The sequence below is a fragment of the Paenibacillus sp. Soil766 genome (assembly GCF_001428105.1).
GTDB lineage: Bacteria > Bacillota > Bacilli > Paenibacillales > NBRC-103111 > Paenibacillus_E.
The window spans coordinates 57,672-115,342 of the sequence record NZ_LMSJ01000008.1 but is presented as its reverse complement, the minus strand read 5'-3'; the positions used below and the strand labels follow the sequence as shown (position 1 = coordinate 115,342).

At 44.5% G+C, this 57,671-nt stretch carries 48 protein-coding genes, 6 pseudogenes and 1 riboswitch (2 of these 55 cut by a window edge); of the genes and pseudogenes, 12 read left to right on the top strand and 42 right to left on the bottom strand.

From position 1 onward, the window contains the following. The 3 genes from ASG89_RS07435 to ASG89_RS07425 all read right to left on the bottom strand — a co-directional run. Nucleotides 1–687: the 5' portion of a hypothetical protein gene (locus tag ASG89_RS07435; RefSeq protein WP_057309959.1), read on the bottom strand. 102 nt of this gene lie to the left of the window's left edge; 687 of the gene's 789 nt are visible here — the first part of the coding sequence; its start codon is at nt 685–687; the stop codon falls past the left edge of the window. A 279-nt stretch (nt 688–966) separates the two neighbouring features. Next, on the bottom strand, nt 967–1,557 hold the full coding sequence (gene pgsA / locus ASG89_RS07430) for a CDP-diacylglycerol--glycerol-3-phosphate 3-phosphatidyltransferase (RefSeq protein WP_057309993.1): 591 nt from the start codon (nt 1,555–1,557) through the stop codon (nt 967–969). Nucleotides 1,558–1,686: 129 nt separating this feature from the next. Next, entirely contained in the window at nt 1,687–2,283 is a 597-nt protein-coding gene (locus ASG89_RS07425) for a hypothetical protein (protein WP_057309958.1), read from the bottom strand. 237 nt (nt 2,284–2,520) lie between these two features. On the opposite strand from ASG89_RS07425, the gene ASG89_RS07420 reads away from it, so the two are divergent. From ASG89_RS07420 to ASG89_RS07405, 4 genes are all read left to right on the top strand, one after another. Then, nucleotides 2,521–2,907 carry a hypothetical protein gene (locus tag ASG89_RS07420; protein ID WP_057309957.1) on the top strand — a complete coding sequence of 129 codons (387 nt, stop codon included), beginning with the start codon at nt 2,521–2,523 and terminating at the stop codon, nt 2,905–2,907. After that, a complete protein-coding gene (locus ASG89_RS07415) occupies nt 2,904–3,383 on the top strand; it encodes a hypothetical protein (RefSeq protein ID WP_057309956.1) in 480 nt (159 codons plus the stop codon). The genes ASG89_RS07420 and ASG89_RS07415 overlap by 4 nt, the downstream gene beginning before the upstream one ends. Nucleotides 3,384–3,551: 168 nt before the next feature. Then, on the top strand, nt 3,552–4,337 hold the full coding sequence (locus tag ASG89_RS07410; RefSeq protein ID WP_057309955.1) for a class I SAM-dependent methyltransferase: 786 nt from the start codon (nt 3,552–3,554) through the stop codon (nt 4,335–4,337). 199 nt (nt 4,338–4,536) lie between these two features. After that, entirely contained in the window at nt 4,537–4,959 is a 423-nt protein-coding gene (locus ASG89_RS07405; protein WP_057309954.1) for a universal stress protein, read from the top strand. A gap of 128 nt (nt 4,960–5,087) precedes the next feature. On the opposite strand, the gene ASG89_RS36210 is transcribed toward ASG89_RS07405, so the two are convergent. The 12 genes and pseudogenes from ASG89_RS36210 to ASG89_RS07355 all read right to left on the bottom strand — a co-directional run bounded on the left by ASG89_RS36210 (nt 5,088) and on the right by ASG89_RS07355 (nt 15,264). Continuing rightward, the gene (locus ASG89_RS36210) at nt 5,088–5,240 is read right to left on the bottom strand and encodes a hypothetical protein (protein ID WP_157276559.1); all 153 of its coding nucleotides are present in this window, start codon (nt 5,238–5,240) and stop codon (nt 5,088–5,090) included. A 176-nt stretch (nt 5,241–5,416) separates the two neighbouring features. Continuing rightward, nucleotides 5,417–5,473, bottom strand: a complete 57-nt coding sequence (locus tag ASG89_RS37500; RefSeq protein ID WP_235549654.1) for a hypothetical protein — start codon at nt 5,471–5,473, stop codon at nt 5,417–5,419. Nucleotides 5,474–5,603: 130 nt separating this feature from the next. Next, nucleotides 5,604–5,936: pseudogene (locus tag ASG89_RS37495) on the bottom strand (hypothetical protein); the annotation flags it as partial. Nucleotides 5,937–6,401: 465 nt separating this feature from the next. Then, nucleotides 6,402–8,057: a DUF4179 domain-containing protein gene (locus ASG89_RS07395; protein WP_235549649.1), complete on the bottom strand. Its 1,656-nt coding sequence runs from the start codon at nt 8,055–8,057 to the stop codon at nt 6,402–6,404. Beyond that, nucleotides 8,050–8,574, bottom strand: a complete 525-nt coding sequence (locus ASG89_RS07390) for an RNA polymerase sigma factor (protein ID WP_057309952.1) — start codon at nt 8,572–8,574, stop codon at nt 8,050–8,052. Before ASG89_RS07390 ends, ASG89_RS07395 begins: the two co-directional genes overlap by 8 nt. A 316-nt stretch (nt 8,575–8,890) precedes the next feature. After that, nucleotides 8,891–9,787: an AraC family transcriptional regulator gene (locus ASG89_RS07385; protein ID WP_057309951.1), complete on the bottom strand. Its 897-nt coding sequence runs from the start codon at nt 9,785–9,787 to the stop codon at nt 8,891–8,893. A 196-nt stretch (nt 9,788–9,983) separates the two neighbouring features. Continuing rightward, entirely contained in the window at nt 9,984–10,505 is a 522-nt protein-coding gene (locus ASG89_RS07380) for a hypothetical protein (RefSeq protein WP_157276557.1), read from the bottom strand. 1,123 nt (nt 10,506–11,628) lie between these two features. Continuing rightward, nucleotides 11,629–12,949 (bottom strand): annotated as a pseudogene (locus ASG89_RS36205) (IS110 family transposase). A 71-nt stretch (nt 12,950–13,020) separates the two neighbouring features. Then, nucleotides 13,021–13,185 carry a hypothetical protein gene (locus ASG89_RS35475; RefSeq protein WP_235549648.1) on the bottom strand — a complete coding sequence of 55 codons (165 nt, stop codon included), beginning with the start codon at nt 13,183–13,185 and terminating at the stop codon, nt 13,021–13,023. 152 nt (nt 13,186–13,337) lie between these two features. Beyond that, nucleotides 13,338–14,126, bottom strand: a complete 789-nt coding sequence (locus ASG89_RS07365; RefSeq protein WP_057309948.1) for an ABC transporter permease — start codon at nt 14,124–14,126, stop codon at nt 13,338–13,340. After that, nucleotides 14,123–15,028 carry an ATP-binding cassette domain-containing protein gene (locus ASG89_RS07360; protein ID WP_057309947.1) on the bottom strand — a complete coding sequence of 302 codons (906 nt, stop codon included), beginning with the start codon at nt 15,026–15,028 and terminating at the stop codon, nt 14,123–14,125. The genes ASG89_RS07365 and ASG89_RS07360 overlap by 4 nt, the downstream gene beginning before the upstream one ends. After that, nucleotides 15,025–15,264 carry a PLD nuclease N-terminal domain-containing protein gene (locus tag ASG89_RS07355; RefSeq protein WP_057309946.1) on the bottom strand — a complete coding sequence of 80 codons (240 nt, stop codon included), beginning with the start codon at nt 15,262–15,264 and terminating at the stop codon, nt 15,025–15,027. The genes ASG89_RS07360 and ASG89_RS07355 overlap by 4 nt, the downstream gene beginning before the upstream one ends. A gap of 188 nt (nt 15,265–15,452) precedes the next feature. On the opposite strand from ASG89_RS07355, the gene ASG89_RS07350 reads away from it, so the two are divergent. After that, on the top strand, nt 15,453–15,998 hold the full coding sequence (locus tag ASG89_RS07350; RefSeq protein ID WP_057309945.1) for a helix-turn-helix domain-containing protein: 546 nt from the start codon (nt 15,453–15,455) through the stop codon (nt 15,996–15,998). A 36-nt stretch (nt 15,999–16,034) separates the two neighbouring features. On the opposite strand, the pseudogene ASG89_RS36200 reads toward ASG89_RS07350, so the two are convergent. The 4 genes and pseudogenes from ASG89_RS36200 to ASG89_RS07340 all read right to left on the bottom strand — a co-directional run. Continuing rightward, nucleotides 16,035–16,100: pseudogene (locus tag ASG89_RS36200) on the bottom strand (thymidylate kinase); the annotation flags it as partial. A gap of 110 nt (nt 16,101–16,210) precedes the next feature. Continuing rightward, nucleotides 16,211–16,285 (bottom strand): annotated as a pseudogene (locus ASG89_RS36195) (formylglycine-generating enzyme family protein); the annotation flags it as partial. Between the two features lie 250 nt (nt 16,286–16,535). After that, entirely contained in the window at nt 16,536–16,766 is a 231-nt protein-coding gene (locus ASG89_RS07345) for a hypothetical protein (protein WP_057309944.1), read from the bottom strand. Between the two features lie 110 nt (nt 16,767–16,876). Beyond that, complete coding sequence (locus ASG89_RS07340) at nt 16,877–17,137, bottom strand: hypothetical protein (protein WP_057309943.1); 261 nt, start codon at nt 17,135–17,137, stop codon at nt 16,877–16,879. Nucleotides 17,138–17,974: 837 nt separating this feature from the next. On the opposite strand from ASG89_RS07340, the gene ASG89_RS07330 reads away from it, so the two are divergent. Beyond that, nucleotides 17,975–18,679: an HNH endonuclease gene (locus tag ASG89_RS07330; RefSeq protein WP_057309941.1), complete on the top strand. Its 705-nt coding sequence runs from the start codon at nt 17,975–17,977 to the stop codon at nt 18,677–18,679. A 234-nt stretch (nt 18,680–18,913) separates the two neighbouring features. On the opposite strand, the gene ASG89_RS07325 is transcribed toward ASG89_RS07330, so the two are convergent. The 5 genes from ASG89_RS07325 to ASG89_RS07305 all read right to left on the bottom strand — a co-directional run bounded on the left by ASG89_RS07325 (nt 18,914) and on the right by ASG89_RS07305 (nt 22,543). Beyond that, nucleotides 18,914–19,369, bottom strand: a complete 456-nt coding sequence (locus ASG89_RS07325; RefSeq protein ID WP_057309940.1) for a hypothetical protein — start codon at nt 19,367–19,369, stop codon at nt 18,914–18,916. Nucleotides 19,370–19,585: 216 nt separating this feature from the next. Continuing rightward, nucleotides 19,586–20,290: a hypothetical protein gene (locus tag ASG89_RS07320; RefSeq protein ID WP_057309939.1), complete on the bottom strand. Its 705-nt coding sequence runs from the start codon at nt 20,288–20,290 to the stop codon at nt 19,586–19,588. 222 nt (nt 20,291–20,512) lie between these two features. Beyond that, the gene (locus tag ASG89_RS07315) at nt 20,513–21,301 is read right to left on the bottom strand and encodes a nucleotidyltransferase domain-containing protein (RefSeq protein ID WP_057309938.1); all 789 of its coding nucleotides are present in this window, start codon (nt 21,299–21,301) and stop codon (nt 20,513–20,515) included. Nucleotides 21,302–21,453: 152 nt separating this feature from the next. Next, nucleotides 21,454–21,981, bottom strand: a complete 528-nt coding sequence (locus ASG89_RS07310; RefSeq protein ID WP_057309937.1) for a hypothetical protein — start codon at nt 21,979–21,981, stop codon at nt 21,454–21,456. 58 nt (nt 21,982–22,039) lie between these two features. Beyond that, nucleotides 22,040–22,543: a hypothetical protein gene (locus ASG89_RS07305; protein ID WP_057309936.1), complete on the bottom strand. Its 504-nt coding sequence runs from the start codon at nt 22,541–22,543 to the stop codon at nt 22,040–22,042. A gap of 318 nt (nt 22,544–22,861) precedes the next feature. On the opposite strand from ASG89_RS07305, the gene ASG89_RS07300 reads away from it, so the two are divergent. After that, entirely contained in the window at nt 22,862–24,313 is a 1,452-nt protein-coding gene (locus tag ASG89_RS07300) for a methyl-accepting chemotaxis protein (RefSeq protein WP_057309935.1), read from the top strand. Nucleotides 24,314–24,362: 49 nt separating this feature from the next. On the opposite strand, the pseudogene ASG89_RS38580 reads toward ASG89_RS07300, so the two are convergent. From ASG89_RS38580 to ASG89_RS07275, 7 genes and pseudogenes are all read right to left on the bottom strand, one after another. Further along, nucleotides 24,363–24,443: pseudogene (locus tag ASG89_RS38580) on the bottom strand (3-oxoacyl-[acyl-carrier-protein] synthase III C-terminal domain-containing protein); the annotation flags it as partial. Nucleotides 24,444–24,559: 116 nt separating this feature from the next. Continuing rightward, nucleotides 24,560–25,708, bottom strand: a complete 1,149-nt coding sequence (locus ASG89_RS07295; RefSeq protein WP_057309934.1) for a response regulator — start codon at nt 25,706–25,708, stop codon at nt 24,560–24,562. Between the two features lie 6 nt (nt 25,709–25,714). Beyond that, on the bottom strand, nt 25,715–27,505 hold the full coding sequence (locus ASG89_RS07290) for a histidine kinase N-terminal 7TM domain-containing protein (protein ID WP_057309933.1): 1,791 nt from the start codon (nt 27,503–27,505) through the stop codon (nt 25,715–25,717). 111 nt (nt 27,506–27,616) lie between these two features. After that, nucleotides 27,617–30,658: a peptidase domain-containing ABC transporter gene (locus tag ASG89_RS07285; RefSeq protein WP_057309932.1), complete on the bottom strand. Its 3,042-nt coding sequence runs from the start codon at nt 30,656–30,658 to the stop codon at nt 27,617–27,619. 34 nt (nt 30,659–30,692) lie between these two features. Beyond that, a complete protein-coding gene (locus ASG89_RS07280) occupies nt 30,693–31,451 on the bottom strand; it encodes a peptidylprolyl isomerase (RefSeq protein WP_082592818.1) in 759 nt (252 codons plus the stop codon). Between the two features lie 63 nt (nt 31,452–31,514). Then, complete coding sequence (locus ASG89_RS36190; RefSeq protein WP_157276556.1) at nt 31,515–31,664, bottom strand: hypothetical protein; 150 nt, start codon at nt 31,662–31,664, stop codon at nt 31,515–31,517. Nucleotides 31,665–31,873: 209 nt separating this feature from the next. Next, nucleotides 31,874–32,059: pseudogene (locus ASG89_RS07275) on the bottom strand (MarR family transcriptional regulator); the annotation flags it as partial. Nucleotides 32,060–32,384: 325 nt separating this feature from the next. Between ASG89_RS07275 and ASG89_RS07270 the strand changes: the two are divergent. Beyond that, entirely contained in the window at nt 32,385–33,218 is an 834-nt protein-coding gene (locus ASG89_RS07270) for a hypothetical protein (RefSeq protein WP_057309930.1), read from the top strand. 180 nt (nt 33,219–33,398) lie between these two features. Here the strand turns inward: ASG89_RS07270 and ASG89_RS07265 are convergent, their stop codons facing one another. The 5 genes from ASG89_RS07265 to ASG89_RS07245 form a co-directional block, all read right to left on the bottom strand. Next, nucleotides 33,399–34,877: an Lsa family ABC-F type ribosomal protection protein gene (locus ASG89_RS07265; RefSeq protein WP_057309929.1), complete on the bottom strand. Its 1,479-nt coding sequence runs from the start codon at nt 34,875–34,877 to the stop codon at nt 33,399–33,401. A gap of 536 nt (nt 34,878–35,413) precedes the next feature. Beyond that, nucleotides 35,414–36,055, bottom strand: a complete 642-nt coding sequence (locus ASG89_RS07260; RefSeq protein ID WP_157276555.1) for a hypothetical protein — start codon at nt 36,053–36,055, stop codon at nt 35,414–35,416. Continuing rightward, nucleotides 36,052–36,885 (bottom strand): amidohydrolase family protein, encoded by an 834-nt coding sequence (locus tag ASG89_RS07255; RefSeq protein ID WP_057309927.1) that lies wholly within the window; start codon nt 36,883–36,885, stop codon nt 36,052–36,054. The genes ASG89_RS07260 and ASG89_RS07255 overlap by 4 nt, the downstream gene beginning before the upstream one ends. Further along, nucleotides 36,885–38,825 (bottom strand): hypothetical protein, encoded by a 1,941-nt coding sequence (locus tag ASG89_RS07250; RefSeq protein ID WP_057309926.1) that lies wholly within the window; start codon nt 38,823–38,825, stop codon nt 36,885–36,887. Before ASG89_RS07250 ends, ASG89_RS07255 begins: the two co-directional genes overlap by 1 nt. Continuing rightward, entirely contained in the window at nt 38,822–39,745 is a 924-nt protein-coding gene (locus ASG89_RS07245) for an aldo/keto reductase (protein WP_057309925.1), read from the bottom strand. Before ASG89_RS07245 ends, ASG89_RS07250 begins: the two co-directional genes overlap by 4 nt. 110 nt (nt 39,746–39,855) lie before the next feature. Between ASG89_RS07245 and ASG89_RS07240 the strand changes: the two genes are divergently transcribed. Next, on the top strand, nt 39,856–40,686 hold the full coding sequence (locus ASG89_RS07240; protein WP_057309924.1) for an AraC family transcriptional regulator: 831 nt from the start codon (nt 39,856–39,858) through the stop codon (nt 40,684–40,686). 430 nt (nt 40,687–41,116) lie between these two features. Here ASG89_RS07240 and ASG89_RS07235 read toward each other — a convergent pair whose 3' ends face one another. Both ASG89_RS07235 and gcvH read right to left on the bottom strand, forming a co-directional pair. Then, nucleotides 41,117–41,713 (bottom strand): sulfite oxidase-like oxidoreductase, encoded by a 597-nt coding sequence (locus ASG89_RS07235; RefSeq protein WP_057309923.1) that lies wholly within the window; start codon nt 41,711–41,713, stop codon nt 41,117–41,119. Between the two features lie 40 nt (nt 41,714–41,753). Next, nucleotides 41,754–42,143, bottom strand: a complete 390-nt coding sequence (gene gcvH, locus ASG89_RS07230) for a glycine cleavage system protein GcvH (RefSeq protein ID WP_057309922.1) — start codon at nt 42,141–42,143, stop codon at nt 41,754–41,756. A 198-nt stretch (nt 42,144–42,341) separates the two neighbouring features. After that, nucleotides 42,342–42,438, top strand: a riboswitch (glycine riboswitch). A 208-nt stretch (nt 42,439–42,646) separates the two neighbouring features. Between gcvH and gcvT the strand changes: the two genes are divergently transcribed. From gcvT to gcvPB, 3 genes are read left to right on the top strand one after another with little or no spacing between them, the layout of a single operon-like run. After that, nucleotides 42,647–43,741 carry a glycine cleavage system aminomethyltransferase GcvT gene (gcvT, locus tag ASG89_RS07225; protein ID WP_157276561.1) on the top strand — a complete coding sequence of 365 codons (1,095 nt, stop codon included), beginning with the start codon at nt 42,647–42,649 and terminating at the stop codon, nt 43,739–43,741. Nucleotides 43,742–43,775: 34 nt separating this feature from the next. After that, nucleotides 43,776–45,131, top strand: a complete 1,356-nt coding sequence (gene gcvPA, locus ASG89_RS07220) for an aminomethyl-transferring glycine dehydrogenase subunit GcvPA (protein ID WP_057309920.1) — start codon at nt 43,776–43,778, stop codon at nt 45,129–45,131. After that, nucleotides 45,128–46,585 (top strand): aminomethyl-transferring glycine dehydrogenase subunit GcvPB, encoded by a 1,458-nt coding sequence (gcvPB, locus tag ASG89_RS07215; protein WP_057309919.1) that lies wholly within the window; start codon nt 45,128–45,130, stop codon nt 46,583–46,585. The genes gcvPA and gcvPB overlap by 4 nt, the downstream gene beginning before the upstream one ends. 92 nt (nt 46,586–46,677) lie before the next feature. Here the strand turns inward: gcvPB and ASG89_RS07210 are convergent, their stop codons facing one another. The 4 genes from ASG89_RS07210 to ASG89_RS07195 all read right to left on the bottom strand — a co-directional run. Continuing rightward, nucleotides 46,678–51,102: an OmpL47-type beta-barrel domain-containing protein gene (locus ASG89_RS07210; protein ID WP_057309918.1), complete on the bottom strand. Its 4,425-nt coding sequence runs from the start codon at nt 51,100–51,102 to the stop codon at nt 46,678–46,680. Nucleotides 51,103–51,430: 328 nt separating this feature from the next. Next, nucleotides 51,431–55,765 (bottom strand): carbohydrate binding domain-containing protein, encoded by a 4,335-nt coding sequence (locus tag ASG89_RS07205; protein WP_057309917.1) that lies wholly within the window; start codon nt 55,763–55,765, stop codon nt 51,431–51,433. Between the two features lie 167 nt (nt 55,766–55,932). Then, on the bottom strand, nt 55,933–57,024 hold the full coding sequence (locus ASG89_RS07200; RefSeq protein ID WP_162259684.1) for a peptidylprolyl isomerase: 1,092 nt from the start codon (nt 57,022–57,024) through the stop codon (nt 55,933–55,935). Between the two features lie 46 nt (nt 57,025–57,070). Beyond that, nucleotides 57,071–57,671, bottom strand: the 3' portion of a protein-coding gene (locus ASG89_RS07195; protein WP_057309915.1) for an extracellular solute-binding protein. The gene runs 1,100 nt beyond the window's last position; the window shows 601 of its 1,701 coding nt (coding positions 1,101–1,701); the start codon falls outside the window, past its right edge; its stop codon occupies nt 57,071–57,073.

The window sequence follows — 57,671 nt, the reverse complement described above, 5'->3', positions numbered from 1 at the left end:
TTCGATTCGCTTGCGGTTTTCCATAAACCTAATATTTTGTTCCGTCGCAAAATTGGGTTTTGAACGAATGGAAGAAATCCAAACCTGCTGCTCCCGCACATTCGGTTGAGTTAAATAAATAACCACAGGATGCAAAGAAGCAATTTGATCTGCGATTCCTTGAATATGCTGCTCAATATAGCTATTTTCAGCTTGATAATGACGTAACAAATCATGTATCTGATGCTGAAAAAACACTGCTTCGAGCACGTATACCTCCTCTAAATTGCTAGCGGACTCAGCGAAACGAGCCCATTGCCGTTGAATCGAGGATGTAAACTCTGACAGTTCGGCTACGGGTGATTCCGTCCAGCAAAGCTCACGGGACTTCAGTTCTGTATTGAGCGCATCCAACTTGTTTAATTCCTTGACTTCACGATAAGGAATCAGATAATAGTTAGTATTTCTTATCGCCAATGAACGGATTACACTTGATGAGTCTGGATATCGCATCAGAAGTTCCTTATATTCTTCTTCGTGGAAGAAGGCATGCCAGTTCAAACTTGTTGGATGTCCTTTTGCACCCTCGTCATAAAAACGTGAGGAAATGCCTTGTTGTACCAAGTAGAAATGTAATCGTTCAGCTAAAGTCGACTTTCCCGTACCGCATAACCCTTCAACCAAAATCAATTTGCAATTCTTACGCATACGGTTTGCTCCTAATTCTTAGTTATATCTGTAATTTCACTATAGATTTCCGATAGTTTCTTACAAACACCTCTGTAATTTATGTAACTGCCCTTACGTCTTCTATAAAGTTTCGTAATACTTCCACATATATAGGACGCTAAACATAGCGTCGTGTTGCGTTAATCTGCCCGTTTGCTGAGAAAGCTGCCGATCTATGCTGTCGGCAGCTTTCTCCTGATATTTATTGAGCTATAGTTCCTTGTTAGTTCAACGGTTTATCGGTTTACCGACGAGATATCATAAGTTATCCAATTGCAGTTTACGATAATTGTTTTTAATGTACGTGTATCCAGAATAGACCGTCAAACCGACAGCTAATATCATGATTAAGAGGTCAATTGGGTAATTTGTAAAATAGTAAAAGGGGAAATTTCCTAATAAAACTGCGGCGATTGCAACAACCTGTAGTACCATCTTCAGTTTCCCATGTTTATCGGCTGCAAGCGCCACTCCCTTTGCAGCTGCAATCGTACGAATGCCAGACACCATTACTTCCCGACCAATAATCACAATCGCTATCCAAGAAGGAATCATATTCTGTTGAACCATCATTACCAATGCAGCCGATATTAAAAGTTTATCAGCTAGCGGATCTGCAAGCTTACCGAAATTAGTTATCTGATTATATTTACGTGCTATATAACCGTCTAACTTGTCTGTAGCTGATGCAAAGATAAATATTGCGATTGCCCAATACAGTCCATACTGATTTATGTAATTCAAAAAGCCAAACTGCTCCACCATCCAAGATGGGTACTGTTGAAGTGCCAGCATGAAAAAAGGAATCATCCCAATTCTTACGACTGTTATTTTGTTTGCAAGGTTCATGTCGTCACCCACTAGATTCATTTTGTTCTTATCTCTATATTACCATAACTTGGATGTAATTTACCCGTTCCTTCAACAAAATAGGGAACAGTTGCCGGCTGCAATCTGTTCTTTGTTGTCTAATCATATTTATTTTTTATCATTTTTATTTTCAGGTTTTTCCACTAAAAACTCGATCTCTGCGTTCAAGCGAAGACTTTCTTGACTCACCATCGATTCGTTTAAGGGATTGAACATTGCTGATCCAGCTACCTGGTAGTCCCCCTGAAGCAGCGTACCTTTATTGGATGCCTCCCACAAAGCTTTGATGTAGTCTACATATTCTTTTTGATCTTCCGAACTATATCCACCATGGGGCGTAAATCTCTCTCTTAGTGGTAGTCCCTTTTTTAGGACAGTCACGCGTAAAGGCTCTTTCATACCGTATCTGATATCGTAATTCCTCGTTTTCTCTTTCATCGGGAAATAGAAAGGCGAGTCAGCATGGGCGATTTTGATTTCTGGCTCATCTCCCACGTATTCCAACTCCGCATAGACCTCTACTTTCTCGCTTTCGGTGTATACTGACTTCTCTGACACGAGGCGGTAGACAAAATCTCCTTCAGCCACTTTTGCATTTGAGCGAATCGGTGATTCTTTTACATTGTGCTCGTTAGACTTTTCATCTCTTGAACATCCTGCCAACAAGAATACAATGGTGAAAATAACGACCATAAACTTACCCAATCCTATTCACCCCATACGTTCTTTACTGTCATGTCCTTAATTTATCATGTGATAAATACGAAGGAATACAGACAATTTGTTCCATTATTCTGCCCAATCGTTGAGCGGATCTCCAGAAAACGAAAACAGGCGATGGGTCGCAGAATGTATACTTAAAATATACTTAAGGGACCTATTTCGGTCTAGATTAATCACCTATAGTAATATCATCGGTAATATTATGGGAGGTTGATCATTTTGATAGGGGTTATGATGGTTCGCATTTCGGTTATTTATTTCTTTATTGGGATCTTATTGGGTATTCTCATCCACAAGGTACCTGAGCTGGCAGCTGTACATCCACATTGGAACTTGCTCGGATGGGTGTCGTTCGCTCTTAGTGGGATCGTGTATTGCGTCTTTCCAAAGGCAGGAGCAAGCAAGCTGGGAAAGGCACATTTTGGGCTTCATCTGACAGGCATTCCCCTTCTGCTCTTCGGCTTGCTGCGGTTGGGGCTTGGACAATCGGCCGAACCCTTCGCGCCGATTGGCGGTCTGCTTATTGCGGTCGGGGCGTTGCTATTCGTAATTAATGTATTTCGGAACGTCAAATTAGACCTTAAACAGGAGGAATCTACGCGATGAATATGAATGCGAAGAAAAGCTTTATAACCGCGTCTGTGGTATGTCTTGCTTTGCAAATCATTGGTGTCATCATCTCCATTGTGCTCGCCATGCCGGCCCAAGTCGCCTTCGGCGATCAGTTGCTTTCTCCGACGGATGCCACATCCGCAACCGTTGCCAAAGCATTTCTTACCAATGGAACCGCCCTTGCACCACCCTTGATGTTGATGATCATATTCGCTCTCTTGCTCCTAGCTGCGAGGCGGATCGGCAAATGGGGGACGTTCGGAACCGCCCTGCTCTCCTTGCTTGGCTTATTGTTCACCTTCGCGACATTAGGTGAATATAACAACCCGGATCGTTTTACACTTGTATCTGGAAATGTCTATGTCACGCTGCTTCTGGTCAATCAAGCGTCAATTACTGCTGTCACGGTTCTAGGCGTATTGACACTGATTACTCAGATCAGGAAAGGCGTAAGAAGCAGCATCCTTTAAGTTATTCTTCTCTTGTAATTCCAATGTGTCATTTTTGCTTTCCGCAGATTAGGATGGAAATGTATCATTTCTCAAATAAAGCGGCCTGTTTCTATTTTATAAGCATAGGCTGGCTATATTTTTGAAACTACACCGTCCTTCTTGGGAAAGCGCTGAGGAGGCTTCTTTATGTTGAATACAAAGTCGGATCTTCTGAGTCATAATCAAAAAGCCTGGAATCAACAGGTTGAAAAAGGGAGCCACTGGACCCTTCCAGTCTCTTCGGAAGCGATTATGGAAGCGAGACAAGGACGTTGGGGAATTCATCTGACGCCAACTAAAAAAGTTCCTTTGGAATGGTTTCCACCGCTAAAGGGAACACGAGTCCTTTGCTTAGCCTCGGGAGGCGGGCAGCAAGCACCTGTTCTGGCAGCGGCTGGCGCCAATGTCGTTGTCGTAGATCTTTCTGATAAGCAATTGGAACAAGACCAATTCGTCGCAGAGCGAGATAATCTGATGATTGAAACCGTCCAAGGGGACATGTCCGACCTAAGCATATTTCCTGATGGGTCATTCGAACTCATTGTCCATCCCGTTTCAAACATGTATGTTTCCGATCTTCAACCTATATGGCACGAGTGCTACCGGGTCTTAAAAAGGGGCGGCATTCTTATTGCAGGGTTTACGAACCCCTTAGTATACATCTTTGACTCAGAGTCTGAATATGAAGGTAAATTGGAAGTAAAGTATTCGATCCCTTTTTCTGATCTAACCAGTTTATCGCCCGAACTCCTCAAACAATACATGGATAACGGCGATCCAGTCATATTCGGGCATAGCCTGGAAGACCAATTGCAAGGACAGCTTCAATCTGGATTTGTCATCAGTGGATTATATGAAGATAACTATGGCGGTCGGAGGTTATTAGATCAATATATTTCCTCCTTCGTTGCCACTCGAGCTATTAAGTTATAAATAAGCATACTTTTAACCTTTAATTCATCAAGTATTCTTTTTACTCGTTCGCTACAATACTGAAGTCCTGTTGCTCCAAATTCATCAGCATTTTCCAATGGATATGAAATCCATATTTTATTTGTATTCAATTCTTGTCCAGTGAAAAGCTAAAAGTTGTATACTATTAATATACTTTTTTTGAGGGAGTGATCACGCAGTGTTATATTCCAAAATTGTTGTTGCGTACGACGGTTCAGAAACTTCTGATAAAGCGCTCGATTCCGCCATTAAACTTGCCCAACTAAATCATTATTCGAAGCTCGAAATTATTCATATTTTCAACATTCCAACTTACGATGTAGGTGGGGACTTTTTGGTTCCACCTATCCAAGTAGAACTAGCCTATTCTGAGGACGTAGTTGCGAAAATCAAAAAGAAAATATCCAATTTCACCAACATTAATATCGAAGTAAGAAAAGGTAGTGTCGCCAAACAGATTCTTCAATACGCTCATGAAATAAATGCTGACCTGATCGTTATCGGCAGCAGGGGACTAAACAGTTTGGGTGAATTTGTACTTGGCAGTGTTAGTCATAATGTCGTTCAACATGCCAATGTTCCTGTACTAATTATTAAATAATTTGATATAAGTGAACGCACATGGTTGGAGCACGTCGTAGATATCCAAAAGCATTTTATCAAAGCAGATGTAACACACTTCGCCCCAACTTAGCTAAAGCGAAGCTATCCGTTTAAAGGATAGCTTATTTATATTGCAAGACTAACTTGTTCAAAGTAAGGAATCACATCATTAAACTGCTTAAACGAACATAACACACGCCCCTTATTCCATAACGCATCGAAGCAATTATTATCATAGTGATACGCTAAGCTATGCTTCTTGGTAAAATCCATTTGCATACAGCTCGTCACCTTGTTCAAATAAGTTCAAATCACTTCCACCTTTATTAGATAAAATCGTGCATTTAACTATTATCCAGTTGAATTGCAATAAATTCTTTGGCAAACATCATCTTGTTTAGGCCTTTGGGATTCTCTAAATGAACCGAAAATGCCTGGGATGCATTTCTTGAATATTAAGGGTTCACAGCGACACCAAATGGATGAGTTCCAACTGGTGTAGTTACAACCACATGCGTAGCCCCGTCTATAACGGAGACAGTGTTGCTGTTGTTTGTTTGTTACGTAAATACGGTACGTGTTAGGATTCACATCAATGCCTACAGGCTGTACTCCAACTAGGATGTTCGAAATGACGCTATTTGTAAACCCGTTAATAACGGAGACAGTATTGGCTATTTGGTTTGTTACATAAATTCGATTAAGAGAAGTAGGAATAGTAGGACTCGCCGGTCCTATTGCCCCTGTTGCGCCTGTTGCGCCTGTTGCTCCTGTTGCTCCAGTTGCTCCTGTAGCACCCGTCGGACCTATCGGGTATTCAGAAAATTCGATTTCAATTTCTCGTCCATTGTAAAGTTCAATTTCAATTTCCTTGACCTGATTCCAATCAATGACTTCTAAAAAATCCTCAATTAGATTCAACAATAACTTCCCTATCCTTTTTGGGAATACGGAATAACGCGCGGGAGATCGCATTAAACCGGATCGAAGAGATGCATTAATGCTTGCACAGTGGGATTATTAAACCTTAAAAATACAAGATCATTAAAAAAGGTATTGACCGCCTCGTTCATATCAGTTCAATGAATAGTCCTATCAGGTCACTCAATGGAATATATCGCTTGTTCAGCTCCAAATCTTTGAACTTTCCGTTCTGATTTCATTCCAATACGCTCTAGAAGTCTGCAGGATGGAGCATTAGCAGATAGACTTCCGATCGCGCAAATACGATTTGTCGGAGCAGAAATCGGTCGATGCGGCGGCTTGTATCTGGCGGTGTACAATGCGTTCGACCCGCGGCGGCTGTGGGTGGACCTGCTGTTCGATGAGACCGAGGGCTTCACGACTATGGCGGAAACCCAAGAACGATAGGATAACAAGGCACAAAAAGGCCCGGGGGCGGCAGTCACATTGCCAATTCCTCGGGCCTTTTGCATTTTTTTAATTGATCGGTATGATGGATTTTCGCTCCGGATCCGAATAGCTGTAAAAGCCCGGGCTTAACTGGAGCGTACCCTTTTTGGCCAACAACCCGGGGTAGAGGTCCGTTCTTTTATTCGAACCGTTTCCTCCCGGCGGCATAGGATTAGGCTGCGGGTATATGGCCTTCCCGTCAAGCTTCACCGCGGTTTGCGAAATACCCAGAAACTTCGAATCGTCCGATTGCGATTCAACGATTAAATCCTGATCTTGCTGGTAATAAGTCAAGGTAACCGGAAAGCCGTCTAGGATCGTCTTACTCGTTTGCTTCGACTCGGATACGGCTTCCAAGGGGAACCACCGATCATTGGCGCGTTTGACAATCCGGGCTTCGGACAGCTGCAGCGTCATCGGAACCGGAGACCAGTCTTTGTACCACTCTGGCGATTCGAAGCGGTAGAACGAACCGCTTTTCTCCGTACCCCAAAGCCCTCCTTCGATCGTCCGTCCGTTAAGAAGCAGTTCTGCTTTATCGTAATAGGCGTACGGTTGATCCGGAGAATTTTTGTAATTTTCTAACATAACACGAATTTGCAAAGGGGTCACGATAAGTTCTTTCGGTTTCTTGAACAAAATAGGATCTTCCAAAGCCGATTCAAGCTTTTTCCGGAAAGTCGCCTGGCTCGCCTTCTTTCCATCCGCTTCGAATGACGTCTCCCATGTGCCCTCAATGGTTCGAATCGCCTCCAGGAAACTGAAGTGGAGCGACGCGTTCTTTAGCTCCTCATCGGAAAGCCGAAACGTATCCTGGCGCAGCCGAACATTGGCCTTCTCCGGCGGCAGGACGGCAGAATAGCCTACTTTGATTGTTTTATCTCCGGACTTAAGGAATAAACGCGGATCCAATAATTGATCCTCGGACGTTACTGGAATTTCATATCGAATCGTAAATACGTCGTTTTCTCTCAGAACGGAGACGATCCGCAGCGCCCCGAACTTGGACATGCTGTCTACCTGATTGTTCTCCTTCAGGGATGCCGGAGCTTCCCGGAGAGGTACATCTTTGTATTTAAAGAAGGAAAGATTCTGAAGAGCAAGCTTTAGCTGCTCACGCTTGTTTCCCAACCCGTTCTCCGTTTCGAACAGACCCGTCAATTGATTCGAAGATAAATCCTTACGGATCAGTTCGTTTAGCTGCATAGATTTCCCCTTGGCTGACGTTAATGTTTTGTGCTGGAATTCTACGGCATCATAATCCGGCAGCGAAGGAACCTCCAGCGTAAACAAAATATCCAAACGTTGTTCATCCGTCACGACGCCGTGTAAGGATAAGCTGGTCCCGGCCGTTTGAACCGTGATATCAAGCGGATTGCCGAAGCCGCTTTCCATCGCCGTCTTTACTCCCAGCCGACCGAACAGCTCCGTCCAGCCCATCGAAACTCCAGCTACAACCGGCGCTGCCACAAGCAGGACTGAAACCGCAACTGCCGGCAGCAGAAGACGCTTGCTAACCAATTTTCGGCTGCTTTTTCCGGAGTTGAAGACCGCTTGAGCTCCAGCCAGAGCTTGCTCGGCCCGAATCCTCTCCCACATCGCTTCGAAATCCGGCAACTTCGGACGTTCGGCTCGGGCCTTCTCCAGCAGTATTTCTTCCGTCAGATTAGTCAGATTATTCAAGGCATTCCGCTCCTCTCTGGTTATGTCGGCTTTCCGCCGCAATTTGCTTCCTGATCTGCTTGAGTCCTGCGTTAAATCTCGACTTAACGGTTCCAAGCGGAATGTCGAGCGATTCCCCAATCTCTGGAAGAGAAAGCTCATGGACGTAACGCAGTGTCAGGACTATCCGGATTTTTACCGGGAGCTTCTGTAGCCACCTCTTCAGATCCTGTTCCCCTTCCATTCGCATCACCGCTTCATCCGCCGACTCGGTTGTAGCATGTACGGCTTGCTGCAAAAAGAGCTTGATCTCTTTCAAGACACCCAACTTTCTGCGGCCAAGATGATTCTTGCACTGATTGGCGGCGATCCGGATTAGCCACGGTTTGATCCGCTCAATTCCACTGCGGTCGGTTTGAAACGCCTTTAAGAATACTTCCTGGCATACATCCTCCGCATCTGCGGCATTTTGAAGTAAATAATGGCACAAATAATACACATCGTTTCGATAAGCTTCGAATAGCTCTCGATCAGTCAAGCTCTATACGCCTCCTTTTGTCCGTTTGATGTCAATAAGACAAATAGCGGACTCTTTCGGTTCGTTTTTTTTATGAGGCGTAGTAGACGATTCTTCCCGAAGTTGACGTCACAGAGGAATTTATTCAATGGGAATTCCCTAATCATCTTACCACTAGTTTGTCTTCGCGCTTGGTACAAAACAGTTATATAAATGGATTCTCGAGATCGACCTATGATGAATCATCCACCACGCATAGCTGCCCGTTACCTACATTGAGTTTAACGGCAAGTCTTGAAGCACTTCACAATTGAATTTTGCTTTCGTTATTATCAAATTAGGAAGCTTTTCGTACCGCGAACCACAATTCAACGTAGTGAAGGCTATCTCTTCCTCCATAGACTTCGAACTCCATTCCATCGACCTTCTCATATCCTGCCGTAGGTAACCATTCCGAATAAAAGCGACGATATAATGACTCGATTGAATCATTAAATTGATCCCAGGAAAACAGCTCCGATGGGAATATAGCCCACGTGTGTGAAGGGATTGTGATTTCTATATATCCATCAGTTTTACTGGTCTCACTTTTAAATGAACACAGCATATACGGAAACGTATCATTTTCAGTTCTACGATAGCTGCAAACTGCATGCACTTTAAGTAAATCCTTACTCAGATTCACAGGCAATTCTCCAGCATTAGCTGCTAATTTCTCCACCTCGCCCGTAGCATGGCATTGCTGCCAAAATTCCCCCGGGGTAGTCGGGACTTCGCCACCACCGTCTGTTTGAAACACTCTCTCAATGCCAAATACTTGGAAAGCCTCCTTAGTTTCGATCCGATAATTCATAGCCTCTGCCCCTTTGATTGAGATAAGGAAGGAAAGCCGAGGATAGGCTTTCAAAGAGACACCTTCTTGACGGGCCATAGCTGGATTGACACCATGCATCGATTGAAAAGCTCTTGCAAAAGAAATCGGTGAATCATAACCGTACTTAAGGGCAATATCTATCACTTTAGCATCACTATTCAATAAATCGATCGCAGCAAGAGAAAGCCGTCTGCGTCGTATATATTCGGCCAATGACACATCGGTAATGAAAGAAAACATTCTTTGAAACTGATGCGACGAACAACAAGCTTGATTCGCTACCTCCGTAAGGTATATTTCTCCAAATAAATTCATTTCGATATAATCCAATGCCCTATTCATTCTTGTAAGCCAATCCATTTGTTTCCCCCCTCTCAATCGTAGTATAGAGTAAGAGCGACTTCGTATCGCAACTTTTTATGCACAAGAAAGTTGGCCTTTTATTTAACTAGATACTTCAGGAGTGACAAAACTAATTTCTGCATTACACTAGACTGCATATTTCGAGGTAATAAAATGTTGAACTATAGTTATCCGTTAGCGCGATAATCCGCGCTTAATCAAGTCGTGATGCCAGTTTCCATTTATCATTTATATATTCAATTCTTAGGGTCAATTTTATATCTGGATTATTAAACAATGTTCTATCTAACTCAACTACCGCAACATTATCTTTCTGGCTTATTACCTTTGCGGTATCAGTTAAGTAATCAAATGCCCATCCGTGTCCTCCATTCCCTGTGTCATTATAAAGCTTCCCTTCGTAATCCTTATAAAGTGGCAGACTGCCTATTCCAGGAGTCAGGTAACGAGAAAAGAAAACCGTTTGAGCAACATCTTTTGTGAAAGTTTCCTCCACCCATTTTTTCAAGTCCTCAATGGAAGTGATCTTTTCGTCGATTACCTGAGCGTAATTAGGTTCACCTGGAATCGTTTTCGTCTTATCGAGTTTAAACGAACCAGTTCCATTAAACACTCCATAGAATTTTACTGCCTTCGGAATGATCTGTTTAAGAATATCTTTTGCTTCATTGTCGGTGAGATTTACTGAATAGCTTGCGACGTTGTTATAATTCATCTTTATTGTCTGTGTACTTTCATCGTACTCCAGGGTAGATCCCATATTTTCTGCTACACATTAATCGTTTCTGAAGCATACCCTGCTGTCGTTGCGGTTAGAGCGATCCCACACGTTAAACCAAGTAAAAACTTTTTCAATATCACCACTCCCTTTTACAATTCTTATATTTGACGCTGGATTAATGTATTTGGGTAACAGCCCTTTTTGCAATCTCTCTTGCTATCCAACTCCCCTACATCCTAGCTATCTCTACTGGACTTAGGTGCTTCCTCTAACCTCCAAAAAGATTTTTTATATGAAGCAGTTCCTTAATATATTCCCAACCTGTCAATGCTCCCATTAATATCCACAAATTTGCCAACAAAATAATATTGAACCAAAAAAATAAACCTATGCTTCGTCCAAACGACTTTAATAAACCGTAGATGGTTATACCGATAAGCATAAAACTTAGGATGGTTACCACTTGATCTGTTATGATTGCAACTGAATTCTTCAACAATGTAAGTTGTATTAGCAATAATAATAACTCAAATGACGTGCTACAAATACACAAAACTAATACAGAAAAGATAAATTTAGATCGGTCCAATTCAATAACATTTCACACCCTGCTTATGAAAGTTGTTAAAATCTCCATCCTTAAAGGATGGAGATTTTATGAAGATTTGTATTTTTGATGTTTGGGGCTTGGTCTAGGTCCTTATACGTTCCACCTTTTATCGACCATGCATTACAAAATAAACTATCAATAATATTATTAAACAAATTGCAAAGTACTTTAACATTCGAATCTTAGTGTTAATCCCGTCAAAATTGGAATCTCCAAATATAAAGAAACTCCCTGTGCCAACCAATATTGTCAATACTAATTGCATTATTGTTAGAAAGAATAAATCTCTTTCACTCAATAATAATGAGCAGACATACACCACTTATGATTATGTAAAAAATACAACAAACCACCTTCCAGCAAGTTTAATCATCTCATATAACCCATTATTCCCATACCTGCTATTTCATAGTTCTGCTTAAAGAAGCTACACATAGCTGAAATCTGCCCATTAGTTCAATGAAAAAGGGAGCAGCTGCCGGCTGCGGCGATCTGCTCCCTGATTGTTCAACTATAGGTTTGCAATAGGTAAGCATTTGATGTGATCTCTAGCTTTTCCTGCGCAATGATGTGACTTGCCTTTTCAGGCGTAAATGTTTCACCTTTTTGGACAATGCTGATTAAGATTCGAGCTACTTTTCCAAGCTGTTTAAATACGGATCTGAGCTTCTTCATATGCTTAACCTTAACGTTATACTCATGCAACTCTCGAAATACAGGATTTACACCAATGAGCTGTAGAGTAGCGAGAAACAAATATTTACGTAAGGTAGAATCTCCTCGTTTCGATATGACGATCTGTCCCTTCCGTTTTCCCGACTTACTTTCAGCTAGATTAAGACCGGCTTTTCGCAGTAACTGGCGACCATGCGCATACTGCCTTAGATCACCCGCACCAGCTAAAATCGCTGCAAAATGGAGCGAAGCTGACTTGCCATCGGAATCTCATTAAGTATGGCTAGGCTTTGCTTCTGCATCTTCTCTAGCATTTCCACGATACGTTCATACTCTTCGATTAATCGTTCTAAATCTCGCTTTGCCTCAGCTAAAGCCGTGACATCCCCTACACTCCGTTTGGCTTGAGAAATAAGTTCAGCAGCTTTCTGCGTGCCTATAGAGCCGCCTGCTCTGTGCATATGCTTTCTTCAAGTCGTAATCATCTCGGTTATGGATCGTGACGCAAGATCCTGCGGTAACGGTAATTCTTTCAATGTGGCCATTGAACGTTTGCAAGTCCAATCCTTAAACACCGATGTATACTCTGGAAAGCGAATATCTAACCAACGGATAATCCGATTCTGCAACCGGACACTGTAGGCGACCCAGAACTCCCGATCGCTCATTAGGGTGCGTAATCTTTGGAACTCTTGAGCTTGCCTTGTATGTTCATAATAATAACCACGACTTACAATATTCGCGATGACAAGCGCATCCTTCGGATCACTCTTGGACGGACTATTATCTCGATTCTCCTTGTTTCTTTTGGTGGTGGCTGGATTCACTAAGACGACGTTCGAGTCTTTGTTTGTAAGCCAATTCGCTAAGTTCCACCAATAATGTCCAGTGGGTTCCATGCCAATGATTACACGGTTCAAACGGTGCTTTTGTTGGATTCCCTCTATCCAACATTGCAGCTTGTCAAAGCCTTCTATGGTATTACTAAATGAGAGGTGGCGATTCGAGAGCACGATTCCACGGAAATTCGTAGCTTGCGCCACATGAGTTTCCTTAGCATATCGATACCTATAACAAGATGAGATGTGGTAATTCGTTCAATTCGTTGATTTTGTACTTCTGACAAAGGCCATTTCTTAGCCCTAACAGGAATGTTTAGCGCAACGAGGCTGCCGATCTATACCGGCAGCCTCGAATTGGTTGCTTAAACCAATGGGTAATCAACTACAATAACATTTTCCAGTATACCATCCAGCGATTTAACAAATTCCTGATGAACGGGATGCGGACCATATGATCCCGAAACGTTAACAATTGATCCAGCAATTCCTGTTGCTTGATTGGCGTGACATTAGTATTGAACTTGAATACAACGAGATGTTCGTACATCGCTAATTGCTCCTTTTTTAACCTTAATGTTGTGTTGCTATAGTTTCGCGTTAGCTCAATCACTATATCCCTCGAATTTCGATATGCTATGTATACAGGTTGCCACCCTATATCGTTCCAAGTTCGAACTATGGTGCCTTAGAGCCCATTCGTTAGTCTGACTTGGGCTTTTTACTAGAAATCCAAAAGATCGTTACAATGATTGTTAGTACAATCCATATAAGTACCATTAAAACATTCCATATTACGTTGGGGTTGACTGCCCCTGTAATTAATACTTCCATGGCATGTTTACTCATACTTGCGGGATTCATAAAATCTGTAAGAGTACTCAAACCAAGTACAATTCTACAGCCTAGTAGGAATACAATTGAAATTAATGCAATAATACCTTGACTATTAAAAATAGTACTTATCATCGTAGTGAAGGTTACCATAAACAGAACCCATAACAAATAGAACAATGAAGCTATTATCGCGTCCACAAAATTTACATTTGTAAACAGTATTTTAACATACATATACGAAATCAAGTAACCTAACACTACAGAACAAGCAACAAATATGAAATTGGCAATTATTTTACCACCTATGTACGATACTATAGTGACCGGTCTCGTAAGAATAAAAGCCAACATACCGTTGACTTTATCTGTCTGTAAGACCCCCATCATAGAAATTGCAATAATTATAATCCCCAACTGATCAAATTGAGCAGCTAAAGTAGTTGCGAGTACTTCCCCACCTTGTTGAGCAGCCATACTAGGATCAATTGTGATACCTTGTGCTCCACCGAGTGTTTCTAATATGGAGGGTAAATAATAGCTAACAACTGGTTGAGTTACTCCTAAAAATATAAATACAAGAGGTAGCCAAATAACTTTAAATTCACGTACCATTTGAACAAATTCCTTTTTCATTAGCACATTAAAATTATTCATTTTTCCACCACCAATTTTATGAATATCTCTTCTAATGTATCTTTGGTGATTTCAAACTTTACGAGATCAACCCGATGTTCCAAAGCACTTCTTATTAACATGTTTTTATTCAAACCTATATGTTCAACTTCAATTTTTATTTTATTTCCTACTGCTTCTACATCCTTTACATAGTTCAAATTTTTCAAAACTTCCATCCATTCTTGATTGATAGACATAACTTCAAAAATCATTTTATTTTCGCGATTGCTGTTTAACAAGTCGGAGATAGTTGTATCTTCAATTTTTTGCCCATTTTTGATTATAATAAATCTTTCACATATTTCTTCTGCATCGCTTAATATATGCGTCGACAATAAAATCGTAGTCTCTCTCTTGATTTCTTCGATTAGATTCAGTACTTCTCTTCGACCAATTGGGTCTAATGCCGATACCGGCTCATCCATTACAATCAATGATGGTTTGTGTAACAACGCCTGTGCAATGCCAAGTCTTTGTTTCATTCCACCTGAAAATGTTCCAACTTTTGAATTCTCTTCTCCACTTAACCCTACTTTCGATAATATTTCTGGGATTGCCTTTGTTAATTCTTCTTTTCTTAGTCCTGATAGTTCCCCCATGAAAGCAAGAGTTTCTTGTGCAGTCATCCAATGATAAAAATTAGGGTACTGTGGTAAGTAGCCAATTTCCTTTTTCATTTGCGAAATTTTCTTCCCGTTAAGCAATATTTCTCCCATTGTAGGATTAATAATATCTGAAATAACTTTGATGAGTGTCGATTTACCAGCCCCATTCGGCCCAATCAATCCCACACATTCTCCAGATTGCAGAACCATTGAAAAGTTATTTACAGCCGTTTTTTCTTTATATGTTTTAGTAACATTTTTGACTTCTAATTTCATATTCTTTCATTGTCCTTTCTGCCAATAACAAAGTATAGAATCGGACCAAACGTGTTTAGAAAAATAATAATGAGACTCCACAGCAAAACATTTTTCCTCGTTTTTCTGTGCTTGAATAAATCCATTAATGCTATTAGGATCAAAATCATCCCTACAGCAAGGACCGGTAAAATAACCGGCAATACAGACATGAAATCAATATCTTTTAATTCGTTCCACCCGTAATGCATTTGCAAATTAACCACTTCCTAAGTCATTATTAATCAATATGTTATCATTATCGATAATGATAACATATGAACGCGAAATGTTACACTTATTTTTTCTTTAAAGAATATTGTTTTAATTCTTATTGTTATTTACAATGATAATATTATCATTATAGATAATAACGGGATATTTTTTTGATTGGGGAGAGAAAAAAATGGCTAATAAAGCTGACATTATCCTGCACCCAGTAAGGATGAAGATTTCTCAAGCTTTAATGAGAAACAAAGAAAATGGACTGACTTCACTTGAAATGGTAAAAATCATTAAAGATGTGCCTCAAGCAACTTTATATAGACATATACAAGTTTTATTAGATGCTGGAGTTATCCGCATTATGAAAGAAAAAAAAGTGAGATCCATTTCCGAAAAATACTACATTTTAAATGAAGAAGAAGCCCGACTTAGTGCAGATGAGTGGAAAAAGTCTTCTAGTAAGGAAAAGCTGAATTATATTTCGTATTACCAATTATCGCTTATGACTCAATATCAAAACTATCTTACCAAATTAGAAGAGCAAGATTGCTCAGATGATGTTTCTACTTTTTCACTTGTAGAATTAAAGCTTGATGATGAAAATTTTATTAAATTTCAAAATGAATTAAACGACCTAATGATAAAATACTACAACACTACTAACAAAATTAATGATCTGGATGCACCAATTCGAACTATTGCCTTTACCATTATTCCAGAATCCTGAAACAGAACAGTCAAAAAAACATGATCCTGCTCTACAAGGAAACCATCCCACTGGATTGTGCGCATGTTGAAGTAAGTATGGTGATTTCTCAGCGATCAGCATACCTTACAACAAAAATAAAAAAATCATGTCTGTTGACATAAGTTTTTATGAGCTTGACAACACCTGCGACGACGACACGTAGCCCCACATCCTCTGGCTTATTCCGCTCAGCTACCACCGCGAAAAACTCGGTAGGAGCCGTATACGTTCTGATCGTATAAATCCGAACACCACTCCCAAACGTGACTGCTGGATTTTTATTATACCAGGCAACCTTATCAAGCCTCCATATGTCCATACAAAAGTGTGTTATGTTTGATTCGAATGCCAAATATTATTTTGTATAAAATAAATTTTCAAGAATATAGTTGTTTGTAATTATATTGAAAAAGAAACAGCGGCGGACTAGGACTGAAAAAACAAAGTCTTAGGCTGCCGCCTTTGCTGTTTATTGAACTAACGTTCTTTCGTTAGCTCAACAATCAGTTACCTTTCTTACCATTCTATTTCGCCCCATAAATCTCTTAGGTATTTATCACCAATCTTCGCGTTTTCGAAAAGTTCATCTGAATTGCGGAACTCTTGCGTAAACCCATCATGATTTCTTGTAAAATATACCCCGTCTTTATTACGACTTATCCAATAGCCAATCTCTTTATGGTAAATGAGAAATTCCTCTCCCCATCCAACTCGTTTCTTTAGTTCAAGAAAATCCTCATGTGTCATAATAAATCGCTCCCAATTCACTCTTGTAATCCGTCAACAGCTTGTCGTGCTGACCAACTGCCTTTGTTTCTCTTATGAGCTATCGTTCCTTCGTTAGTTTAATCAATTAGTTATCCTTCAACTAATTGATTAAATCTGATGTCACCTTTTTCTGTTTCAGCTATCAATATGTCATTTCGCTCTTTGACACGGAATATCTTTGTTCCCACTTCCAGTTTATTTGCTGTTCCATTTTTTAAATCTTTATCATTACTTCGGTGTCTGATTTCAGTTACTTGCATGTCTTTGGTTAATTTTAACTCGTCTACCCAAGGAACTCCTGCAATATAAATGGTGTCTTTATGCATGAAAATATTAGCTTTCAAATCCATTCTTAAAACCTCTTGTGCAGTTGGATTTCCACCCCTTTACAAATCTATCAAGTGAAATTGAGACGTGGAAATCCTCACGAATGTTGCAGCCTCTATTCAACTAATCCGCCCGCACTTTAACGAGCTAAAGGAAATAGCCGCGATTTGAATAAATGTATAATGTAATCCAAGACAAATCCTATACTAAGAAAAAAACAGAAATGAATTAAATATGCTGTGAACCGAAAGGTAACTAAAATACTACTACCCCCAAAAGCACTTTCGTTTATCATCCAGTCTCTGAATGGCTCAGCTCTTATCAACCAAGTATTTGGAGGAAATTGACTAAGAATAATATTTGCTAATCCACTCCCCAAATAGTCACTTAGATATATTATTATGTTCATTACTGGGAACCAAAAAGTGAATTTTCTTAGAAGAAACATAACGCTTACCCCCCAACAAATTCAGATAGAGCTTTAAAACAGAATTCTTTTTGTAAGCCACTCTATACGTTAGACAGTTTTTATTGTGAATAGTTTCCATAAATCTCTAGTAATTCACTTCATTTTGTATATATTAATTTTCAATTTCACTCCACTATCCTGGTTCAATAGGCAACCCAAAATACTTGCTGCCTGTTCGTCATGAAACTATCTCCTTTTAGCCATACATCCAGCGCAAGCGCCGCACCACGAGAATCAGTGAACCTTTTAGGTTCAACTAGTACAAATTCATAGGGATTTCATGTTAATTAGAATATAGCGTGGGTTTTTCCCCGACTTAGCCATAACTATACACGTGTTAAATTTTGCACCAAGGTTGGCCCTATCAAAAATTAAATAGGAGGAAAAAATTATGAAAAAATATATGTACTACGATCGGGAAAATCACACGGATATTGCAAATGAGTTAGACTCCCTTCACTTCGAAGGGAGTTTTACTTTTTTCAAAACACAAGGTATGTACGACCATATTGATTCAGATTATCTCGGAACAAGGATAATCGATCCTTGGGAGCAGGCTGAACTGGTTGCCAAAAAAGAAGCAATGGAAGCTAAGCAACTTGAAATGAAAGCTCGGAAAGAAAAGCGTCAACCCCCTCAACCAGACCAGGAAAGTGCAGAATCTGGATGTGAAAAGACTGAAGGCAATTACCCGATAACAGGTGATTTGGATTGTCTAAAGATTACCAAGAGTCGAAAAGAGCAAACAAAACTTCGCAGATTACTACTAAAGGATCGGACCAGTGCAGGTTGTGTACTTTGCGGAGAGGAAAAGCCGGCCGATTTTTTAATCGCAGCCCATATAAAGCAGCGTTCGAAGTGCACCGATAGTGAAAAAGCAGATATTCAGAATATCGGAGCTCTAATGTGTAAGCCATGCGATCATCTTTATGAATATAGGTATGTCATTGTAAAGGAGGGTGTGGTGACCGCTCGCTCTCGTAGTAAAGGAACCGACAAGCATCTTCAAGCGGAGATGAATAAGGTTGTCAGCCGGCAAGTCATCGGGTACACAGAAAAGAATGCTGAGTACTATTTGTGGCATGCCAGTCAGTAACAGACCATTCTAGTTGGAAAGGTCTTTTTTATGGCAAATCTGGAATGTGACTTGTCGAGGCACCTTCCATGATCACTCGTCTCAAAATCCATGTTATAACAAGTCCCATTTTAAAAACCTTTGAACTCACTAGTTTAAAGAGACTGCCATTTCGTACCCGGCAGTCTCTTGGTATTGTTCTAACGTTCCCAGTTAGTTGAATAAGCTACCAGTTTTTTTAAGACAATACAATGTTCATTTCGATGGATGAATCCTAACGGACTCTATAATAGCCTTAATTTCTTTATTCTGCTCAATTGTCAGTTTATTGCCCTGACTGGTATTTTTCAAATACACTATCATTCCGTCACTTTCTGAGGGGAGCCATAGCTGAAAAAGAGAAGAAGCCATTTTGTTATCCTTTAATACTATTTCAGCCTCGTAGTCGGGAGGGCTAACTTTAAGATCGCCAGGTATAGACTCTGCCGTCTGCATTGCTTTCAGAAATGTATCTATTTTCTTTTGTTCCTGGACGATGCCTGTGACTCCCTTATTTCCCATAGAATCTTTTTTGTATATAGTAATCTCTTTAACATCTTTATTGTTCCAATCCTCAACACACTTGGTGTTCTTATTTGAGCAATCTTTCCCGCCGTTGCAACCTGTAAGAATTAAAATAACGATACTAATACAAATCATTATTTTTTTCATCCAAATCCCCTTTTGTGTTATAAGACTAATTTCTACTGACGTAAAAAGGTACGGAATTGTTACGATATCTGCACGTTTGGTGAGCGAAAGGCTGCCGATCGTTTCGGCAGCCTCCTATTGCTGAGTATTGAAAAATCGTTCACCATTATCTCAATTAAGTTTGTCCAATAGTTGCCCAAAAACCACATGGGATTAAGGTATTTCGAAACATTTTAATTAATTCAATCTACAGATTTCTTGTTTAGCGACGTTCTCGACCCAAGTGACAAATTGGAAACAATCGTTAATGGTGTAGACCGTATACTCCGGATATCCTTCCAGAGGTGTGATATGCTCAAAACAGTGATCATGCGCGATCATTATGACGGACGAGTCCGCCTTACAATACAATGTCAGATTGCCATTGGCTTCAAAGGCAAACGCAATGTAATCGATAGGCTTTATCTCGCACAAGACCCCCTCATCGCTGCACACCTCTCCGATATAGGATTCCCACCCCTGGAAGCCTTCCTCCGCCTCTTGATAGGTGAGCGCTGAGTTTAAATTACAGAGCCAGCTGTCTTCCGTCTCATTCCATCGTTCCGTGATTCCACCGAAATGGGCTAACAATGTCCGATGTTCTGGACAAAGCGGTTTATCTACTACCGTTACAGGTGGTTTCACAAGCCATCCAAAGGACTCTCCCTGATGGTCCGTCCAACCCAATAATTGATAAGGTTCATGGTTGATCTGAAGCTCGGTGACTCGTGAGTTCCACAACAATTCGCTGAGTGTAGGGAATAAGTTTGTGAACGCGATCGAAAGATGAAAGAAATCTCTTCCTTGGATCGTTTGGGAGAATGATACTTGGTCGCCCGGCTTAACAAACCATGAGGTGTAATTGATAAAGTCTTCCAAATCTTGATTTGAACTACTCGCCATGTTAACACATCCTATTGAGGTTTTAAAAGTGTATTATCACCCTCACGTATTCTTTAATCAATAACCATTTTCCTTTTTTTGTAACATTAAATTTCGTTTAAACTAGTTAGCCCATTGAAAAAAAACTGCCCGTTAGCATGGAAACGGCAGCCGATTATGGATGGGCTGCCGTGGTGTCTTTATTAAGCTATTGTGTCCCGTTAGAGTCTATGCAACAAGATATCATTTTCGCACGCTATCGTATACCGAATCGAGATATGCTATTGCAGCTTGCTCAGCTTCTTCCTTGCGTATCAGTCCTTCGATATCTTGACGCAATCTTCTATAGATCTCTATAGAGACTTTCATCGCATGGTAACAACTTGAGGCGTTGTGGAGCGGAAGCGTCTCTTTAAGCTCATCCATTTCGTGAGCGGCATATTGCTCAAGCCTACGTACTCCAGACGGAATAAGCCCGATATTCATAAGTATTAATGGCCCAAGCACGGCACTTCGCATATATGATAGCAAATCAATGAACTCGAATAATTCGCCTCTACCTAATTTCGTTGCTCCATAATGTACCCATACCCAGAATCGATCCTCCATCCATTGAGGAGTAGGAGTAGGGTACGAAGGTAATGTCTCGTTGATGATTGAACGTAGCGAATTGTCGCGATCCCAAAGCACAAGCGGATTCTCAACTCGTACTGCCAGCTCTGATGTGGAGATGAACTTCAAATCGACATGGAGCGGTTGAGGCCCATACAGACAGATTACCAACCGAGGTTCACCTACATGCTCGCCGGTGAAAGATGAAAGCAAGCTGCCAAACGAATTGGCGATTCGAATGCGTTGCTCCATTATCTCTTCCTTGAATGCAATATCATATACAATGATTAAATCTAGATCACTGTATGCATCCATGGTCCCGCGAATGGCGGAGCCTCCGACAAGTAGCCCCGTGAGGCGCCCATCCTGACGGATTCTTCCGATAGCTTTATTAATGAATTGCTGGTGAATAGGTAACATAAGACTTATCACCTCTCGAAAATAGACCCATGCTAATGGGTATTACGGCAGTATATCACCTTGAAAAATAAGGTGTCAAATTCTTTTAAATCACCCTTCAATGCCGCGCTGCTCTTATTGAACTATCGTGTTCCGTTAACGTAATGGTCATCTTACTTAACCAGAACTTCAATTGCATGTGATAACTTGCTATTTTCAATTTCAATACTACGTAACGACAAGCTATCTTTTAAGTACGGTTCATTTCCAACCCCTTCAACGGGCACATTGTTAATATCAATCTCAGTAGTTCTAACCGTTAAGATTTGTTCCCCGGACTGGCTTACTTTGAACTCATCTTCAACCTCAAACGTTTTACCCGGGTTTATTTCACCTACATAACCTAGGCTAGTATATGCTCTGCTATAATTACTGCCTGTAAATGAAAAACGGATGATTGGATCCCCGTAAGATAGTTTAACGTTTTTATTACCAGTATATTTCAAACTGGCCTTTACTTTTAGTATTTCGCCATTTCTGATAACAGTTGGTGTTGTCACCTCAAGCACGAAATCCTTAGTTTTTACATTTTGTGTTACCACGTTTAACTCTTCGATACCTTCAAGCAATGCATCTTTTTCTTTATTACATGCAACCAAGAACAATAGTAAAAATACTAAATACATTCTCCATCGTTTCATTATATCCCCCCTATCTCAAGACGAATGGGGGATTATTTATGTTGCACTAACCTGCCCGTTAGTTGAGCAAAGGCTGATCGAAATCCAAGTTTTTATTATCATAAAGTCTAATTACTTTATTTTTATATAAATGTAACTTTGCTTCAAATTCTGGTCTACTACTTTCAAAGTCATGTGTCCATTTGTACATCATTTTTAACATGGTAATATCAGGTTTATAAAGACATTTTTCAATACCAAGGTTTTGTTTGAAGAACCGCGTTAGGATTCTAATTCTCCGCTTCCACAGTGGTGTGTCTAGAAAAATGATTGTATCAGCCATTTCATATAAGCAACGATAGGATTCGCGGTCGGTTCCTTCAAATATCCAAGTACCATTTTTATCAATTTCCCTAATAACCTCAACCTGCTCTGCGGCTGTACGCTTAAATCTCCCAGTCTCCGTTATATGATGAACTATACTATCCAACTCATACCAGGGAATATTTCTTTTATTCGATAGTTGCTTCGCAAGTGTTGTCTTGCCACTGGCTACAATTCCGATTATATAAACTTTTTTCATATTTCCCCCGCTGTACTTACAAAAATAGTTTATGAATTGCCCATTTACTATATTTCGTCATCATCTTACTTGCACCTCTTCCGCGTCTCCATGCTGCGCGACTCATCTAATAATCATGCAAGTATTTAGTGGGAGCACTTACACTTCCATAATTTTATATATTTCCCAATCCATAATACTCCATGGAATATACTAGCACACGCCTATGGAATGGAATAAAGAGGAGTTATTATTTTTGGTATAGAATATTCGTCGGTAAGGGATTTCGATATGAACATCCAGATGACAAAACACCATGTATCGGAAAGAGGGCAAAGGATGAACCGCTTTGATGAATTAATCTTAAAACGTAATAAATTAGCTTTTTGGTTAATTAGTTTTTTGACTGTGATCGGATTGTTGAATGTTTTGTTAGATCACAACTTGCTCAACTGGATTTCCTTTTTCATCCTATTGATTGCGTCTGCAGCAATTTTTAGCTGCAATTTTAAGAAAGTACTTATTCATCAGGTGCCTTATTTCCTGCTTGCGGCTATTTTCATACTATTGGTCACGCTCAGCAGCAAAAAGCTCGATATCCCATCTATGGTCGCATTTATTTCAATATTCATGATCTATCCGGTTGCTCGACCGATTTTAATTTACTCGATCCTCTCCGTCTTGAATTTGAACTTTTGGCTGATTGCAAATCATACTGTTGATTCGCAAACGTTATTTTCGGCAAATGCAGGGATTGTAATAACCGCAGTTGTACTCATTTTCGCATCGCGGCTTAATCAAAAAGTATTCATGGAAGCGGAGAAGCGATTTACCGAGATTATTGACGCCAACAAACACACCGAATATATGCTGCAAAACGTACAAAAAGCTGTTCAAAGCCTGAGCCGGTTCAACAACGGGCTTCGGAAAAATGTCGAGCAAACGGATCGTATTACCAGAGAGGTCACTATTGGTTTTTCGGAGGTATGTCAAGGCATCGAAACGCAAGCCTCCAGCGTGGCGGAAATTTCAGATACGATGACATCGAATCATCAAGATATCAATACCGTGTCCGGCAGTGCCTCCAAAATGAGCCAACTGGCTGTACATACGACAGAAATTACGATGCAGGGTAACGAAAAAATCCAGAACTTGACGGCTAAAATTCATGATGTGAACCGGATCGTGGAAGATACCGTTGCTTCCATGAATGAATTAGAAGTACAAAACCATGAGATCGGCACCATTCTTTCTACCATATCGGATATTGCCAATCAAACGAATTTGCTTGCCTTGAACGCAGCGATTGAAGCGGCAAGAGCTGGCGAGCACGGTCGCGGCTTTGCCGTCGTCTCCAGCGAAGTCAGAAAATTGGCCGAACATTCGCATGTCGCGGCAACGGAAATCTCTTCGATCCTGCAAGCGATCCAGTTGAAATCCCAGGAGCTTACAGCAAAAATTAAAGAGGGCAAGCAAGCGCTCGACGAAAGCAAAACCTCTGTAGTAGAGACAGAAACGTTCTTTCAACAGATTTCGAACAATACGAATTTATTAAAAACCCAATCGGCTGATGTCATGGAGAAAGCATCGCAAATCAAATCGTCGTCCGAGCATATTGTGCAAGAAGTGGCCAGTATTTCCAATGTCGTCCAACAATCCAGTGCGTCTACTGAAGAAATCCTGGCAAGCATGGAGGAGCAAAAAGAAAAAGTGCAAGACATTTCGGCCAGCTTTAACCAATTGGAGACCTTAATTTCCGATTTGGAGAAATTGCTGTCTGAAAAGCAATAGATAAAAAAGCGGGATGATCGGCATTTCTCCGATTAATCCCGCTTTTTCGTTAATTCTGAAACAATGCAGAACCCCAACCAAGTCCGCCGCCGAATGCAGCCAAGGCAATGATGTCGCCCCTTTTGATTCTGTTCTCATTATATCCCCGTCACTAGGTCTTATTTCCTTCTGACACAAGCTACATGTTGGTTTTTAATCATCGTAATCACCGGCAGCTTACGCGTTTTTATTATTTGACGAAATTATTTATTTTCTGCCGGAAAATAGGCTTACCAACAACTCGTACTGCTGAATCAGCTCCTCGGAAGGACGAATGCCAAGCTCTAGACTGAGAAGCCGAGCATAGCCGGTATACAGTGCGGTCAATCCTTTTCTGTCCCCGGTCTGCTCGCATATCGTCATAAGAAGACATATGACAGATTCGTCAAATGGATTGCGTTCTTTTAGCTTGAGCAGCAGCTTAGAGGCAGCGGTCATATCCCGCAAGGAAATAAGTGCTGTGGCAAGCTTTATTGAAAATGAATCGTACAACTTTGCATAGCGCTCCATTTCGTCAATAGCCCACAAATAGGATTTGTCTCCAAACAGATCTCCGGTATATTGCCGTTCAATTTGCACTGCTCTATCGACATTCCCAGCGTCAATGGATTCCAGCTTCTTCACTTGTTTTTCGAATTCCACATAATCAATAAAGGGATCCTTCAATTCGAGCGCGTAGCCATCGTTCTCCGATCTTACAATCCCACGCATGCCGAGAGGTTCCAAAGAATTGCGCAATTGATAAACTGTCGTATTCAAATAATTCTCCGCACCCTTTTGATCCATGCCTCCATAAATATCTGTAATGAGTCTCGAACGAGGAATACGTTTGCCATGATAAAGAACCAGGTAAGCAAACAGCTCTGTGCACTTTCGAGAGATCCACTTTACGCGGCCTGCTTCATTTCTAACAGCGAAGTCTCCGAGCGCCGTTATGACGATCTGACTCACATCCTGGGAAGCCGGAACTTGCAGTGGCCGTAGTTGCAATAGCTGCCAGTTCGAGAGCGCACGATTTACCGTCCGCTGCAGCCTCTCCTTGGAAACCGGCTTGACCAAATAATCCAAGACAGACAGTTCGTAAGCTTCTAGAGCGAAATCCTTATGAGACGTGATGAAGACGACTTGCGTGGCAGAACCGGATTTTTCCACCTTGGCGGCAAACTCCATCCCATTCTCGCCCTTCATCGAGATGTCTACTAAAGCCAGGCCGATATCGTCGTTCCCACTTAAGAAGGTGGCTGCGGACAGCGCATCTGTAAAAGCACCCGCAACATGAACCCCGGGCAGCTTATCCAGCATTTTGTGCAAAATCAAATGCATCGCTGGCTCATCGTCCACTACAATCACTTTCATACGTCTTTACCACCATTCTATTGTAGAATCTTTCCTACCACCAACAGGTCCCGGCAAGGTGAAGAAGAAAGACGTCCCAACTCCGGCTGCGCTCTCAAACCAGAGGCTGCCGCCATGAATCTTTACAAATTGACTGGCTAGCACCAGTCCAAATCTCATATTCCCAGGATCGTCTCCGATGACCGGCGTTTTGAAGAACTGATCGTTCAGACTCAGCATTTCCGCGGTCTTCTCATCAATTCCCTCTCCATTGTCGCTGACGGACACGATGATCTGATCGCCTTCCAATACGGCCCCGATCTCAATTACCCCGCCGAATCCCGTAAATTTGATAGCATTCGAGAGTAAATTTCGCAGAATGAGATCCAGCATCTCTTTATCCGCACTAACCGCAAGCTTCTCGTCGATTCGTTCCGTCATCCGAATCTGCTTCATGCCTGCCTTCGCTCCGGCAAGCGACAGAGACTGTCGAACGACCTGCTGCAAATTCCAGTCTAACGGCCGAAATACAACTCTTCCTTTCTGGCTACGATACCAGTCGAGCAAATTCTCAACGAGATGGAACGTACCCTGCACTTGTCCTTGGAGCTCTCGGAACACTTCGGCATGCTGGGCTTCGGAGGCAGCAAGCTCTTCACCGAGTAGTTCAGTTAGGCTGACGAGGAGTGCAATCGGATCGCGAATGTCATGCGCAACGACGGTGAACATCTTGTCCTTGAACGTGTTCAACTCAGATAGCTGTCTGGCATTCTCACGCAATCGGGTCTCGTTGTCCTTCAATTCCGTAATATCATTGAACATCAATATTTTTCCGATTGGAGCGCCCGAGTCGTAGATGAACGCTAAATTGCAGTGATAATGCTTACTGTGGTTTGCATGGAATCTTTGGAATGGGAAGCGTTCGTCTCCGGTACTAGCAGTGCGAATGTGCTCAACCAGTTCCGGACTGGAAGGCAGAACCTCACCCACGTAAGCAGGGTAATGCTTAGTCAAACCGAGTTCAGGAAGTACCTCTTCGGCTGCGCTGTTGTAACTTACGATTTGATCCTCGTAATCGAGCAGGACGACGCCATCCCGGATCGTGTCGAACACTTGAGTCAACGCAAGCGGAGTAAACTTAAGCAGATTAAACCGCAAAATCCCCCACACATAGACGACGCCCGAAACGACAAACCCAAACGGTGTCAAATCGACGACAACTCCGAACCACAATAACATATTGAACATCAGGGGCACGGCAGCCCCCATACTCAGAATGATGACTTGCTTGCGCACGATCCGAGAAGACCGCCAGTACATAGGGATAAACAGAAAAAAACCGCACATTATAACGAAATAATTATAGAGGGTGTGTACTTCATACCCAAGGCCTTTGTCCGTCTTATACAAAGGAAGCGAAGCTCCCTCATTCAAGTTATAGCTCTTGTAGATCAGGTGATGCCAATCGTTAGTCAAATGGAGAAAAAAAATAGTCGCTGGGATAACGAATAAGACCAGTGCAAGGCGTTTCCGATATCGAGCCGCTGTCCCCGTAAATTGAATGACCTGAAAGAACCATAGCGTAGAGACGAAAGGAATACCCAAATATTCAATTTGAAGCGCCAACTTCACTTCGTACAGATTTCGGCTAAGCAATTCGACCGCATAGCCTGTTGCGTAGCAAGCCGCTCCCATCATTATTAGAATCATCGTTTTAGCAATGGGTAAATGGCGTTTCTGGTAAGAAAGGAATGCGACGTACACCATTAGCGCCGCTGCGAGAAAAAGCAGTACTGACATCCATTGTATTTTATCCACAGCTGTCTCCTATATTAACTCTCAGACAATGTCTGATGAATAGCGTAACGCGAAACTAAGCTATTATCAAGCTCACTTCGTTTATGAATCTTCGGTTTAATGATCGTATTTTCAACTTAACTGCTGACTAACTAAGTAATAATAAAGACCCTGAGCTTGGGTAAGCTCAGCATGGGAGCCAGACTCCACGATCGCTCCGCGATCCATAACGAGAATGAGATCTGCTTTTTGCACCGTGCTCAATCTATGAGCGATGATTAGAGCGGTGCGTCCTTTCATCATCGAATCCATGTTTTGCTGAATAATCCGTTCCGACTCCGAATCAAGCGCACTTGTAGCCTCATCGAATATAAGAATGCTCGGCTCGCCCAGCAGCGCCCTTGCAATGGCGATCCGCTGTAGCTGCCCCCCGGATAAGCTTAATCCGCCCTCGCCAATCATCGTCTTGAAACCGAGCGGCAATGCGGTAACAAATTCGTAAGCTCCTGCCAACTTGGCGGCTGCTTCGACTTCTTCTAGTGTAGCGGACGGGAAACGAATAGCAATGTTGTCTTGAATCGTGGCACGGAACACGCGACTTTCCTGCTGGACGATACCGATTTTACGGCGCAAGGAAGCGGCATGAATTTGCCTGAGGTCGTGTCCATCAAGACGGATCGTCCCGCTTGTCGGCGTAAATAGCTTCGTCAGCAAATTGGCAAACGTCGATTTACCCGACCCGCTTCTGCCGACGATTGCAACGGTTTGCCCGGGTAGTATGCGGATACTAATTTGCTGCAAAATATTGGGGCCATCCTTTTCATAACGAAACGTCACATTGTCGAACTGAATGTGCCCTTTCAGCGCAGCCAGTCTTCGCATATTTTGCGACTCCCGCTCTTCCGGATGGGCCTGAAAGACATCGTCGATCCGTTCCATCGATACTCGCACTTCCATAATTTCGTTGAGCATCTCCAACAGGCTAGTTATCGACTGTGTAACTGTCAAGTAGACCGACATAAAGGCAACAAATTGACCAACCGTCAATTGCCCGTGCATAACGAAAACCGCGCCACCGTACAGCACCAGGGCGTTACCGATCGTTTTAATGCTGTTCGTAATCGTTTCAGATGCTACGTGTAATTGAATGGCCTTCATTCGCTGCTTCAAAGCAAGCTGCAGGTTATCCATCAGCTTCCATCTGATGGCCGATTCGGCGGCAAGGGCTTTGACGGTCGAGATCAATTTGATAGCTTCGACTATCGTCGTTTGAGACTCCGCCTCCGCTTCGAATTGTTTGCGGCTGTTTTTGCGCATGAGCGGCGAAAAGAGCAGCACTAGCGCGATATAGCACGGAATAATGGCAAACGCGATAAACGACAACTTGATATGATAGACGAACATAAGCGTTCCGTAGATGAGGATCGTCAATACATCAAGCAGCATTTGCACGGCCCCGGTTGTCAGCATTCTGCGTATTTTCTGGTTTTCGCCCACCCGACTTGTCAAATCGCCGATTGTGCGTGCCAAAAAAAACGATAAATGCAAGCTGAGTAAATGCTTATAGAAATCTCCCAGCATTGTGATGTCGATACGCAATGCGATTTGAGCTGCTAAAAAATTTCGGAACGAATTGACTACGATATAACAAACAGAGAGCCCAAGCATACCGATCAACAGCATCTGGAGAAGATCCGTGTGCTTATCTACAAGCACCTTGTCTACAATGACTTGCGTAATGATCGGTATCGCAAGGGCGATCAATTGCACGAGCAATGACGTGACTAGGAGTGATAGCAACAATTTTTTGTTCGGTATCACGTATGCGATAAACCGCGTTATTGGACTGCGAATACGCTCATGGGATGCAAGTCGCTCCGTTGGCGTTAGAGTTAAGATCGCCCCGCTCCAACCAGCCTGAAAATCTGCTCTGCTTTTTTTTTCCAAACCATATGCCGGATCACCAACGGTAACATGGGTTTTGGTCACTTCATAAACGACGATAAAGTGCTCGCCCTTCCAATGTGCAATCACTGGCAGCTTCATAACGGCAAGCTCATCGAGCTGCGTTGTAAAGCCTTGCGCAGCTAGACCGAGCGATTCCGCCGTCTCTATCAAGCCGTACAACGAGCTTCCTGAACGCGACATTTCCGTTTGCTCCCGAATCCGATTCAGATGAATGCGCGAGCCGTAGTACGTCATCACCATGGCAAGACAAGTAGGTCCGCAATCCATTTCATTTTGCTGCAAGAGAATCGGATATTTGCGCAGCCTGAATCGTCGTTTTGCAGGCTTCACTTCAGCCGTTTGCCAGAGAGATGGTTGGCCTGGAGCAGCCTCCAAGTCCATCGTGTCGTCTTCCCCATACTTGGATACGCTTGATACATAATTGGCGGAAATGCTCTCGATCGCTGTTTTCAGGGCAGGGTGCTCCACAATCATTTGATCGAAATCATCTTTACTTAACCGAAACAACTGAGCATCCTCGCTGGCTACAACCGTAGCTTTACGCTGCGCCCCTGTAAGCAGCGCTAATTCTCCGAAAAAATCGCCCGGAATAAGACGGTTTATTATGGTACCGTCTTCTTCCTTGCTGACCTCGCAATGCCCGGAGTGAACGATGTAAAATGCGTCGCCCTCGTCACCCTGACGCACGATGGGCTGCCCTTTTTCCACTTTAGTCACAGTCATCCGTTCCAGAAATATCCGAATGGCTTGATGATCACCAAAAGATAGCAAAGTCGTCCGTTTTAAAAACATGGAGACAGCGCGAGAAGACATGTAGGTCGTAAGCAGATGCTCAAGTCCGGGATTATGCAGCAGCACTTCACGAAGCTTCTCTGTTGGAATGGCTAGCAGTCGTACATTCCCTGCAGCGCTGTAGGTGATGGAGGGGCTTGGTTGCTCCATCTCGCTGCCCCATCCAAAGCTGTCCCCTCCCGACAATAGACCAAGGCTAATGTCCTTCCCGTTCAATTGTTCTTCGATCATCCTGACTTCTCCTGAAACGATACAGTAGAGAGACTCTGATGGGCCGCCCTTGTCATGGATCGTCTGTCCGATGGAGAATTGCAAGATCTCCGCATGTTGGGACAACCTTTGTTTTTCATCTGAACGGAGCACGCCAAATATTGATATTTTTTCCATATAGGTGAATTGTTTATTTGTCTCCATCTCTCACCTTTTCCCCTATAACCTGATCTTGTCCCTAAAGCGTAATATGTATGTTTGCTTGCTTACGTCTAGAAGAAAGCCATTCCTCGAACAAGATCTGTTCAATTCTCGATCGAATTTCGGCGTTCAGCTCCGCTGGGTAAACGTCTTCAACCTTAATCACGTAAAATTGTTTGTCGATTTCAAGAGGTCCGATAACTGTCCCGGCAACTGCCCCGAACGCATCTGTAGCAATAGCTCGCGGAAGTTGCCTTCTTTCCCGCCGACCGACATACCCTCCGGCAAGCCTCGATTGTTCGTCTGTTGAATATTCGCGCGCAAGCATAAAGAACTCCGCTCCCTCCTGTGCCTTGAATGTAAGCTCGCGTGCGAGCCCCCGTTCGCTAACGACGATTTGCGCGATAGCCACCGCATCGAACTCAGAACGTTGCTCGGTGAAGTATCGCTCCACCTTGCCGGATGCCACGTGCTCGCGGACGAGGTCCTTCACGATCTTCATTCGGGCAAAGTCAGCCAAGTCGGAGGTGGAAAGCGAGCGTTCTGCTAACCACTCTTTTACTTCCAAGGCTTGATAGAGCTCGTTCTCCGCTCTCCAGTCATTGACAGCCGTCTGGATCTCCTCCGGACTGGCTGTCAGTTGATGCTCTTGCGCGTAGCCGGCGATAAGTACATGTGATGCGTAAACCTCTATCGCACTGAAACGGCCGCGCATATTGGCAAAGCGCAGAACAGTCGCTAATGAATAGCTAGTTCCTTCTATGTGAAGGGCAATAACCTGATCGAGTGACATCATGGCAACCCCTTTATTTTCGTCCTAATTCTAGATAAAAACGCGGGGGAATCCCCCGCGCCCTGATTAATAAGAAGCACGTGATTGACGCCCGCCGGTTACGTTCTTCGATTCTTCCTCGGACAACTTCTTAGGCAAGTTGTCGAGTTTGATTTCGGCAGCATTGTTTGTTTCTACCGATTCTTTGCTCGCTTCCGCTTTCTTGTTCTGTTCCATTTTTTTCACCTCCTTCAGAATTCATAAGGCAAGTTTACTACAGCCAAATAAAAGAATAATGAAAGAATTCGGCCATAAAATAGGAGAAACCGCGTAGCATCAAGCCTTCGCGGTTTTTTTATTGATGTAATTAATTCATTTCTGTCAGGAAAGTATGCCTTCAGGCAGTTCGATCCCTGTTGCCTTAATAATGAACTATACTCCATCTACTTAACTCTCGTGTCTCGTTCATTAATTTTGATCAACAATTCAACGGCCTTTGGCAAAACATAAATATTTTTTTGTCGTTCATTATTGGCTGGGATTTTCCGCTCGATGAATCCTCTTTGCTCAAGACCTTGAAGCATGCCTGTGATGCTAGCCCCGCGCAGATGAAACCGATCAGCAAGATCCCTCCAAAAGAAGCGCTTCAATCGGCAACCTCGAAACCGCCCGCAGGTGGCCGTATTGCCGAAGGTGCGCGCGCTGATCTGGTACTGGTCAATGGCGACCCGACTACCAATATCTCGGATACCCTATCTATTAAGTGATTTGGTTCAAAGATGTACAAAAACAAAGTTAATTATTTCAACTTTTTGTGGCAGGGCACTCTACTTCGAGGAGTGCCCTGCTATTTCGGCTTCTTTTGGGAAAATTATTGCAAGTGAGATTTGCAACAATAGGTGGAATCCGTACGTTGGTAATTACGTAGTTTAGTTAACTTATAGGGGGATAAAGAGAATGAAAGTAAAATTAGCAGTAATTCTTTCTGTTACGCTTGTTTTGATGACAGGATGTCTTGATAAAGAAAACATTCCAACTCCCACTGCTACTGAAACAAGTCCAATAGCGGCAAACCCTGCTCCAGCGAAACCGACCTTCACCTCAGAGGACGTTGTAAAGTTACTCAATACGCAGGGGCTTGAATTGATGCCCCCGAGCAAAAAAGAAGGGTTTCCAACTCTAAACGGAATATTGCCCATAGAATTCACCATCAGCAAACCTACCGAAGATACGATGCGTGTTGAGTACATCAGCATCTACATTTTTAGAGACGTCAAGGAGTCCTACAAAGGCTTAGAAGAATTCAACAAGGAAAAAGAAAAGTACAACATGGTTGTTCCAAGCGTTTGGCAAAACGGAAACGTTCTGGTCTTTTATGGACACAGCACGCCGTTAGGAGAGAATACAGCATTCGAAGAACAGATCAACAATGCCCTCGCAGGATGGAACGTAATATACAAGCACCAATCATTAGATTCAAATAATGAGATCGCTGCAGCTGACTTAATGGGTTCAGTCAAGGTAGATAATTTAGGGAAACATGCAGTCGTGACGTACAGATTTACAAACCAAAGTAAGAAAACGATCACTATTGTTGGAGGAGCCCGATACAAACTATTAAAAAACAATAAGGTCATCGAAGAAGGGTCGGTTCCAATAAAAGACTACATCGACTTGAAACCTGGGGAAGTTTATGAAGATACAAAATCCTTTTCCGATTTAAAAGGGGCATATAGCGTTCAAGTTGAATGGGGCAAAACCGTTGTTACCGCTGATTTTGTTGGTAACTAAGCGTACATGATATTCCCAATTCGTAATTTGTGCAAACACAAGCTTTCGGCAATACACCTTTGAAATCGTTGAACGAAAGACAGCTGCCGATATCTTGTTGGCAGCTGTCTTGTTATTCAAATCGTTACTCTACCAAATTTCCTTTAGAAGTAACTACAATATGCAATTCTCCAAGTATAACTATAAGGTTACCATTTTCGTTGCAACTTTTCCCCGGAATGTCTGGTCATGCTCCACAAAAACCATTGTTGGATTAAAGCTGTTAATAAGCTCTTCAACTTGCATTCGTGAATAAACATCAATGAAGTTTAGTGGTTCATCCCAAATGTATAAATGAGCTTTTTCACATAAACTTTTAGCTATAAGCAACTTTTTCTTTTGTCCACCAGAATATTGGGATAAATCTTTCTCGAACTGGATACGGTCAAAATCCATCTTTCGTAGAATAGATTTAAATATCGGTTCATCAATCTGATTTTCTTCAATAAAGTCAGCTAACTTTCCCTTTAAATGAGAGGTATCTTGCTGTACATAAGAAATGACAAGACCTGAACCCACGTTCAAAGTACCTGTATGCTGGAGTCGATCTCCTAGAATAAGTTTTAAAATGCTACTTTTTCCACTACCATTCTTTCCATCAAGCACTACTCGGTCTCCTGCTACAACATTAAAACTTATTGGCGTATTCACTAATTCACTTTCATACCTAACAGCCACGTCTGTTAACTGAATGAGTTCTTTCGATTTGTATGCTAAAGGCTCTAACTGTAATGACTCCGTTTTTTCCACATTTTTTAGCAGCATCGACTTTTCTTCAATTGCTTTATGTTGCCTTGACTCCAGGTTCTTTGCACGTTTCATCATTTTTGCAGCTTTATGTCCAACATATCCCTTGTCCAATTTAGAACCAGAATTCGTTGTACCATTTTTGGAAGCTTCTACTTGATTAGACCAATTAGCTGAACGTTTTGAAGATTGTTGCAGCCTTCCAATGTCTTTTTGTAGACGCTCATTTGTTTTTTCCTCATGTTCCTGCTGTCTATCAAAATTCAGCTTCCAAGAAGAATAATTACCACTTTGAACTTCGATATTGGCTCTGTTTATTGACAAGATGTGGTCAACACAGCCATCCAAAAAGTTTCTATCATGTGAAATTAAAATGAAACCTTTTTTCCTTTTTAAATAAGTAGAAACCATCTTTCGTCCATTGGTATCTAGGTGATTAGTTGGCTCATCAATTAACAAAAATTGCCCTTCATTCAAAAATAGTGCAGCCAGTAAAACCTTCGTTTGTTCCCCATTCGATAATGTTTCGAATGGTCGGTACATCACATCAGCATCGACATCTAAATAAGATATTTCCCGAAGAAACTCCCAATCTTCTGCTTTAGGACATATCTCTTCTACTATTTCATATGTGAATCTGCTTTTATCCGAGACTGGATATGGGAAATAATTGAATTCAACTGAAGATATAATTTTTCCGTTGTATTCATATTTTTCTAATAATAGATTGAAAAAAGTTGTCTTACCTCGACCGTTGCGGCCAATAAATCCAAGCTTCCAATCCGTATCTATTTGAAAGCTAACATCTTCAAAAATTGGATCAAAGCTACTGGGATATGAAAATGTCAGGTTTTGTACATGAATCATTGACATGGTGGGTTCCTCCTTTTTATAACACACGATTTCTTTATAAAAAGTCGGTATATATCCATCAATTCTCATTTCACTCCGTATAAGTTCAATGGATACTAACGACTTATACGGAGTGAATCATGTGTAACAACCGTTTCAGTACTCATGTGCCCCTCCTTTAAAAAAGCATACCGATATATTCACACAACACTTTCGCATTAAAAAATAAAGAGCTACAAGAAAGTTACCTTTCTTGTAGCTCAAATAAACGAAAACAGAATCCACCCATTTAAATGGGATAGATCAAATTATTTGAGTGAAGAGAATAAGTAACTTTCTCGCTTAACAAAGTATAAAACAGCTTAGCTTATGTTTTATCATTCGTAAAATAGCAAGAAATACTACATTATCCTTTTCATCTCCCTTTGATTAGTAAATATTATCCTAACATAACAAATTTCACATTTCAACTTTGCAACATGGCACAGGGGTCTAAGAAAAATAGCGCATCTACGTTCCCTTCTGGAAGGAATGTTTATGCGCTTTATGTTCTGTTTTTAAAATGACAAGATGGCGTGCATTTTTTCCCACAAGATTGGTCCCTGCTCGCTCTCCGACCACGGAATAAAATGTGGCTGCATCACGTCATGCCAGTTCTCTGGCGTAATCGGTGCTGGCCATTTCCTTCGCGTCGCTCCGTTCACAAACGCGGGAGTCGGACGTTCGTGATAAGAGAAAATAAGCTCCTCGTGCGCTCCGATGATATAAGTCGGATTAAAGCAGCTCGGTTTCTCTTCCTGCAAAGCGTAATGATAGAAGATATAGCTGCTGATCTTCGACGGTTTCAATATTGCAAGCATTCCGATACACTCACGGCCGCAATTTTGTCTCGCGTCCCTTATCTCAGGCTCCCCATCGTGGTAAATATCAAGCATCGGAACGGCGTACCGCTTCATGCCCCCACTACCTGGCCATGTCTCCAACAGATCCCTGCACGCACTTGGCCACTCCCATTCGCAGTCTTCACTCACCGCTTCAAAATAAACAAATATGCCGCTCTCCTTCGCGAATATCGCACAGCTCACGATACCCTGCTCGCGAAGTTCGCGCTGCCAGCTTGTGGCTGCTTCGGCTAACGCGTGTGCAAAGCTCGCTTCGCACCCTACTATCACCTGTGACCTGTACATCCTTCTCGTCATGTCAGTATCGGGTAGAATCGGCAGGCGTTGCCCGCGCGAATCATTCCCTTCTCCTCTTCTGTAAGGTCTTCAGGAAGTACAGTTTCGAACAAATGAATGACATCCTTATAGCCACCAGCCTGTAAAGCAACAGGCCAATCGCTGCCGAACAGCAGCCGTTTGCAGCCAAACAACTGAACTAACTGATCGACGTATGGCCGAATCCTTTCAGGATGACATCCACCTGCCATCGTGATCATACCGGACAGTTTAACCGCCACGCCTGGAAGCTGGGATAACCGATCCATGCCGGAACGCCACGGTTCCATCTGCTGCTCCCGAATGTTCGGACACCCGAGATGGTTGACGACCGCCTTGAGCTGCGGCTGCTCCTCCAAATACGATGCTGTATCTGAAAGGTCTTCGGGCCGTACAAGCAAATCGAGTGCAAGATCAGCCTTCATCAGCGCAGCAAGAGCCGACCGAAGTTTGGCCTGCTCCACCTCAGAGCGGTCAGAACGAAATGCGCTACCGTTAAGTCGGATACCTGTAAAGTGCGGGTTGGCATTCAAGGACCCAAGTTGCTCATGAAAAAGATCCGTGAACGGGTCGAGCCCTCCGCTCACACCGGATATAACCGACCAAGTCTGCGCAAGATCCAGCAGGAATTCCGCTTCCTCCACCGTAACGGCAGCCTGTACGGCTACAAGCCCCTTAACTCCGAACGCTTTGAGTTCCGGAAGCAGATGCGCTGGCAAGTAGTCCCTATATAGCAGGTCATTCTCTGGCTTCAACCAGCCGTAATCCATCCGCGATGGCTGCCAAAAATGAACGTGACTGTCTACGTACATCACGCTTCCCCATCCTCCCTACGCCCTGCCAGCAGATCGGCGGCATACGGGTTCGGCCACGGCATCTCATAGCTTGGCGAATTGACGTAACGCTTCATGCCAAGCCTCAGCCTAATGCCAGAACCTTGCTCTAACTGTATTGCCAGCCATTTGCCATTGAGCTCAATAGGCGCGCCTAGCGGTTGCCCCTCTACGTCGATTCGCTGGGCACTTGTGAATTCGTGCTCGCCGAAGCCCCCTGCCTGAATGACGACCTCGCGTTGGTCAAATAAACTGGTGTTGCACAGCTGAAGTGTCACACTATCCGTTGTAAGCGCCTCCACCAGTGCAGACACGCCTTGTGGAAGACCTGGCCGCCTCTCCAGGGCATCATAATAGCGTACCCGAGCATGCTGCAAGCCACCGTGCGAAATATGCATCGGTCCACCCAGTGTCAGCTGTACAAGCGACTCGAAATAAATCGGGCACATTTCCTGCCAGATATGGATGTTAGAGAAGTCACCGTCTGCAAAGCCGCTTTTCCACCCGTGCGGGTCGCCTTCCTCCGAGCGCATTCGCTTCAACTGCCGACCGACCAGCTCCATATTAGCCGCAAGTATCCGCTTCGGATAGTCTGGGTTGAGCCCTCGAATGTACTGGAACCAAGGCTCTGTATTGCCGATATAGTGCTTTGTTTCCCTTCCTGTCCGGCTGTCCCTTCCCGATACGACAGGCACCGTAATTTCATTCCAATCATGATCTCTCGGAATCCGCTCTAGCCGCTCCAAATCCTCGTCGGCCATGGACATCGTCCACAAATAGACTGGATACTTGGGCAGCGCCTTCCGCCAATCGTACCAACCGCTATCCCCGTGCTTATTCGGCACGAGTACTTGGCCCTGATCTTCCCGTCTTAGCGCCCAGTTGGCATCTAGTTGAGAACGAGCCAGCGTAAGCTGGGTCATGTCTCCTGTAAGTAAAACAGCGTTCATGCACGCGTTCGTCAGCGGTTCGATGATGGTCATAAAACCGTGCGGCCATCTCCAGCCGTAGTAGCCACCCCACCATTTGCCCTCGTTGTACTCGCCGATGATGCCGGACAGTCCGACATTGTCGGGAATAACTCCTCCATTGTTACCGGTACGTTCTTCCCATGCTGCGAGATAATCGACCACCCAATCGCGGTAGGCCGCGTCTCCGTTATGCATGAAGGCATGAGTGATCAATCCGGTTGCATTCAAATTCAGCGGGACGTCTCCCCGATTCATTCGCTCATTCATCATCGCAATCAGTTTTTGATAGACGTCATCGTTGGACCAAGGGCATTTGCCGCTCGCAAAGTCGACACCAGGAATATCTTCATACGGTGCAGGATAGTGGTCGAGAATGCTGCGATGCGTGACCCAATCCTCTTCCGACACCGTGAAACGCGGACCTTTGCTACCGGTCAATGGTGACCTTATCAGTTTCTGCGCCTTATCATAATTGGGAGCATCCGGATCGTCTCCCGTATACATGCTGGCGAAGCGCACTGCTCTCTGCTTGTCCTTGCTTGTAACAGGACCGGCTAGTCCGAGAAAGTAGAGAAATAAATAACCTTCGCCATGATGCATCCAATCATAGTAAGCATCAAATTCTCGGTGAATTTGCCCATACTCGGTCCATTGCCAAGTAATCCCTTCCCAAATCTTACGCGATACCTCATGGAGCTCACGACTCCCCCCTAACACGTAAAGCAGCGCTAGATTCATGAAACCTTCATAGGGGTCATCCGAGCCGTCCATACCCGGCCATTCTTTCTGCCAGATCAGACTTCCGTCCGGCTGCGTGTAACGCGCTACAAACTCCTTCGCCGACTGATTCAGTGTCGCAAACAACCACTGTTCCTGGAGCGCCCATTCCGGTGGAACCATTCGCTCCTCCGCTACAATCCTTAGCATCATGCTTCCTTGTGTGTTCACTTTAGTTCCTCCTTTTCAGCTGGAAATAAACTTCGGCCCTGAAATAAGGCAAATACCCGTTGCAACTCCTCTGGATCCAGACCCTGCCCATCACAAAATGCCAAGTTCGTGCGCAGCACATCCGATGTAGCAGCTCCCGTCAAGGTAACGTGTATGGTTGGCTGCGACAGACTAAAACGCATAGCCGGCTCAACGAGACCGTGCGGTGCAGTTTTACGTAAAAACTGGAGCTGTTCCATCCGCTTCGCTGCTTCATCAATGAGGTTAGGCCTCAAAAATGGCGCTGGCGTATCGGCAAGCAGTCCGAGTCCGAGCACACTGCCGTTGATAACACCGATTTCATTCTTTGCTGCGAGCGGGAGCAATTCGTCCTTCGCCGTATGATCAATCAACATATATCTCGTATAAAACTGGATGCTGTCAAACCGATTTAGCCGGACATAACGCTCCAGAAGTGATAGTATCCTTGTCGAAACTCCGATATACCGAATCTTTCCATCTTCCCGCAGCTTCTCCAGAGCAGGAAGCGTCTCGTTCATAATCGTTTCATAGGGAACCTGCTCCACATCGTGAATTTGCAGTAGATCAATCCAATCCGTTTGAAGCCGTTCCAAACTATGCTCAACGGAGCGAATCGTCGTCGCATAATCGAACGATTCTCCCGGACCTACTGCCTTCGATGCCAACACGACCTCGTTTCTTCTACCGCCGTTCAATGCTTTGCCGATTCGACGTTCTGACTCACCTCTGCCGTAGCTCGGCGCTGTATCAATAAAATTGATGCCGCTATCCAACGCCTCATGGATCATCTTCTCGATGTCACGTTCATCCGTAGGTCCAAAAACCCCGCCAAGGGGTGCGCCGCCAAGCCCGAGTTTCGATACACGAAGTCCGGTGCGGCCGAATGTAGTATACTCCATTGCTATCCCTCCTACTGTAAATTGTAGTGTTCATCCTTTATAATCAAAATAGCCAGAGTTCCCCATCTTATGGCATATCTTCTCTATTTAAGGAAGAGGCGAAAGCAGACGTGGAATTTATTTATACGGAACCGATCGGTTTAACTGATCTTGCCGTGCTCGAAGTCGGTACGCAAAATTGCCTGCCTGACATGTCATTCGGGCCCGGCGTAAGAGATATGTACATACTGCATTACGTTCACAGTGGGTGCGGTACTTTCACAACGGGAGTCCGAACAGAAACAATCGGTCCTGGCGAGCTGTTCCTTGTAATGCCGGACATCGTCCACGCGTATTGTGCCGATTCGGATGAGCCTTGGCGCTATTCGTGGTTCGGCTTTGTCGGCACATTCGCCACGCGTCTTGTCGAACTGGCTGGATTTACTGCCGTGTCTCCCGTCCGTGCGGCTGACTCATCAACGTCCGTTGAATCTCTTTTTGGCAATTTAATGAGCCTTCGAAATGAACCAGCCAAGGAGCTCCTTCTGACCGCTCTGCTGTACCAAATATTCGGTACACTGGCTATTCCGGACGATGCCCCCCCGCTTAGAGCGGATGTCGGACACCACGTACGTAATGCCGTTTCCTTTATGAATGCCCGCTATGCCGAACGCATCAGCCTACACGAAATCGCTGAGCATGTAGGACTGGAGACCAAATACCTATGCCGTCTTTTCCAGCAGCGGCTGTCCATGTCCCCTTACCGATATCTGACTGATGTTCGGATGAGAAAAGCTTGCCGCCTTCTGCGCAGGCAGCTTCTCGGGATTGCCGAAATAGCCCAATCCGTGGGCTACCAAGACCCCCTCATGTTTTCGCGAATGTTCAAACGGACAATTGGTCTTTCCCCAACAGCCTACAGGGAGAATGCGAAATTGGAGAGCGGAACCGGAACTTATTGAAAGAAGAAAACTTCTTCGAGTCCTTCGAGGAAGTGTGGACGATGCTCGTTGTTGCATGCACCAAATCGCTCAAAACCAGGTGTGGGCTCGGTATGGACGCCGGCTTGAGATGAGATGAGATGAGATGAGATGAGATGAGACGTGACACGGGATCCCGCCGCTCCAAACAAATTAGATGGATTTTATGTAGTTATTTTTGCTGATTCTCCCCGTTTAGAAGCAATAGATGGAGTTTCTACAGTTAATTCCTGCCGAAATCCAACAAACAGCCAAACTAGCTAAATTTAACTGTACATTTTACATCTAATCGCAAAATCTCAGGTAGTACGGCAAAATTAACTGTACATTTTACATTTATTTGAATACTAGCTACTCAACTGAATCAAAAAAAGCCCACTATAGCAGATTTCGCTTTAGTGGGCTTTTCTCGTTAATCAAAATCGTAGCGCTCTTCATTCCACGGATTTCCGTACATATGGTAACCATTCCGCTCCCAGAAGCCCGGCTTATCTTTCGCCATAAACTCGATGCCTCGCAGCCATTTGGCACTTTTCCAGAAATACAAATGCGGTACGACCATTCTCACGGGTGCTCCGTGGTCAGGTGTTAACAGCACGCCATTGTGTCGGATGCCTAGAAAAGACGTCTCCAGCAGGAAATCTGCCAGCGGAAGATTCGTCGTCCATCCATGCTCGGCATGCAGCATCACATGGGTTGCTTCTGGTTTCAGCTTCACTTTGCTCATGAGTTCAGATACAGCAATACCTTCCCACACATTGTCCAGCTTAGACCACGTGGTCACACAGTGGATGTCGTTCTTAAATTCCTTGCGTGGAAGTGCCATGAAATCCTTGTACGATATGGTGAACTCTTCCTCCACCAAACCGAACAAACGCATATCCCATTTGCTCATGTCGTTGTAGTAGGGCACGGACCCATAATGCAGCACAGGCCAACCTTGAGTCAGCGTTTGCCCAGGAGGAACACGATCATTCGGATCCTGCGGCAGCTTTTGACCAAATTGCATGGAACACCCTCCATCCATTCTATCTAAATCGAAGCAACCTCTAGTCGTTACCGATATAAGAGCCGTATTCCGCAGCGCTCAATAATCCTTCCAATGCTTCCGGTCCTGAGATTTCAATCTCAACCATCCAACCTTCACCGAAGGACGCATTGTTAACTAGCTCTGGTGAACCTTCCAATGTGCTGTTCACAGCCGTTACTTTGCCAGATACGGGGCAGAAAATATCCGAAACCGTTTTGACCGATTCCACACTCCCAATGCTCTCATTCGCTGTTACAGAAGCGCCAACTTTCGGAAGCTCCACGAATACAATATCACCCAATTGATCTTGTGCAAAATCGGTAATCCCTATGCGAACCACCGTATCCGATAGCTTCTCTACCCACTCGTGCTCTTTGGTGTATAACAAATTGGCTTGTACGTTGCTCATCAGTCCACGCCTCACTTACTTACAAATTTTGCTTATAGCTTAATCTACTCTGAACATCAAAGTCAAGATGCACATCCGAGATGTAGTCAAACGAGCATGAAGACCCACAACTGACCTTGAAGCGCAAAAGTTACTGTTGACAATTTATACCGATTTAGGCGCATAATGAATATGATAAGACTAACTAAATATTGGCGAATGAGGATATAGGGAGAGACTGCGAAGCAAGTTTGCAGCGCCGAAGGAGTAAGCCCAAAGCGGTGAATCTCTCAGGCAAAAGGACCTATATCGGACGCAACTCTGGAGAGCTTCGACTCGTTAATCACGGGAAATCGGACACCCAAGGGGAAACTTAACGGAGGAATGCATAGATTCTCCCGTTCTAGGCAACTCTCAGGTATAAAGGACAGGGGCAAAAGGTATGTTTGTGTTGCATATCTTTTGCTCCTATTTGTGTTTCCGAAATGTAACCATCGGTAAATAAGTTGAGTGAAAGTGAGGTTATTTGCATGCTGAAACGAACACCGCTTTTCCCGATTTACGCAGAATATGGCGCGCGAATCATTGATTTTGGCGGCTGGGAACTGCCTGTGCAGTTTACGGGCATTCAGAAAGAGCATGACGCCGTCAGACAGCAGGCAGGGCTTTTTGATGTTTCCCATATGGGTGAGGTACGTATTCAAGGCCCGGATGCTCTCGCATTTTTACAGCGAGTTACGACGAATGATGTGTCTAAGCTGGTGGAAGGGCAGTGCCAGTACAGCCTCCTATGCTATCCGGACGGTGGTGTGGTTGATGATCTGCTCGTTTACAAGTTCAGCGGCGAGGACTATATGCTTGTAATCAATGCCTCCAATATTGAAAAAGATATCGCTTGGTTGCAGCAGCACCTGACTGGTCAAGTAGCGTTGACTAACATTTCTGAAGAAACTGCTTTGCTGGCGCTGCAAGGACCACGGGCCCTAGACATTCTAGCTAAATTGACTGACGCACCGATACAGACCTTGAAGACCTTCCATTTCCTTGCTGATGTGAAAGTAGGTGGAGTAACCACGTTGTTATCCCGCACAGGGTATACAGGTGAAGATGGCTTCGAGCTATATGTGGATCAGAAAGATGCCATCACATTGTGGAGGACACTACTTGAAGCTGGTGAGGAGCACGGGCTCATTCCGACTGGTTTAGGAGCTCGAGATACGCTTCGCTTTGAAGCGCGGCTTCCCCTATACGGACAGGAGCTATCCTCGAAGATTTCGCCGCTTGAGGCGGGACTTTCCTTTTTTGTAAAGTTGGATAAAGGTGATTTCATAGGACGGGATGCCCTGCTCGAGCAAAAAACAATTGGAGTGCCACGAAAGCTCGTTGGCATTGAAATGCAAGAGCGCGGTATTCCTCGACCGCATTACGCCGTGTACGCCGAGAGTAAACAGATTGGTGAAATTACGACAGGTACACAATCTCCAACGTACAAAACGAATGTCGGCTTAGCATTAGTCGATTCCGCATATAGCGCGCTAGGAACGGAACTATTCGTTGAAATCAGAGGCTCGCAAGTGAAAGCTACAGTTGTCTCTACCCCTTTTCACAAAAAGAAATAATTCCCGAATCCAGGTTGGAAGGAGCATCATCGGTATGAAGCATCGTTATTTGCCTATTACAGAGCAGGATCAAAAGGAAATGCTGGAAACGATCGGCATCTCCTCCATGGAAGAGATGTTTAGTGATATCCCGCAGCAGGTGCGGTTTCAGGGTGAGCTGCAAGTGGGGAACGCACTTAGTGAGCAGGGATTGCTCCGATATATGCGCGAGTTGGCGGGGCGGAATGCGGATTTCCAGCGCTACGCCAGCTTCCTGGGCGCTGGCATCTACGATCATCACCTTCCGGTGGTGATCAATCATGTCATCTCACGCTCGGAGTTCTACACCGCGTACACGCCTTATCAACCGGAAATCAGCCAAGGGGAATTGCAGGCGATTTTTGAATTTCAGTCGTACATCTGTGAGCTTACCGGCATGGCCGTGGCGAACGCCTCGATGTACGATGGCGCCACAGCGCTGGCCGAAGCCGGCGCGCTAGCCAGCGGCGCGACGAAGCGCAGCCGTCTGCTCGTGTCCCGCGCGGTGCACCCGGAAGCGCGCGCCGTCCTGCGCACGTCCGCCCGCGGGCTGAACTTGGACGTCGTCGAGATCTCCGTGACCCCCGAAGGTGTCACGGATCTCGACGACCTCGCGGCGGGGCTCGAGAGCGACGCTGCCGCCGTCATCCTCCAATCGCCGAATTTCTTCGGCTGCTTGGAGGATATCGCGGCTGTGGAGCCGCTCGCGCACGGCGCGGGCGCACTGCTCGTCGTGAGCGCGAATCCGCTCACGCTCGGGCTGCTCGAAGCGCCGGGTAAGCTCGGCGCTGACATCGTCGTCGGCGATTGCCAGCCGCTCGGCATCCCAGCTGCGCTGGGAGGGCCGAGCTGCGGCTACTTCGCCGTCGCGGAGAGCTGGATGCGCCGCATGCCGGGGCGCATCGTGGGTCAAACCGTGGACCGCGATGGCAAGCGCGGGTTCGTGCTTACGCTGCAAGCGCGTGAGCAGCATATACGACGTGAGAAAGCCACGTCGAACATCTGCTCGAACCAGGCGCTGCTCGCGCTTTGCGCATCCGTGTACTTGTCTACGATGGGCAAGCAAGGCATTCAGGACGTCGGCACGCTGAACGTCCGCAAAGCCCATTACGCGGCCAGTCGCATCGCCGCGTCAACCAAACTCGAGCTGCCGTTCACAGGCAGCTATTTCAATGAATTTGCCGTCAAGCTGCCGGACGGCACGAACATCGAGGAGCTGAATCGTCAGCTCCTGAACCGAAACATCATCGGCGGCTACGATCTTGGCCGCGACTATCCCGAGCTGGCCAGCCATATGCTAATCGCCATCACCGAGCAACGAACACGCGAAGATATTGATGCCTTCGCAGCTGCATTGGAGGAACTCGTATGAACAACGAAAAAGCACTTATTTTCGAAATGAGCCATCCCGGACGTGTCGCCTACTCCTTGCCTGACTCGGACGTTCCCGACGTGAATATCGAGGAACTTCTTCCTGCCAAATTTCGGCGCCAGACAGAACCAGACCTGCCCGAAGTGTATGAAATCGATGTCATCCGCCACTACACGGCGTTGTCTCGTCGCAACTTCGGGGTCGATAATGGCTTCTATCCGCTAGGTTCATGTACGATGAAATATAATCCCAAAATCAACGAAGACGTCGCCCGCTTCCCCGGCTTCGCTCATATTCATCCGTATCAGCCGGAAGAATCGATACAAGGTGCAATGGAGCTGTTGTACAATCTCCAGCATGATCTCGAAGCGATCACAGGCATGGATCGCGTAACCTTGCAGCCTGCGGCTGGCGCACATGGTGAATGGACGGGGCTCATGATGATCCGTGCTTATCACGAAAGCCGCGGCGAGCATCGTACCAAGGTCATTTGTCCAGATTCGGCGCATGGCACGAATCCAGCCAGTGCAACGGTTGCTGGCTTCCAAACCGTCACGATCAAATCCGATGACCGCGGCCTCGTGAATCTCGACGAATTGCGCCGTGCCGTCGGATCCGATACGGCCGCGCTCATGCTCACGAACCCGAACACACTCGGCTTGTTCGAAGAACAAATCGTCGAGATCGCCGAAATCGTGCATGGGGCAGGCGGGCTGCTCTACTATGATGGCGCGAACGCGAATGCCATTATGGGCATCACACGGCCAGGGGACATGGGCTTCGATGTCGTCCATCTCAACCTGCACAAAACCATGAGCACCCCGCACGGCGGAGGCGGCCCTGGTGCAGGCCCAGTCGGCGTCAAAGAGCGGCTGATTCCTTTTCTGCCGACGCCACTTGTAGCCAAACGTGAAGATAACAGCTTCTATTTCGACTACAACTATCCTCAGTCCATCGGCCGCGTCAAAGGCTACTATGGCAACTTCGGCATCCTAGTTCGCGCCTACACGTACATTCGTACGCTCGGCCCGGAAGGCTTGCGCAACGTATCCGAGTACGCCGTCCTTAACGCGAACTATATGCTAGCTCGCTTAACGCCTTACTTCGATGTTCCGCATCCCCGTTTCTGTAAGCACGAATTCGTGCTATCTGGGAATCGCCAAAAGAAGCTGGGTGTCCGTACACTCGATATTGCCAAAAGATTGCTTGACTTCGGTTACCACCCGCCAACCATCTACTTCCCGCTCAGCGTGGAAGAATGCATCATGATTGAGCCGACGGAGACCGAAAGCAAGCAAACGCTCGACAGCTTCATCGATACGATGATTGCCATTGCCAAAGAAGCCGAAGAGAATCCAGAGTTAGTTAAAAATGCCCCTTACACGACCGTTGTCAGTCGGATGGATGAGGCATTAGCCGCACGGAAGCCGGTTTTGAATTGTACCTGCGGGTAAAGCAAACACCAGCATAACATGTGAAAAGGCTGATTCCAGAAGTAGAATGCTACTTTTGGGATCAGCCTTTATTTTGCGTTACGACCTCATTTTTACTGAGAAGCCCATTGCACAATCAAAGCATTTGCATCTGCAAGGAGTATACCTTTCACTCTGTTATCAATATCTTTTCCTACATCTGCTTTATTCAAGTGTTTCACAAAGTCCTCCATATGCTTGGCAGCCTGATCTGGTCGATTCATATCCTGTTTATGCTGCGCCTGCTTGAGGGCGTTGCTCAACTGAGATGTTAAGGAATGGCTTAGAGAAGCACTATAGCGAGTAAGCAGCTGATTCATAGCCTCAATACTGGTTGTCACATGGAGTTGGGAATGCTTAACCAATTTATTCCCTGCTATATCTTCAATCGTGATTGACACTTGATGACTTCCAACTTTCCCCGCTAAATCGAAAACTACGCTTGAGCCCTTTGTCAGATCTAAAGAATAGACCGAGCCGCTAACCGTGATCTGTGCAGCAGCCAATCCGGATAGACTATCGGAAACTTGGAAAGTTAGCGGCAGATGATCATCAAAGGAGTCTCCCTCCATTAACGCATTGCCGTTGATCAAAAACCTATAGGTAGGCAGTGTTACATCAACCTGTACGGCCATCTGCTTCACATCTTCCACATTGCCTGCTCGATCCACAGAGTGGTACTGGATTGTATTCATACCGTCCTGAGGTAATGTAAATGACCCTGCATACAACTTCCAATCTACCGAATCCCCTACTTTGTATTCCGTCTTGGCAACGCCAGATAACTCATCCGCAGCATTCAGCGATACAACGTTCGTCGCGTACCAACCATTGTTAGGCGCTCCTGCCATAGCAAATTCGGTAACTGGCTTTATTTGATCCAAGAGGATAGAGACTGAAGCTGACATTGACGATTCGACAGAAACGCTAGAAGAAGTAACTTTGTAGTAATAGCGTATAGCAGGGTCGACTCCATTGTCCGTAAAGGTCGCTGCTCCTCCCTGATAAATTGGCGCATAGGTACCATCTGCACTTGATGATCTGTAGAGTGTATAAGAGGTTGCCCCGATTGCTTTGTTCCAGGAAAGCTCAGCGGAATTGGCTGTTGTCGAAATGACCTTAAGTCCCCTTAATGGATCATGCGCCTGGGTAGGGTCAACAATCATCAACCAGTTGATCAACGGATCCTGTGAAGCCGTATTTCTCACTGTAACAGTGATCGTGCCATCCGTCACATTAACAGAATTTCCATAAACTGTATTGGAAATATACGTAATCGCATTCTTTTTAACCCCATTGATATATAAGTCAGCTTTCCTGGAAGCATTGTTCCATATATCGTTGAAGCCTGTGTACACGGTGTAGGAACCATTCTTTACATTGAACTTGTAGGTCAGGTCCGTACCCGCAGGGGAATTACTAACATTACCCCCATTCAGATAACGAAGGGTTGAGAACATATCTCCACTAGCTGAACCTGCTGAATTCGAATTCGTTCCGACATAGCCCCAAGGAGCTGGATTAGCAGCGTTATACGCCTGTTCAACTACGTCCTTATTAACTAGAGTATCTTGAAGGTATGAGGTCATCAGGCTGTAATCACTTGTCGCATAACCACCGCTGTTGACCAAATAGATGGTCTTATCAGGAACAGCGTACATTTTAAAACGTAACGCTTTATTATTAAACTGGGGAAGAACAGCCTGTAAGGTATAGACGCCTGGAAGCGCAAATGTACTCGCTGTTAGTGGCTGTGCATTGACTGACCACGTTACTGCGGTTGTCGTTGCAACCGTTGCACCACTTGGGATAACTTCAATCTGTGTTGGTAAATTCAGTACGGCTCCCGTAGCAACAACTTCAGGCAATGCCAGATTCACGTCTATTTTTCCCATACTGTTCAATACATCTTTGTTCCAACTGCTATACCATCTTATCGAGATATCCGTACCTTGGCCAAATTCAATGGGCAGCCATATGTATTTGGCACCGCCATTTGTCGTAAACTGTCCGCCATTCCAATCGTCCCCCACATAGATGAATTTCCCTTTCGCGGGGTCAACTGGGATCACAAATGTCGATTGCGATTTAAAGGCTGTCATTGGATCTGGATCTGATGCCGATGTCCTTACAAATGGATTCACTGGCGCCCCCCAAGGACCAAACATAGCATCTGCCACGCTGAACTTATTTTCATTCGGAGACCATCCCGTAGCACCGGAAGTGATCATGTAGTACTTTCCATTAAATTTAAAGATGGCTGGTGCTTCACGCTGCGTACCTGGAAATACTCTTACATAATCTGTACCATATACAGCTTTATAGCTTGCATCTCGGACTGGTTTGCCGCTGGCATCTACAAGGCCATCCGTATGCCAGCCCGTCACATCTGAGTAATCATCCAACAGTTTGGAAATATAGATGGTTAAGTTTTCTTCGCTGGAATAGATGAGATATGCAGTACCGTCATCATCTTTAAACAAATTCATATCGCGTGCCATACCAGGATTGCCTGGCTGATAATCGACCTGCCCCGCTGGTGCTTGATCCATGCGGTAGCTCTTCTGGTAGATAAACGGTCCTATAGGTGAATCACTTATGGCATAACCGGCTTGCGCTTTGCCATAGTTCGCATTGTTATTATACGGATCTTTATCTCCATCAATATGAGCCCACATGACATATTTCTTGGTTTTATCGTTATAGATCACTTTGGGTCTCTCTATAATTCGGCCCGTTCGAATATCAGCCCAGACGTTCAACGTATCCGTTCTACCCGCATAGAGTGCGGAAATGAAAGGATCGTTTGTAAAATCGTCCATTGATTTGACCATGGTGAGTGCCATACCTTCATCCGTCCAATTGTACAGATCCGTCGAAGCGTATACTCTCACTCCAGATGAAGGCCACGCGCCTTTATGATATTCACCGTACCAATAGTATTTCTGTGTAGTCTGATCATACATGATACCCGCTCCATGGGCATCAATAGGGTTACCACTGAGATCTGACCATGCCGTACCAGGTGTAAAAGCCGTTCTCACTGTGCCTACTCCCAGCGGATCGGACAAGGCTGAAGTGGTCCCATCTATGACGGCAACTAGTTTATAAAAGTATCCTGTGCCTTGTGTTAAGCCTGTATCGATAAACACCTTATTCGGACCACTATATATCTGACTATACGTTCCAGTCTCGCTTGAGGATCTGTTTAATTGATATGTGACGGTTGTTCCTTGCACAGCATCCCAGGTTATTGCAGCTGTGGTATCCGTAACGGAAGTTGCTTGGAAATTTCCAGGGGCATTATAGCGATAGGTAGCAGCCTGTGCAGAAGCTGCAGGTGATTCACCAATCGTGTTATATGCCGTGATCTGGTATTTATATGCTGTGTTCGGATTTAACCCTGTATCTCCATAGTTTAAGGCCTTTCCGTCGTACACCTGGGTGAACGTGTTTCCATCATCAGAAGATCGATATACCCGATACCCTGTTGCTTTAACTACCGCTGTCCAGCTCAAATTGATTTTCGAGGCATTTACGGCAGTTGCCGTCTGTCCCGCAGGTGCAGCAGGTGGCGCTGGCGTCGTCCGCACACTTAATTCAGAGGACCATTGCGATTCCGTAAGTCCACCATAGACAAAGGCTATTTTATAATAATACGCGGTATCAAAAAGTAAGCCCGCATCCACAAAACTGTTGGTTGTGCTGTTGGATACAAAGGTATAACCGGTATTTGGCGTCGTTGAACGATAAATATTGTAGCTTGTAGCTCCGTCTACTTGCGGCCAATTCAGGGATATTGTGGTGTTAGTTTGAGTGTTGGACTGAACCACTGAAGGATTAGCAACCGGAGCATCTGTTACCTTCACATCATCCAAATAAATGGCCTGCCATTTATTCCGAATTCCAATTTTTCCACTCGGAAATGTCGTATCGGACTCATCAAAAATGAGTTTATCAACGCCATTATTAACGATATAGCATCTAATGGAATTTCCAACAGTAACCATTTTTAGTGTATACCATGTGTTTTTGTTCATAGGATAACTGAAGCTTCTTATCGTTGTATCTGTACCGTTGATTCTTTTGGAAAGAACCAAGCCAGTGGTCGTTTGCATTTGGAAATAATAAAAATTTCTATAGTCCTGTACTCGCGCCAGAATTCCCGGATACGCTCCGCCAGCACCTGTGTAGAAGCGCATCGTAACGGTTGAATTCGTCCATGCAGCATCACCTGCTGTAAGGATCCCTTCACCTGCATCCGTCTGATTTAACATTTTATTACTGGCATCAGTAGGGTCCGTATTCACTTTCCAAGTTCCAGAGGCTGGTGTCCATACTGGGTTAGCCGAATAATCACCGTCCGAGAAATCATCCTGAAAATAAGTCGTAGGTGCTGCTGGTGCGGCTAAAGCTTCCAATTGTTTGGTGAGATTAAGAGATGTAATGACTATCAACAGCAAAAACCATCCTAACAGTTTGTGCTTTCTATGCATCATGCTCCGTCTCCTTTTGTGGTTGAGGTAAGGTAGGGTGAGTTGATGAATGTTGTAACCTCCCGTACGTTCAATTTCGCTTAGCGATTTCATCACCTCTGTCTATAGGGTAGACCCATAACCCTCATCTGTGTAGTCTACATAACATCTAACACTGAACAATCCTGCCTTTCGCAATATGAACAAAACCCACTTATATGAACTCTCTCGTCTTCAGCCCATTGTAAACATAGATTCTATACTTGAACTTTTATGCAAACTTAGAAAACAAGAAAAAGCCCTCCTTGTCTGAACAAGTTGAGGGCTTCATTCCACTATCCCGCTAACGCGGCTACTTCATTACTTGAATCCTTATCGTATCACTGGATATGACACCTGCAAAGTTAACGAGTTCAGCACGATACTCATAATTGCCCTTGCCTTTATTGGTTACTGTCGATACTGCTGATTGGGCAGATGGTGTTCGGTCCGAAAGAACTTGCGTATCGATAAGAACACCGTTTTCATATAGGAGATACGTTGTACCATTCGTACCCCACCACATATTCATACTGACATTGTAAGTGCCATCACCATCCCAATTATCGTTTGACAAAACCGGTTTGTTGGGCGTTGCTTGCGTTACCTCCACAACGTGCGTATCGCTCTTCGTTGTACCGAAGGCATTGGTAAGTTCAGCATAATAGCGATAGGTGCCATTCGTCTTGTAGGTAATGGCAGTTACCGTTGACTGGGCAGATGGTGAATTTTCCGCAACAATTTTCGTATCGATTAATACATCATTCTCGTAAAGTTTATAGATTTTGCCGTTTTCACCGTACCACATGTTCATCTCAACCTTGTAATTGCCGTCTTGAAGCCCGGTATCGTAACCATTGTCATCGGAAAGATGAGGTTTACCCGGAACGGCTTTACTATTCGATTGGATATTATTCACCGTCGATGTTGCCAACGCTTTATTGCCGCTTGCGTCGGTAAACTCAAAGGTGAAGCTGCCATTAAAGTAAAACGTAAAACTGCTTGATCCACCATTGTTCGTGATTGTGACCGGCTCGTTCGTTGTCATCGTTGCGATAACATCTTGTGTTGTCGGCGTTATACGGCTATAAGATATAACTGCCGTTGGCGGTGTTGTATCCACGACAGTAATCTTTTGCAACGCTGTACTCTTATTGCCAAATGTGTCTACAGCTGTCCAGGTTACGATTGTCGTACCGAGCGGATAGTCAGCAGGCGCATCGTTGGTTATGGTAACTGCAGATGTATCAGAAGCGGTAGCCTGACCACTATTCACAACCGTTCTGACCCCTGTCGCTTCAGCCGTTATATCGGTAGGCGCGGTAATTACAGGTGGCGTAGTATCCGGTGTTTGTGTTGGTGGCAGACTCTTCTGGACAAGTTCAAAGTCGTCAAAATAAGCCTCGCCCGCCGCTGCGCGTTTATACATGAATATGGTCGCGCTTGTATTCGTGCTTCCTGTGGTAAACGTAATTTCATTCCTCGTATACGTCGTCGAGCTTATATAAACTTGACGCTGATAGCTTCCGAAATTTCTCACTCCGAACTCACCATTAACTCCCATTGCCCATGCAGAAATCGTGTAGGTTGTATTTGGCGTAAGTCCGTTTACCTTTTGCTCTATTCCCCCGTATGCGGTCGCCAATTTGGCTGCATACATTCCTGTATGCGTGTTCGTATTCACAATAGCCGACTGGTTAAAGTGCGTTGGCCAAGCAGTGAAATCACCCGTCTCAAATCCAGGGTTGTTCAGCAAATTGGTTACAGACACAACCTCAATGGAACACACGGCTATTTTGGCTCCGTCTGCTGTTGTCACAGTAACCGTAGCCGTCCCTACCCCTGTGGCCATTATGTTCCCACTCCCATCCACTGTCGCAACAGCAGGATTATTGGAACGCCATGCAACCTCTTTATTGTCGGCATTGGTAGGTGCGACGGTGGCAGTGAGTACAGCAACGTCTCCGACTCTCAGACTCAATGCTGATTTATTCAGCGAGACACCGGATACGGGGACAGGTGCTGGCGGTGGAGGCGGCGGTGGCGGTGTGATGCCATCTTTGATTATATGGAAATAGTCATAATCCGCTGTAAGTCCCGTTCCTGCACAAACGATCAGACCGATCTTCGGATCTATGAGGTCCGCCGTCTGTGTAGTACCAACCTGGGTGTAAGTGACGCCGTCTGCAGAATAATACCCGGCATAGAAATTTCCATACTTCACAATTCGCAGATAGGAAACCATAGACTCGATCGTATCGGGTACCTCCATATGATAACGGACACCATTGATCTTTAAGTCAAACTGGAACTGATTTCCGGTCCCATACAACCGGGTCATCCGGATATAGGTATCGTCATTTACATATACGACCAATCCACCTTGCGACCACCGAGAGCTCGGCTTGCCTTCGAGCTTCGTTTCAATGACCCAATTCTCTTCCTCCGCAGGTGCACCGGTGAGAAGAATGTTCTTCGCATCGGCACTTCCGCCCGCAATATCGCCGTTTTCACTGACGATTCTCATATACCCTGGATTCGCACTTAATGACCACTTTGCTGGGTTCTCCCGGATCCAGTGCCATTGCGAATTGGCCTCGGCCTCATTGAACTCATCATCCGAACCTTCCGTAAACACCGGAGGCTGTCCCGTCGATCCGCCCGGTGATGCGCTGTACTGGATCAATTCCAGGTCGTCGAAGTAAACATCCCCGATGCCACCGCCTTTATACAAGTAAATAATAACACTCGTATTGGAACTGCCCGTCGTAAACGTAATCTCTTTCCTGCTATAGTTGGTTGAGCTTATATGAACATCTTTCGCGCTGCTGCCGTAATTTTTCACTCCGAATACCGCATCGCCCCCGCCTACGCTTTTGCCGTTTGCAAATAATTTGTAAATCGTATTCGGATGCAATCCGCTGACGGTCTGCTCTACCCCCGCAGTAGCCCCTGTAAGTTTGGCTGCATAATTTCCGGAAGCGGCATTGTTGTTCTCGATGGTCGCCCCGTTGTAATGGATTGGCCAATTGGTGAAATCACCCAACTCAAAGCCCGGATTCTTCAACAGATTCTCCTCAATTGGAGGCTGCGGAAGCGGAGGAAGGTTGTTGGGATCTAGTCCTGGACCTTGGTATGCACCAATATTCGGCGCGTCGACTGCAGACACTGGATTGCCGAAGTAATCCCGGCCTCCGTTGCTTGAAATCAGCTTACCCGCTCCGATTGCCGGAGACGTCGAAAGAAGCTGGTATCCAATAACCGTATCTTTGCCTATACCGCCTGAACCAGGGGACGCCAGCATAGGATCTGCCGTAATTTTATAGGGATCAGCCGGTTCGCTGGCCGGATGGTTTCCATAGAAAACATTGTGTTCAAACACATTATTCGTACTGTTTCCGAAGTTGTAGCCACCTGAACCCAAATTATGGATGATATTGTTGTAGAAGAACGTGTTTTTGGCAAAACCACCCCAGTTTAAATAATCCACTACTTTGGCATTGGAGTATTTAGGTAGATATACCGTATTGTTGTACACATATGTGGTATCCGGTGTTCCACTGAAATTGAACACGGCTCCACTGTCATTTTGGCTTATGTTATATCGGATCGTTGTGTTCGTATTGGAGTTGCTCGCAACCGTACCGTCATTTACTACCAAAAAGCCCCCGCCGGCATTATTATGACTGTAATTATATTGGATAATAGTCCCATCGCTTTTGTAATCCGCATCATAGGCCATGGCATCGCCGCCAGGTGCGGTATTGTAAACCTCGTTGTTTTGAATCACCGAATCTTTATTGGAAAACACCCATAAAGGTACATGATATCCGCTGGCTCTTATATGAGTGTCATATACGACATTGTTTTCGATCAAACCATTGGTCGTATCAAGGATGAAAGCTCCGTCTGCGCCAACATCGTGAATCACGTTATTAGTCACTTTGAAGCCGGATGAAAATTTCTTCTGAGCACCGTATATGTAGATGCCCACACTATCCACCGAATAAATCTTACTGTCCCTAACCACTACATCTGATACGTGATAATCCCAGTTCGTTCCCCACACGATAATACCTCCATTATGGGCATAGTCGGTAGAAACGTCTCCTTTAACATGATGAATCTCCAAATTTTCAAACAGAAAATGCTTGAACACTCTCGGATTCGAATATCCTCCACTTGTGCCATCTACATGAATGCCTCTGCGTACCGCCTTCGTCTGGGCATCATTGGTGATTTCAAGATTTTTGACTTCCCACTGCTCCTGATTGTTAAAATATACAGCGGCTGCAGCACCTGCCCCAGCGATGAGCGGCTTACGACCAGTACCGTACATGTCTATCGTAATGGGATTTCCCTCTATTCCGGATCCTTGGGGAGAAAGCGTACCTGTCCATACTCCGTCAGACTTGAACAAAATTTTGTCGCCCGGTTGAAAGACATTACTGTTGACTTTACTCAGGGTCCGCCACGCTGATCCAGGTGCCGTTCCAGCATTCGCATCATCACCGTCTATCGAATCCACATAATAGATCGGTCCTGCTGCATGGACAGTTGTTGGTGCGGCCATAGGCATGAAGCATGCTGCCACAATGGCTATTCCCAGAAACATACTTAAAAACCTAGACCATGTCGTTCTCTTCATCACTTTTGCCTCCTTATGATCGTTTTCCTTTAACCAATTAATCTCATAGAATTAGTAAGGTTAAAAGTTATCTCAAAAAGCGGTGACTTTCAGTGAATACAAGTAACCGCTTCCAAGAACGTAGTGAAAAGTTCGATACCTATCCAACAAATTTGAACTAGGTGGCTTTAATGGATTGGCATGCTTTTATAGTTGCTTTCATTAATCTCTACTTTTGCTTCCCGAATTAGCTTATCGAGATAGGCACCATATGTGGTGTCTACATAATTTTTCCAAACATTACGTTCATTCTCGTCAAAGCTTTTATACCCGCCGGTTTCCCTCTCCACTACTTTTACAAGAACGTATTCGCTCTGCATGGTCTCATCCAACACTGAACTGACCTGATTGGCTTCCAAGCTGTCAGTAAGTACTGAATAGAGGACTGCCTGGGACTTAAAGTAAGTGCTAGCCGTATCGCTATTGAATTCCTCTTCGGTATAACGGACCGCAATTGCTTCGTTCTGGCCTTGCAGTTCTCTAACCGTTTCATCCATTTCTTTCCCTTTATCCAGTGAAATCTTTATGGAATCCATCAGCTTCTTGGTCAATGGCTTCTTTGGATTGTTCGTGCTGCTCTGCACATTTTCCTTATAGGAAACTGCAATCTTTTGGAATCTGATTCTGTCCTCTTTGGTAAACAACGTATCCTTGACAAGCTCATAATGCTGCTTTAATTCCGCTTCAGTCACTCTTAGCTCAACCTCGGACAGCTTTTCCTTGAGCTGTGTCCGCAGCTTGCTAAGATAATAGTTCATAAACGTGCTTTCATCTAATTGGACGGGACCGTAAATAGTCTCGCGTGCATTAACGGCTGCAATTCTTCGCTTATTCTCCTTATCCATTTCTTGGAGTAAATCGTCATAGGAAGTCCCTTGTATCAGGCCGTGCTGTTGGGCAAGCTCCAGTTCGATCTTGAATCTGATGATTTCTTTTAATGCCCACATTTTGGCCGTATCTTCCGGATTATCCCCGTTAACATCGGTTTTCCAGAAGTTTTTTCCATATTCTGCTCCATTTAACCGGTAGAAATAGTCGATTACCGTGGCTCTTTGCTCCTCTAGCTCACTCTCGAATTCCTGTGACGTGATCACACTGCCGTTCACCTTCGCAACAGGAGCTCGGCTCGAATTTGCTCCCGCTGAAGCATAATACATCACGCTAACTGCTATCGGAATAACGATTAACAATGCGACAACTATCTTTTTAAACTTCATCATGATCACCCTAACTTCAGCCCGCTGATTCCAGCGGGCCGTTATCAGCTTATTTCTTCGTTTTTTGGTACCAATCATTCACTTCTTTGGTGATTTCTTCGCCGCCAAGACCCTTCCACTCTTTCACGAAGTTGTCAAAATCATCAACGGACTTTTTGCCGTAAACCATGCTTATGAATGTATCGCCTTCCAATTTAACCAAGAGGCCGCCTTTGGATTGCATTGTTGCTGTATTCGCTCCGGTGTAAGCTTGCGGAATATAGATGCCAGACTTCCAACCATCATCGACAATTTCAGCTGCTTTCAGATTTTCAGGTATGCCAGTCGCTGCTCTTTTCTCTGCCGGCGTTTTCGGCGCTTGCCCTCTGCTTAGATTAGCGCTGGTTTTCAGTCCTGAAAATGGATTTTTGGGTTCGATCAACAGATACTTTGCCGAACTGATTTTGCCACCGGGTATATCCTTCTCGTTAGTGGAAACACTTCCGTCCGCTTTGATCGTATAATCATAATCTTTGTACCAGCCGTTCACGAACTCGCTTCCCTCTTCCGCATTTACGAAGGTAAAAATCCGATTTAAGTACAGGAACAGAGCGTCAACGTGCCCAAAATCCTTCTTCACCAACATGCCTCCACGCAAGTAATTCGTGTCT

Bases quoted from the DNA above. Each gene is read 5' to 3' on its own strand.
- gcvPB (WP_057309919.1), top strand. From the start codon at position 45,128: ATGAACAACGAAAAAGCACTTATTTTCGAAATGAGCCATCCCGGACGT.
- ASG89_RS07340 (WP_057309943.1), bottom strand. From the start codon at position 17,137: ATGGATTTGAAAGCTAATATTTTCATGCATAAAGACACCATTTATATT.
- ASG89_RS07360 (WP_057309947.1), bottom strand. From the start codon at position 15,028: ATGAAATTAGAAGTCAAAAATGTTACTAAAACATATAAAGAAAAAACG.
- ASG89_RS07345 (WP_057309944.1), bottom strand. From the start codon at position 16,766: ATGACACATGAGGATTTTCTTGAACTAAAGAAACGAGTTGGATGGGGA.
- ASG89_RS07205 (WP_057309917.1), bottom strand. From the start codon at position 55,765: ATGAAGAGAACGACATGGTCTAGGTTTTTAAGTATGTTTCTGGGAATA.
- ASG89_RS07385 (WP_057309951.1), bottom strand. From the start codon at position 9,787: ATGGATTGGCTTACAAGAATGAATAGGGCATTGGATTATATCGAAATG.
- ASG89_RS07235 (WP_057309923.1), bottom strand. From the start codon at position 41,713: ATGCAATTTGGTCAAAAGCTGCCGCAGGATCCGAATGATCGTGTTCCT.
- ASG89_RS07330 (WP_057309941.1), top strand. From the start codon at position 17,975: ATGAAAAAATATATGTACTACGATCGGGAAAATCACACGGATATTGCA.
- ASG89_RS07350 (WP_057309945.1), top strand. From the start codon at position 15,453: ATGGCTAATAAAGCTGACATTATCCTGCACCCAGTAAGGATGAAGATT.
- ASG89_RS07255 (WP_057309927.1), bottom strand. From the start codon at position 36,885: ATGTACGTAGACAGTCACGTTCATTTTTGGCAGCCATCGCGGATGGAT.
- ASG89_RS07300 (WP_057309935.1), top strand. From the start codon at position 22,862: ATGAACCGCTTTGATGAATTAATCTTAAAACGTAATAAATTAGCTTTT.
- ASG89_RS07200 (WP_162259684.1), bottom strand. From the start codon at position 57,024: ATGATGAAGTTTAAAAAGATAGTTGTCGCATTGTTAATCGTTATTCCG.
- ASG89_RS35475 (WP_235549648.1), bottom strand. From the start codon at position 13,185: ATGTACGAACATCTCGTTGTATTCAAGTTCAATACTAATGTCACGCCA.
- ASG89_RS07305 (WP_057309936.1), bottom strand. From the start codon at position 22,543: ATGAAAAAAGTTTATATAATCGGAATTGTAGCCAGTGGCAAGACAACA.
- ASG89_RS07365 (WP_057309948.1), bottom strand. From the start codon at position 14,126: ATGAATAATTTTAATGTGCTAATGAAAAAGGAATTTGTTCAAATGGTA.
- ASG89_RS07410 (WP_057309955.1), top strand. From the start codon at position 3,552: ATGTTGAATACAAAGTCGGATCTTCTGAGTCATAATCAAAAAGCCTGG.
- ASG89_RS07415 (WP_057309956.1), top strand. From the start codon at position 2,904: ATGAATATGAATGCGAAGAAAAGCTTTATAACCGCGTCTGTGGTATGT.
- ASG89_RS36210 (WP_157276559.1), bottom strand. From the start codon at position 5,240: ATGCAAATGGATTTTACCAAGAAGCATAGCTTAGCGTATCACTATGAT.
- ASG89_RS07260 (WP_157276555.1), bottom strand. From the start codon at position 36,055: ATGACGAGAAGGATGTACAGGTCACAGGTGATAGTAGGGTGCGAAGCG.
- ASG89_RS07315 (WP_057309938.1), bottom strand. From the start codon at position 21,301: ATGTTACCTATTCACCAGCAATTCATTAATAAAGCTATCGGAAGAATC.
- ASG89_RS07295 (WP_057309934.1), bottom strand. From the start codon at position 25,708: ATGAAAGTGATTGTAGTGGACGATGAGCCAGCGATGCATTTGATTTTG.
- ASG89_RS07285 (WP_057309932.1), bottom strand. From the start codon at position 30,658: ATGGAGACAAATAAACAATTCACCTATATGGAAAAAATATCAATATTT.
- ASG89_RS07325 (WP_057309940.1), bottom strand. From the start codon at position 19,369: ATGAAAAAAATAATGATTTGTATTAGTATCGTTATTTTAATTCTTACA.
- ASG89_RS07380 (WP_157276557.1), bottom strand. From the start codon at position 10,505: ATGAATTATAACAACGTCGCAAGCTATTCAGTAAATCTCACCGACAAT.
- ASG89_RS07245 (WP_057309925.1), bottom strand. From the start codon at position 39,745: ATGGAGTATACTACATTCGGCCGCACCGGACTTCGTGTATCGAAACTC.
- pgsA (WP_057309993.1), bottom strand. From the start codon at position 1,557: ATGAACCTTGCAAACAAAATAACAGTCGTAAGAATTGGGATGATTCCT.
- gcvH (WP_057309922.1), bottom strand. From the start codon at position 42,143: ATGAGCAACGTACAAGCCAATTTGTTATACACCAAAGAGCACGAGTGG.
- ASG89_RS07210 (WP_057309918.1), bottom strand. From the start codon at position 51,102: ATGATGCATAGAAAGCACAAACTGTTAGGATGGTTTTTGCTGTTGATA.
- ASG89_RS07310 (WP_057309937.1), bottom strand. From the start codon at position 21,981: ATGAAACGATGGAGAATGTATTTAGTATTTTTACTATTGTTCTTGGTT.
- ASG89_RS07265 (WP_057309929.1), bottom strand. From the start codon at position 34,877: ATGTCAATGATTCATGTACAAAACCTGACATTTTCATATCCCAGTAGC.
- ASG89_RS07320 (WP_057309939.1), bottom strand. From the start codon at position 20,290: ATGGCGAGTAGTTCAAATCAAGATTTGGAAGACTTTATCAATTACACC.
- ASG89_RS07280 (WP_082592818.1), bottom strand. From the start codon at position 31,451: ATGATGTCACTCGATCAGGTTATTGCCCTTCACATAGAAGGAACTAGC.
- gcvPA (WP_057309920.1), top strand. From the start codon at position 43,776: ATGAAGCATCGTTATTTGCCTATTACAGAGCAGGATCAAAAGGAAATG.
- ASG89_RS07270 (WP_057309930.1), top strand. From the start codon at position 32,385: ATGAAAGTAAAATTAGCAGTAATTCTTTCTGTTACGCTTGTTTTGATG.
- ASG89_RS36190 (WP_157276556.1), bottom strand. From the start codon at position 31,664: ATGGAACAGAACAAGAAAGCGGAAGCGAGCAAAGAATCGGTAGAAACA.